Consider the following 40,551-nt stretch of genomic DNA (forward strand, 5'->3'; position numbering starts at 1 on the left):
GGTTCGTACGCGGCCGCGGCGGCGCGAGCGAGGGATCCTGGCGCAGTATCGCCCGGTGGAGGGCGCCCAGCTCGGGGCCGGGGTCGAGACCCAGCTCGTCGGCGAGCCGGTGCCGCAGCTCGTCGTACCCGGCCAGCGCCTCCGCCTGCCGTCCCGACCGGTAGAGCGCGCGCAGGTGGGCGGCGCGCAGGCGTTCGCGCAGCGGGTGCGCGGCGACCAGCTCGCCCAGTTCGTCGGCCAGCAGGGTGTGCTCGCCCAGCTCCAGCCGTACCTCTGCCCGTTCCTCCAGCGCGGTCAGGCGCTGCTCCTCCAGCCGGACCGCGGCGCTCCGGGCGAACTCCTCGTCGGCGAAGTCGGCGTAGGCCGGACCGCGCCACAGCGCGAGCGCGTCCGACAGCAGCCCGGCCCTCGCCCGCGGGTCGGTGGCGGCGCGGGCCCGGTCGAGCAGCGCGGCGAACCGGAGGGCGTCCACGTCGGTGGCGCGCAGGACATAGCCCCGCGTCCGGAAGGCCACCAGCTCGCGCCCTCCCGGCTCGGCCTGCTCCAGGGCGCGGCGCAGCTGGGACACCTTGGTCTGCAGCGTGTTGGCGGGGTTGCCCGGCGGGTCGTCCCCCCACAGGTCCTCGGCCAGACGGTCGGCCGACACCGGACGTCCCTCGTGGGCCAGCAGGTCGGCCAGCAGTGCCCGGACCTTCACCTCGGGCACCCGTACGGGACGCCCGTCGTCGGTCCACACAGAAAGAGGGCCAAGTACACCGAATCGCACCAGGTCACCGTACCCGCAGCGAACCCCCAGCCGATCATGCGCGCCCCTGCCCAGAGTGGAGCCCGACGCAAGAGAGCACCACGAGCGAGGAGCCCACCATGACCGTGAACCGTGAGATCCACCTGGCCGCCCGCCCCTCCGGCGAGCCTGGCGCGGAGCACTTCGAGCTGGTCACCACCGCGTTGCCCGAGCCGGCCGAGGGCCAGGTACTGGTCCGCAACACCTGGATGTCGGTCGACCCCTACATGCGCGAGCGGATGCACGACGCCGAGTCCTACCTGCCCCCGTTCCAGCTCGGCGCGCCCCTGGACGGCTCGGCGATCGGCGAGGTCGTGGCCTCGCGCTCAGCCGGCGTCCCGGTGGGCGCGACCGTCGTGCACTTCCTCGGCTGGCGCGAGTACGCCGTGGTGGACGCCGCAGCCGTGACCGTCGCCGACCTCACCCTGGCCCCCGCCGAGGCGTGGCTCGGCGCGCTGGGCACCACCGGGCTGACCGCCTACGCGGCCCTCACCCAGGTGGCCCCCGTACGGGAGGGCGACGTGGTCCTCGTCTCGGCAGCGGCCGGGGCGGTCGGCAGCATCGCCGGGCAACTGGCCCGCAAGCTCGGGGCCTCCCGGGTGATCGGTTCCGCCGGCGGGACACTGAAGGCGAAGAAGCTCGTGCAGGACTTCGGCTACGACGCCGCGATCGACTATCGTGTCGGTTCGGTCGCCGGGCAACTGGCCGAGGTCGCCCCCGACGGCATCGACGTCTACGTCGACCACGTCGGCGGCGACCACCTGGTGGCGGCCATCGACGCCCTGCGCCACGGCGGCAGGATCGCGATGGTCGGCGCGATCAGCTCCTACAACGCCACCGAGCCGGTCCCCGGCCCGGGCAACCTGTTCGCCCTGGCCGCCAAGGACGCCACCCTGCGCGGCATGCTGATCAACTCCTACTTCCACCTGTTCCCCGAATGGATCGCGAAGGCGGCCGGCTGGCTGGCGGACGGCTCCCTGCACACCGAGCTGACCGTGGCCGAGGGCATCGAGCGGGCACCCGCCGCGTTCCTGGACATGATGCGCGGCGGGAACATCGGCAAGATGCTGGTCAGGCTCTGACCCGCCGCGGACCCGGTCCGGAAACTTGCCGCCACGCCGCACGGCCGGGCGGGAACGGTGCGCACGCTTTCGACCCGCGGCACGCGGTCACCGTCGAGTCCCGGGCGGGCGTGCGCGCGCGATCATCCGCCGAGCCCTGCCTCGCGCTCCGTTCCCGCCCTCGCCGATGTGATGGGTTACGCATTGATTCGACAATGATTATCATCTGCGGTACTTGTCGCGATCTGGATGACTTCTGCAGCGAAGGATGACCGCATGTCCGCTCCTACGGTTCCATCGGCGCGCCGCGCGCTGCGGGGAGCCGGCACGTGATCCACCTCAAAGACGTGCGCTGGACGTACGCCGGCACCGGCGCGCCCACCCTCGACGGCCTCACCCTGCACCTCCAGAACCTTCCAGACGGAGAATCCGCATGACATCCGCCGGCATCGGCACCATCTTCGACAGCGCCGCCACCCAGTACGCCGAGGTCTCACCCGTGCTGTGGGACCGCATCGGCGAGGCGACGGTGACGGCAGCGGCCGTCCGAGCAGGCGAACGCGTCCTGGACGTGTGCTGCGGCGCGGGCGCCTCGGCCATCCCGGCTGCGAAGGCGGCCGGACCGCAGGGGCACGTGGACGCCATCGACCTCGCCGGCGAGCTCCTCGCCCACGGCCGGCGCTGCGCCGCCCTCGACGGGCTGCGGAACGTGCGCTTCGTCCAGGCGGACGCCACCACCTGGGAGCCTGTCGAGGGCCACAGCTACGACGTGGTGCAATGCGTCCACGGCGTCTTCTTCCTGCCGGACATGGACGCCTCCGTCTCCCGCCTGACCGGCCTGCTCCGGCCCGGCGGACGGCTGGTCGTCACGGCGTGGGCGCAGGGTGCGATGGAGGGCTTCGGCCGGCTGTTCGCCGAGGCGGTCGCGCGAGTGCGCGAGACGCCGACGGCTCCGCCCTCCAGCAAGCAGGCGGCGTCCCGGCTCGACACCGAGGAGGCGTTGGGCGCCTGGCTGGCCGCCCGAGGGCTGACGCAGGTCACCGTGACCCGCTCCCCCTTGCGCATCCCCCTCGACGCCGCGCTCGCCTGGCAGGTGGCGCTCGGCAGCGGCTTTCGCGGCATGCTCGCCGGTCTGGAGGGGTCCGCCGTCGAACGGGTGCGCACGGCCTTCGTCCATCTCCTCGACGAGCGGGAGATGGACGAGTTGGACGCCACGTCCCTGGTCGGAGCGGGAACGCGCCCGTGATCGGCGGCGGCGCCGGATCGCGGTTCTCGCCGCCCCGTCCGATGCGACCACCTGGAGCCGCACCACCCGGGCGGTCCGGGCCACGAGCGGCCGCCAACGCCGGCGCAACTGCCCGCCCGCAAGCCATGAGCCCGCTCCGCGGAGCACCGCGTCCTGCCGCCCTTCACGACTGCCGGGCGAACAGAGGGGACAGCCGCTCGCGGAGCTCGTCGTAGGAGCCTTCGGCGGCGACCCGGCCCTCCTCCAGCAGCACGATGTGGTCGGCTTGCCGGATGGTGGACAGGCGGTGGGCGATGACCAGCGTGGCCCGTCCCGTGGCGGCCTGGCGGAGCGCCTCGGTGAGGCGGGCCTCGTTGTCGGGGTCGAGGTTGGCCACCGCCTCGTCCAGCACGAGCACCGGCGCCCGCGTGGCCAGCGCCCGGGCGACGGCCACCCTGGCCCGCTGGCCTCCGGAGAGCGTGACGCCTCGCTCCCCCACGGGGAGGTCCGGGTCGATGGTGAGCTGGGCGGTGTGCAGCGCGCCGGCCACGTCGGCGTCGGGGGCGCCGAGCCGTACGTTCTCCCCGATCGTGCCGGCGAACAGGTGCACGTCCTGTGGCACCACCGTGACGTGCCGGTGCAGGCCGGCGATGTGCGGCAGCGGTACGCCGCCCACCAGGATGCGGCCGCCGTCCGGGTCCCAGTGGCGCAGCAGGAGCGACACGCAGGTGGACTTGCCCGCGCCCGAGGCGCCGACCAGGGCGACGGTCGTGCCGTACGGGATGCGGAAGGACACCCCGCGCAGAACGTCGGGCCCGTCCGGGGTGTACCGGAAGCGCACGTCCTCGAAGACCACGTCCGGCCGGGCGGCCACCTCGCGGGGTGCCCGCGGCGGGAGCACGTTGGCGGGTGCGGTGACCAGCGTGTGCACCCGGTCGGCCGCCGCGCGCAGCGCGCGTCCCGGCCGCCGCGACGGCGAGCAGCAGGTCGGTGAGGGCCGCCTCCAGCCCGCCGCGGGCCGCGTTCGCCGCCTGCGCGCGGGCCAGTCGGCGGGTCTTGCGTGCCAGCAGGCCCCTGCGGCGTTCCAGTGCGCGGAAGGCCGTGAGCTCGCGCATGCCCTGGACGGTGTCGACCACGTCGGAGGTGAGCTCGGCGGTGGCGGCCCGCAACTCCTCGCCGTGCCGCCGCGAGGCCTTGCGCAGCCACAGCGGCACGGCGAGCACGCATGCGGCCACCGGCAGCGACACGGTCAGCAGCAGGGGGTCGATCATCGCCGCGGCCACGCTCCCGGCCGCGAGCACCGTGCCCGCCGTGATGAGCTGTGCCAGGGTGTGCGCGAACAGCCACTCCAGGGTCTCGATGTCGGACAGCACGGCCGCGGACAGGTCCCCGCTGCGGCGGCCCAGCAGGCGGCCCGGGGCGATCCTGGCGACCGCGTCGTACACCTGGCCCCTGAGCCTGGCCAGCGGACAGCCTCGCCCAGCTCGCCGGGCACCCCTCGACGGCACGCACCGGCTCGGCGTCCCGACCGGCGTGATCACCGCTCTGGCCGGCGCCGCCGTCCTCATCAGACTGGGAAGGTCTCAATGAGCGTCATGGTCCAGGACCTGCACTTCTCGTACGGCACGCGCCCGGTCCTGGCCGGGGTCGGCCTCACCATCGAGCCCGGCGAGTTCGTGGCCCTGGTCGGCGTCAACGGATGCGGCAAGAGCACCCTGCTGCGCCTGATCGCGGGCCTGCTCAAGCCATCGTCCGGCCGGATCCTGCTCGGCGGCGCGGAGCTGGCCTCCCTGTCGCGCAGGCAGGTGGCACAGCGGCTGGCGGTCCTGCACCAGAGCCTGCCGCCCGTCCCCGCGCTGACCGTCCGCCAGCTCGTCCGCCAAGGCCGGTACCCGCACCGGGGGCCGCTGGGACTGCTCCGGGAGACGGACTCCATGGACGAGGCGCTGGAGCTGGCCGGGGTCGCCCATCTCGCCGACCGCGTCCTCGACACGCTGTCCGGCGGCGAGCGCCAGCGCGTACGCCTGGCGCTCGCCGTGGCCCAGAACACCGGCATCCTGCTCCTGGACGAGCCGACCGCGCACCTGGACATCCGCCACCAGCTGGAGGTTCTCGACCTGGTCCGCACCCTGCGGGAGGCGCGCGGCCTCACCGTCGTGACCGTCCTGCACGAGCTGGACCACGCGGCCCGCTTCGCCGAACGCGTCGTCGCGCTCCACAAGGGACAGGTCTGGGCCGACGGCGGACCGAGGGAAGTGATCACACCGGACCTGCTGGCCGAAGTGTTCGGCGTGGCCGGGCGCGTGGTCACCGACGAACTGCACGGGACTCCCCGCTGCCTGCTCGACGCGGCCCTGTGACCCCCGCCGCTCAAGGCGGGTCGACGGCATGCAGCGCGAGCGGCCGCTGTCGATCGTGAACTGTGCCGGATTCCCGGCGGAATTCTGGCAACTCGGCAGGGTTCCTTGTCAAGAGATCGCTGCGTACACTCCGGTCGGAACGGAGATGAGTTTCGTTCCCGCTCGTCACCCGCCGGGGAGGGTCAGTGCTCTCTCCGGCGCGCCTGCGAGCTGGGTGACCTGACGCCTCCCGGGCGGCGCGGCGAGTCCACGCAGCCCCTCGACGAGGAGGATCTCCGTGTCATCCAGCGCCCTGTTATCCCGCGCGCGGCGACTCGTCCCGGTCGCCGCCGCCTTGAGCGTCGTCCTGGCCATGAGCCCGGCGACCGCCACGGCGAGCCCGACCCCGTCCCCACCGGCGAAGCGGTGGACGGCCACTCCCCTGGCCCCGGCCGAGGTCGTGGACGGCGCCAAGTCCCCGACGGGCAAGCTCGCCAAGAGCGACCCGGCCCTGCTGAGCAACACCTCTCCCGCACCGGTCAACGTCGTGGTCAAGCTGGACTACGACTCGCTGGCCGCCTACCAGGGCGGCCTGCCCGGCCTGCCGGGCACGAGCCCCTCCGTCACGGGCCGAGCCCTCGACACCAGGAGCGCTGACGCCCGCCGGTACGCCGAGCACATCCAGGAGGTCGAGAACGCCTTCCTGGCCGAGCTGGCCGCGAAGGTCCCCGGCGCCGTGACCGGCCAGCGGATCAGGACGGTGTACGGCGGCATCGCGCTGCGCATCCCCGGCGACAAGGCGGCCGAGGTGCTGAAGCTGCCCGGCGCCGTCGCCGTCCAGGAGGACAGGCCGCAGCAGCTGCTCACCGACTCCAGCCCCGCGTTCATCGGCGCCCCCGTGATCTACGGCAAGCTCGGCGACACCGGCAAGACGGCCGGCAAGGGCGTGATCGTGGGCGTGCTGGACAGCGGCGCCTGGCCCGAGCACCCGTCGTTCGCCGCCCGCTCCGGCCTGCCGGACCCGCCGCCCACCAAGGACGGCACGCCGCGGGTGTGCGACTTCGGCGACAACCCGACGACTCCCGCCGCCGACCCGTTCGCCTGCACCAACAAGCTGGTCGGCGGGCGGCCGTTCCTGGAGACGTACAACGCGGTGTTCGGCGGCGAGGTCTATCCCGACAGCGCCCGCGACTCCAACGGCCACGGCACCCACACCGCCAGCACGTCGGCCGGCGGACCGGTGGCCGACGCGACGCCGCTGGGCATCAGCCGGGGCCCGATCCACGGCATCGCGCCCGGCGCCGCCGTGTCGGTGTACAAGGTGTGCGGCGCGGAGGGCTGCTTCCCCTCCGACTCTGCGCAGGCGGTGGCGCGGGCCATCCTGGACGGCGTCCGCGTGATCAACTTCTCGATCTCCGGCGGCAGCGACCCGTACAGCGATCCGGTGGAGCTGGCCTTCCTCGACGCGTACGCGGCCGGCGTGCTGGTCTCGGCGTCGGCGGGCAACTCCGGGCCCGGCGCGGACACCACCGACCACCTCGGCCCGTGGACGACCACGGTGGCCGCCTCCACGCAGACCAGGACGTTCCAGTCCACGATCACGCTGACCGGCGGGGGCGCCACGGCGACGATCAAGGGTGCCTCCATCACCCCGGGGATCGGCTCGCCGCTGCCCGTGGTGCTCGGCTCGGCGCCGCCGTACTCGCGGCCGCTGTGTGACGCCCCGGCGCCCGCCGGGCTGTTCACCGGGAAGATCGTCGCCTGCGAGCGCGGCCCGAACCGGGTGCTGAAGGGCTACAACGTCATGCAGGGCGGCGCCGCCGGCATGATCCTCTACAACAGTTTCCCGTTCGACGTCTTCACCGACGCCCACTGGATCCCCACGGTGCACCTCGACAAGCCGGAGGCCGACACCCTGCTGGGCTTCCTGTCGGCGAACCCGGGCGCCGCCGCGTCCTTCACCCAGGGGGCCAAGAGCACCTGGCAGGGCGACGCGATCACGCACTTCTCCTCCCGCGGCCCCGGCGGGGACTTCCTCAAGCCGGACGTCACCGCGCCGGGCCTGCACATCATGGCGGGCATGACCCCGACGCCCGAGTCGCCGCTGGAAGGGCCGCCGGGCAACCTCTACCAGGTCATCTCGGGCACCTCGATGTCGGCACCGCACGTGGCGGGATCGGCCGCGCTGCTGTTCGCCCTGCACCCGGACTGGACGCCGGGACAGGTCAAGTCCGCGCTGGAGACCACGGCCAGGACCGCGGTCACCAAGCAGGACCGTACGACGCCGGCGGACCCGTTCGACATGGGCGGCGGGCGCATCGACCTGACCAAGGCCGGCGACCCCGGCCTGACCCTGGACGAGAGCGCCGCCGGCTTCGTCGCCTCCGCGGCCGACCCGCTCAACCGGATCGACCTCAACCTGCCCTCGGTGAACGCCCCCACCATGCCGGGCGTCATCACCGCCACGCGCACGGTCACGAACGTCACGAACAGGACGCTCACCTTCACCACCGCCGGCAAGACCGTCAGCGGCGCGAACATCGCGGTCCTGCCGCCGCGCTTCTCCGTCGCACCGGGCAGGAGCGCCAAACTGAGCATCGTCATCACCGCGCCCGACCTGCCCGACGGGCAGTACTTCGGCCAGGTGGACATCAAGCAGGCCGGCGGCTCCCGCGCGCTGCACCTGCCGGTCGCGTTCTTCCGCCAGGAGGGCGCGGTGCCGGTCGACCAGACCTGCGCGCCGGCCACCGTTCCCAGGAACACCGGCGAGTCCACCTGCACGGTCACCGTGCGGAACAACACCGCCCAGGACGCGGAGGTGACCGCCGTCAGCACGCTCGACGCCCGCCTGCGCCTCAACGCCGTCACAGGTGCCACCAAGATCGGCACCCAGGTCGCGACCGCCAGGACGACGCTGGCCGCCAGCCAGCCCGCCAGGCCCTCGATCGCACCGGGTGCGGGACCGGCCGGGTACCTCCCGCTCGACTCCTTCGGCGTCACCCCAGTCTCGATCGGTGACGAGCAGTCGGTGAACCTCACCCCGTCCGCGGCGTTCACCTTCGCCGGCGAGAGCTACACCAGGCTCGGCGTGACCTCCAACGGCTACAGCGTGGCCGGCGGAGCCGCGTCGGCGGACATCTCGTTCACCCCGCAGACACTGCCCGACCCGGCACGTCCCAACGGCGTGCTGGCCCCCTACTGGACCGACCTCGACGGCACCGGAGCCCCCGGGGTCCTGGCCACGGTCCTGTCCGACGGCACGAACCGCTGGCTGGTGGTGGAGTGGCGGGTCAACCTCTTCGGCACCACGGATCTGAAGGTGTTCCAGCAGTGGATCGGGCTCAACGGCGCGGAGGACGTCAGCTACGCCTACGACCCGGCCAACCTGCCCGGCGCGCCGCCCGCCGAGTACGGCCTGACCGTGGGCGCCGAGAACGACGAGGGCACGGCGGGCGACCAGATCACCGGGCCGCCCACCGAGGACCTGGTCGTCACCAGCACCCCGGCCGTCCCCGGCGGCACCCTGACGTACTCGATGAAGGTCAGGGGAGTCAGCCCGGGCGTCGGCAAGGTCACCACGGCCACCTCGACCCCCCAAGTCCGAGGCATCACCGTCGAAGTGGACCGGATCACCGTCCAATGACATGACAGCAGCCGCGGGCGGCGCGACCGCCCGCGGCCGCGGGACGAGCCGGCAACGCGTCTGAGCGCAGGCCTTGCCTGCTCGCGCGAACCCCCGAAGCAGCGCCCGGAACCCCGATTGGGCTGCCCGGATTGGCGATACATGCGATGATATCGACAATGATTTTCATTTCGTAGAAAAGGGGGTTCAATGCGCACTCCTGTCGCCTTGATCGCGGGCCTGCACCACATCGCCCGGACCGCCGCGGTCGATCGGCTGCTGCGCCGGCACCCGGGAGCCGTCGCGATCCACCACCACGTTCGTCCCACCGGTGAGGGCCGGATCGAGCGTGTGGTCCGCGACGTCTCAGGCGTCCTGAGCCGGACCGAGGTACGCCCCGCGCACGGCTGCGTGACCCGCACCGTGCGCGAGGACCTCCTTTCCGAGCTGCCGCGCCACTCCGCCACGGCGTCACTGCTGGTAGCCGACCTGTGGGACGCGGCCGAGCCCCGCCCGGTGGCCGAGGCCCTGGCCGGACAGGAGCGGCTTCGCCTGGCGTGCGTGCACACCGCGCTGGACGCCGAGCACATGCCCGTGGACATCTGCCGCGGCGACCGCCTGAACGAGACCGGCCGGGCCGCCCCCGGCGACCGGCGCTTCCTGGCCGGGGTGCTGGCCCGGCAGATCGAGTACGCCACCAGCCTCTCCCTGCACGGCGGCGACGCCGAGGACGCGGAGCTGTCGGCCACCGTGCTCGCCCACCTGGCCCCGCACACGCCGATCGTCCGCTGCCCCGGCCTGGCCGCCGGCGCCCTGTGCGTGCACGAGCTGGCCGGACGCGTCGATCCGGCCACCGCGCAGCTCCCCGCCGAAGGGCAGAGCGGGGAGATCACCACGGTGGTGTGGCACCGCCTGCGCCCGCTGCACCCGGTCCGGTTGTTCGACGTCATGGAGGAGCTGGCGACCTCCACGGTTCGCTCCCGCGGCCGGTTCTGGCTGGCCAACCGGCCCCACCGCATGCTGGCCTGGGACGCGGTGGCCGGCGCGGTCTCCGTCGAGGACGCCGGGCCATGGCTGGCCGCGCTGCCCGAGGCGATGTGGGAGCTCACCACCCCGGCCCGGCGCGCGGTCGCCGCCCTGGGCTGGAACCCGATCGTCGGCGATCGCGTGCAGCACCTCGTCTTCACCGGGCCCGGCCTCGACCGCGACCGCATCGTCTCCCTGCTCGACTCGTGCCTGATCGACCAGGACGACGCCCTGCCCGGCGCCGCCGAGTGGGCCGGCCACGACGACCCGTTCGCCCCGTACTGGAGGTGAAGGCCTGATCGCGGGCGGCCTTCGACCAAGGGCGATCCTGGGAGCACGCGCCCCCGCGCCGCGGTTCCGTCGCCGCCCTGGCCACCGGGGCCCCCGCCGTGCCGCCGCGCCCGGCGTGTCCCTGGCACGGCGGAGCGGCCCGGTGGCCGGGTGACCTCAATCGACCGTGATCAACCCCCGCTGGTAGGCGCGGACGAGACGGCGGGGCACGAGCAGCTCGCGCCCGTTCACGGTGATCGGGACGAGGTCGGGCGCGGCGGCCTTCCACTGGCTGCGCCGGTGGCGGGTGTTGCTGCGCGAGGTCTTGCGCTTGGGTACCGCCATGGCTACCAGCTCGCTTTCGTGATGCCGGGCAGCTCGCCGCGGTGCGCCATCTCGCGGAAGCGCACGCGGGAGAGCCCGAACTTGGTCAGGTGGCCACGGGGGCGGCCGTCCACGGAGTCGCGGTTGCGGACGCGGGTGGCGCTGGCGTCGCGCGGCTGTCGGGCCAGCTCGCGTACGGCGTCCGCCCGCTCCTGCGGGGTGCCGGTGCGGACGAGCTCCTTCAGCTCGGCGCGCCGCTCCGCGTGGCGTGCGACCACGGCCTTGCGCCGCTCATTGGCCGCGATCTTGCTCTTCTTGGCCATCAGACCTTCTCTCCCCGGGCGCGGATCCGTGCGACGGCCGCCTCGACGCCGATCTTGTCGATGGTCTTGATCGCGCGGGCGCTGACCGAGAGCCGGACGAAACGGTCCTCGCTCGGCAGCCAGTAGCGGCGCTGCTGGATGTTGGGGTTCCAGCGGCGCCGGGTGCGCCGGTGGGAGTGGGAGACGTTGTTGCCGAAGACCGGCTTGACGCCGGTGAGCTGGCAGTGCGCGGACATCAGGTCCTTCCGTAGCGCTGGTTGAACCGCTCGACGCGGCCCGCGGTGTCCAGGACGCGGTTGCGTCCGGTGTAGAAGGGGTGGCTCGCCGAGGACACGTCGACGTCCACCACCGGGTACGTCCTGCCGTCGGTCCACTCGATCGTCTTGTCGCTCGCGATCGTCGAGCGGGTGAGGAACGCGAAGTCCGCACCGGGATCCCGGAAGACGACCGGGCGGTAGTCGGGGTGGATGCCCTTCTTCATCGCTCCTCCCTGAACAGCACGTGCCGGCGGATGGTGGGGTCGTACTTGCGCAGGGTGAGCCGGTCGGGGGTGTTGCGCCGGTTCTTCCTGGTCACGTAGGTGTAGCCGGTGCCGGCCGTGGACTTGAGCTTGATCACGGGTCGCACCTCATTTCTCGCCAAAACGATTCCTTCCTCCTTGCGAAGCTGTGCCATGATAACGAGAACGGTTTTCATTATTGCAACAGGAGGCTGAGTGCCCACCCCCGTCGTCCTCGTCGCGGGCCTGCACGGCACCGCCCGCACCGCCACCGTCGAGCGGCTGCTGGCCGGACATCCAGGCTCGCTCGCCGTCCATCACGACCTGAGCGCGGTCGCCGACGGACTCGTCAGGCGCATCGTCCGCGACGCGACACGCGTTCTGGACACAACCGACGTGCGGCTCGCCCACGGCTGCATCACCTGCACCGTGCGCGAGGACCTCATCCCCCAGCTCGTCATGCTGGCGCCCGCATCAGCGCTGCTGATCGTGGACCTGTGGGACTCGGTGGAGCCGCGCTCGGTGGCCGAGGCCATCGACTGCGACGAGGCGAAGGAGAGCCTGCGGCTCACCGCCGTGCTCACCGCGGTGGACGCCGAGGCCATGCCCGACGACATCACCCGCGGCGAACGCCTGCGCGAGGTCGGCAAGCCCGCCGCCGCCGGCGACCAGCGCTACCTGGCCGAGGTCCTCGCCCGGCAGCTCGAATACTCCACCGGCCTGGTCCTGCACGGCGGTGACGAAGACGATCGGGAGCTGTCCCGCACGGTCCTGGCCCATCTCACCCCCGTCACCCCGGTCCACACCGTCGGCTCCCTTCCCCCGGTCACCGGCGCCGCCATCTGCACCGGAGAGCTGGCCGAACGCGTGGACCCGGCCACCGCCCAGCTCCCCTGCGACGCCGAGACCGACGAGATCGTCACCACCGTCTGGCGCAGCCGCCGCCCCCTGCACCCCGCCCGCCTCTTCGACGCCGTCGACGAGCTCGTCACCGAGTCCGTACGCTCGCGCGGCCGCTTCTGGCTGGCCACCCGCCCCGGCCAGCTGCTGGCCTGGGACGCGGTCGCGGGCATCGTCTCGGCCGAGGACGCCGGCCCCTGGCTGGCCGCGCTCCCCGAAGCCGCCTGGGACCTGGTGTCCCCCGCGCGCCGCCTGACCGCCGCCCTCGACTGGGACGACGCGCACGGCGACCGCGTCCAGCACCTCGTCTTCACCGGCCCCGACCTCGACCCCGCCCGCTTCCACGCGCTGCTCGACTCCTGCCTGCTCACCCAGGAGGAGGAAGCAGCGGGCCCGGACGCCTGGGCCGGCTACGACGACCCGTTCGCCCCCATCCTCAACATCAAGGAGACCGCGTGAAGATCCGCCGCGCCCCGCGCAAGAAGCCCAACCCGCTGCTGAACGTCGACCACGTCGACTACAAGGACACCAACCTGCTGCGCAAGTTCGTCTCCGACCGCGGCAAGATCCGCAGCCGCCGCGTCACCGGCGTCACCGTCCAGCAGCAGCGCCAGATCGCCAAGGCCATCAAGAACGCCCGCGAGATGGCCCTGCTCCCCTACGCCTCCCGCCCCGGCGCATGACGGTGTTCACCGAGCTCCGCGGCACCGACGTCACCGGCGCCACGCCGGGGTCATCGTCCCCCACATGAGCCACGTTTCGGAGAAGGGCCCTTCCTGGTGCGCAAAGCACTGATTCCGCTGCTCATCGCCGTCCTGGTGGTGTACTCGGCACAACAATTACTCACCCCGGTCCTGGCGCCGCTCTCGCGCGAACTGACGCTGACCGAGACCCAGCTGGGCCTGGTCATCACCGTCGCGGCCACGGCCCTGACCATCGCCAGCCCGCTGTGGGGACATGCGCTCCAGAAGCTCGGCCTGCGCCTGGTCCTGCTGCTGGGGCTCGGGCTCACCACGGCGGGTCTGACCGGATTCGCGATCGTCGCCGCCGTCGGCCTCGACGGCACGATGCCCACGCCCATGGTCTTCGCCCTGATGCTGGCCACCCGCAGCATCGTCTTCGGCGCCGGCGTCGCCGCCCTGCCGGTCGCCGCCCTGGCCGTCGCGGGCACGGCCACCACCACCGAGGCAGAACGCACCCGCGCCACCGGCCTGGTCGGCGCGGCCCAGGGCGTCTCCATGGTCCTGGGTCCCGCCGGAGGGGGCGCCCTGGCCGTGGTGTCGCTGACGCTCCCCCTCTACCTCGCCCCGGTCCTGTGCCTGCTCCTCTCCCTCTGGGTCCTGGCGGCCGTACGCCCGCCGGCGGCCAAGGCGCCTTCCGGACCCGGCGGCCCGCGGTTGCGCCCGTGGGACGCGCGGCTGTGGCCGCTCCTCGCGATCGGCTTCTTCCTCTACCTGTCGCTCGGACTGGTCCAAGTGATCATCGGTTTCCTGGTCGCCGACCGCCTTCACCTCGGGCCGCAGGAGACCGCGGGCGCGGTCGGCATCGCGCTGTTCACCGCCGGGCTGATCCTCGTCGCGGTGCAGGGCGGCGCGGTGCCGGCGCTCGGCTGGCCGGTCCTGCGCCTGCTCCGGGCCGGCATCCCCATCGCCGTCGCCGCCTTCGCGCTGCTCGCCGTCGCCGACAGCCTCTGGCTGATCTCCGTGTCCTTCGGCCTGCTCGCTCTCGGGCTGGGCCTCGCGAGCCCCGGCTTCACCGCCGCACCGACCCTCGTCGCCGAGCCCGCCCAGCAGGGCTCGATCTCCGGGCTCGTGAACGCCACCATCGGCGCCACGTTCATCGTCGGCCCCCTCCTGGGCACCGCCCTGTACGAGATCAGCCCGGCCATCCCCATCCTCACGGCACTTGGCGCCGTCGCGACCGCGCTCGTCCTGGCATGGGCGTCGCCCGCCGCCCGGCGCGCACGTGTGGCACCGGCCCGGTAGCGGTGTCACGCCCCGCGGCACCTGGTCGTCGGCGCTCGGGATGGCGTCATCATCGGCGGACCGGTCGACGTGGCGCGACCTCGCGGGGAGGCGGCGCCGAGGCCGCCTTCCGCCAGGCCGCGTCGCGCAGCAGCCGCAGGCCGTTGAGCCCGACGATGACGGTGGAGCCCTCGTGCCCGGCCACCCCCAGCGGCAGGGGCAGATCACCGAGGAGGTCCCAGGCCACCAGGACACCGATGAACGTGGCCGCAATGGCGAGATTGGCCACCACCAGCCGCCTGGCACGGCGGGACAGGGCGATGACGGCGGGCACCGCGGACAGCTCGTCCCGGACGACGATGGCGTCAGCCGTCTCCAGGGCGAGGTCGGATCCGACGCGGCCCATCGCGACCCCGGCATGCGCGGCGGCCAGCGCGGGAGCGTCGTTGACGCCGTCGCCCACCAGCAACACCCGCTGCCCGCCGTGCTGGAGTGCCCGCACGGCCTCGACCTTGCCCTCCGGCAGCAGCCCGGCCCGTACGTCGGTGATGCCCACCTGCGCGGCGAGCCGTTCCGCCGCGCGCGGGTTGTCACCGGTCAGCAGCACGGGCCTGGCCCCGGTCAGGGCGACGATCCGCTCGATGCTCTCCGCCGCGGCCGGGCGCGGCCGATCGGCCAGGCCGAGCACTCCGGCGGCCTGACCGTCCAGCCTCACCAGCACGGCGGTCTGCCCGCCGCTCTCCAGTTCGCTGATCAGGTCCGCCACCTGGTCGCCTGCACCCGGCAGGTGGGCGGGGCTGCCGACCTCGACCCGGCGGCCGGCCACACGGGCGCTGACGCCGCGGCCGGGAGCCGAGGAGAACTCACCGGCTTCCGCGACCGTCAGGCCCTCCTCGCGGGCGGCGCGCACCACCGCGCGGGCGATCGGATGCTCCGATGGATGCTCCGCCGCGGCCGCCAGGGCGAGCAGTTCCCTCGCGTCGACCGGGGCGCCGGGCAGCGGGCGGGTCTCGGCCAGGCGCGGCATGCCCTCGGTGAGGGTGCCGGTCTTGTCGAAGGCGACCACGCCGGCGGCTCCGATCTGTTCCATGGCCACGGCGGACTTGACCAGCACGCCGTGCCGTCCTGCGGTGGCGATGGCGGCCAGCAGCGGGGGCATGGTGGCCAGCACCACCGCGCACGGCGAGGCGACGATCATGAAGGTCATCGCGCGCAGCAGCGTCGCCTCCAGGTCGGCGCCGAAGACCAGCGGAACCGTGAACAACGCCAGCGTGGCGGCCACCATCGCGATCGAGTACCGCTGCTCCACCTTCTCGATGAACAGCTGCGTGCGGGCCTTGGTGGCGCCGGCCTGCGCCACCATGGCGACGATCCGGGCGACCACCGTCTCGCCGGCCGGGCGTCCGACCCGCACCCGCAGCGCGCCGGTGCCGTTCAGCGTGCCGGCGAACACCTCGTCCCCGGTGGCCTTGGGCACCGGGAGCGGCTCGCCGGTGATCGTGGCCTGATCCACCTCGCCGGCTCCGTCCAGCACCGTGCCGTCCGCGCCGATCCGTTCCCCCGGCCGGACGATGATCACGTCGCCGACCGCCAGTTCGGTCGTGCGCACCACCTGTTCGGTGCCGTCCTCCCTCAGCCTGGCCGCCGTGTCCGGGGCCAGGTCCAGCAGCGCGCGGACCGAATCCTCGGTGCGCTGCGTGGCGTAGGCCTCCAGCGCGCCGGAGGTCGCGAAGATCACAATCAGCAGGGCGCCGTCGAAGACCTGGCCGATCGACGCCGCGCCGATCGCCGCGGCGATCATCAGCAGATCGACGTCCAGCCGGCGCTCGCCGAGCGCTCGCAACCCGGACAGCGCGGGCTCCCAGCCCCCGGCCGCATAACAGGCCAGGTACAGCCCCCACCACACCCAGCTGGGCGCACCGGCCAGCTGGGCGACCCCGCCCACCGCGAACAGACCGGTGGCCGCCAGGGCCCACCGCACCTCCGTCAACCGCAGGAAGCGGGTACGGCGACGGCCTGCCGGCACCGTTCGGTCACTTCCCGCGTGCTGCCGCCGCCCGAGAGCGGCGGTATCCGATTCGATTATCACCGTGGCAGCATATATGCGCACATGCGAAGGTAAGCAAGTAGTTCGCCCTTGCACTATCCTTCAGACATGCACGAGTCGATAGCGGACTTCCGGATGCCGACGGAGGAGCAGGTCCATCTGGCGGCCGAATCGCTGCGGCTGCTGGCCGATCCGACTCGCATGAAGATCCTCTGGGCCCTGCTGCAAGGCGAGTCGTCGGTGGCGTGCCTGGCGGAGCTCGTCGGCGCCGCCCCCACCGCCGTCAGCCAGCACCTGGCCAAGCTCCGCCTGGCGGGGCTCGTCCGCGGTCGCCGCGAAGGCACCTTCGTCTACTACTCGGCGGCCGACGTCCACGTCCGCCGCCTCCTGGAAGAGGCGCTCTTCCACGCCGATCACGCCGACCGCGACCTGCCCCACCATCCCCCGGACGACACCTCCGCCCACCGGCCGGCCCACTGGCCGGCAGCGACTCCCACTCCCGGCTGAGCGCCGCCCGCACGCCGCGCAGGACGGCCGCGCGCAACACGCGACATCGAGGCCGGCGGGTGAGACGGTCATCCCACCGTCCGCCCAGGCCCGCACCGGTCCCATGAAGGCGCCGGGCACGCGGGTCGGGCGAGGCCGGTGCCGAGCCGCAGGGGACAGCGCGTGTGGCGCCCCGTTCGCGGCAGGTCCGTGGTGCCGTGCCGCCGCGCCGAAGGTTGGAGCGGCCTTTGCCGGAGGCGTAGGGTCGCCGACGTTCTGTTTGCGATCAGCGGCCTCGGTCGCGCCGCGGCCCTCGTGGTGGGTCTGAGCTGGTCATTTCTCGGAAAGGCAGTCCTCTTGGGGAGGGTGCGGGCCGGGGTGTCGCGTTAGCGTCGGCGGCGTGGAGATCGACGTGGTGCTGCCCTGCCTGGACGAGGCGGCAGCCCTTCCGTGGGTGCTCGAGCGGATGCCGGACGGCTTTCGCCCGATCGTGGTCGACAACGGCTCGACCGACGGTTCCGCGAAGATCGCGGCCGGGCTCGGCGCGATGGTGATAAGCGAGCCCCGTCGCGGGTTCGGCGCGGCGTGCCATGCGGGGCTGGTGGCCGCGGTCTCGGACGTCGTCTGTTTCATGGACGCCGACGCGTCGCTGGACCCCGGTCAGCTGCCTCGGGTGAGCGGACCTGTCGTGGCCGGTGCGGCCGACCTCGTCCTCGGTCGCCGGGTTCTCCGGCCGGGCGCGTCATGGCCGGTGCACGCCCGGCTCGGCAACGCGGTGCTGGCTCGGCGGCTGCGCCGCCGTACCGGTGCCGAACTGCACGATCTGGGGCCGATGCGGGCGTGCGGGCGGGTCGCCCTGCTCCGGCTGGGGCTCGCCGACCGGCGTTTCGGCTATCCGCTGGAGATGGTGCTACGCGCGGGGGCGGCGGGCTGGCGCATCCGCGAGACCGAGGTGGACTACCTCCCCCGCGAGGGCAGGTCGAAGGTGACCGGCACAGTACGCGGCACGCTGCGGGCGATCGGCGACATGCGCCGGGTCATGGCCCGTCGGGACGGGGCGGCGTGAATCCGGCGGACGATCGGGGCGGCGTGAATCCGGCGGACGATCGGGGCGGCGTGAATCCGGCGGACGATCGGGGCGGCGTGAATCCGGCGGACGATCGGGACGCCGGGCTCCGCCCGCAGATCCTCGTGATCGCCAAGGAGCCCGTGCCCGGAAGGGTGAAGACCCGGCTCGTTCCGCCTCTCACCCCCGGTCAGGCCGCTGCTCTGGCCGGCGCCGCGCTGGAGGACACGTTGCGGACCGTCGCCCGGGTGCCGGGCGTCCACCGGGTGCTCGCCCTTGACGGCGCTCCCGGGCCCTGGCTTCCCGGCGGCTTCACGGTGCTCCCGCAGCGCGGGAACGGTCTGGACGAACGGCTGGCCGCGGCCTTCGAGGACGCCCACCGGCTGCGGCCCACCCCCATCGTGCTCATCGGCATGGACACCCCGCAGGTGTCCGCCGCTCTGCTGACCGAGGCCGTGTCCCTGCTGGCCGGCCACGACGCGGTGCTCGGCCCGGCGGCCGACGGCGGCTTCTGGCTGCTCGGGCTGCGTGTTCCCGACCCGGCGCTGCTGCTCGGCGTGCCGATGTCGGAGCCGGCCACCGGTGAGACCCAGCTGCGAAGACTGAGGGAGGCGGGGATGAGCATCGCCTTGATGCCGTGCCTGACGGATGTGGACACCATCACGGACGCGATCGAGGTGGCGGCGATGGCCCCGCGGTCGCGCTACGCCGCCGCGCTCGCCGGGATCGGAGCGGCGACATGACCAGGGTGCTGGTGACCGGTGCGGCCGGGTTCATCGGGAGTCATGCGGTCGAGGCGCTGGAGGCGAACGGCCACGAGGTGGTCGGGCTCGACCTCCGGTCCGGCGACGACGTTCGCGACCGGGCCGTTCTCGACCGGCTGCTGCCGGAGGTCGATGTGGTCGTGCACCAGGCGGCCAAGGTCGGGCTCGGCGTGAACGTGGCGGACCTGCCGGACTACGCCTCGGTCAACGTGTACGGCACGGCCGTGCTGCTGGCGGCGATGGCGGAGCACGGCGTCGGGCGGCTGGTGCTGGCGTCCTCCATGGTGGTCTACGGTGAGGGCGCCTACGAGTGCGCGCGGCACGGCCGGGTACGGCCCGGTCCCCGCTCCGCCGCGGACATGTCGCGAGGCTCCTTCGAGCCCCGCTGTCCCCGATGCGGTGAGGGCGTGGCCTTCGCCGCCATCGACGAGGACGAGCCGGTGGATCCGCGCAACGCGTACGCCACCACCAAGCTGGCGCAGGAGCATCTCGCCGCCAACTGGGCGCGCGAGACGGGCGCGACGGCGACCGCCCTTCGCTACCACAACGTGTACGGCCCCAGGATGCCGAGGGACACCCCGTACTCGGGCGTCGCGGCGATCTTCCGGTCCGCGCTGGAGTCCGGTCGCCCGCCGCGGGTGTTCGAGGACGGCGGGCAGCTGCGCGACTTCGTCCACGTCCGCGATGTCGCCGACGCCAACGTCGCCGCCCTCACCCGCGACGAGCCCGGAACGCTGGCCGCCTACAACATCGCCAGCGGCGAGCCGCATACCGTCGGCGAGATGGCCTCGGCCCTGGCGGCGCAGCGGGGCGGCCCGGAACCGGTCACCACCGGGGAGTTCCGGCTGGGCGACGTTCGCCACATCGTGGCGGCACCGCACCGGGCAGCGGTCCAGCTCGGCTTCCGGGCGCGGATCGGATTCGCGGAAGGGATGAAGGAGTTCGCCACCGCGTCCCTGGCCTGACCGCTCGAATGCCGACTTCGGCGGATCCGTTCCGGCGCCTCCCGCGGACGGGGACATGACGCCGGGCGGCGTGGCCCGCTGCCGCCTCGCCGGCACGGTCGTGCTCCTGCTCCTTCTGGTCTGCGTGCTGGCGCTGACCGTCGGCGCGGGCTCGTACTACACCGACCGGGCCGGCCTGCTCCGGTGGTACGGGCTCGCCTGGGCGCTCTTCGCCGCGGCGGCGTGGACCCTGCGCAAGGTGCCGCGACGCCAGGCGACGTTCCTCGTGCTCGCCGGGGGCGTCGCGGTGACCGCCACGGGCCTCCTCGCGCCCCCGGCCACCAGCACCGACGCCTACCGCTACGCCTGGGACGGCCGCGTGCAGGCGGCGGGCGTCTCTCCCTATGACCACGCCCCGGCCGACCCCGCGCTCGCGCGGCTGCGCGACCGCTGGCTCTTCCCGGAGGGCGCCGGCTGCGACGAACCGGGCCGCTACCCGATCCCGTCCGGCGAGGGGACCCGATCGTGTACGCGGATCAACCGCCCCGCCGTCCACACGATCTACCCGCCGCTGGCCGAGGCGTACTTCTGGGTCGTGCACCGGCTCTCGCCCGAGGGGTCACGGCACAAGCCGCTCCAGATCGGCGGCGCGCTGCCGGCGCTGGCGACGGCGCTCGTCCTGCTGATCGCGCTCCGGCCCAGGGCTCCCGCGAGGGCCGCCTGGTGGGCGTGGTGCCCCGCCGTTCCGATCGAGTCGGTGAACAACGCCCATGTCGAAGCGCTGGGCGTGCTGCTCGCCGTCCTCGCCCTGATCATCGCGCACCGGCACAGAGCCGGCGGCGGCCTGCTGCTCGGCGCGGCGACCGCCGTCAAGCTCCTGCCCGCCACGGTCGCACCCGGGATGCTCTCCGGGCTTCTGGCCAGAGGCGGGCCTCCCCTGCGACGGCGCGTGATCGACGCCCTGGCGGTCCTCGGGCCCGCCCTCCTCGTCGTGACGCTCGCGTATCTGCCGTACGTGCTGGCGTCCCACGAGTCCGTCCTCGGCTATCTCTTCGGTTACCTGAATGAGGAGGGTTACGCCGGCACCGGCGACAACCGCCGCTACGCGGTGCTCCGTCTGGTCCTGCCCGACTCGTGGGCCCTGCCCGCCGCCCTTGCCGTTCTCACGGCCGCGGCGCTGCTCGTCCTTCGCCGGGGCGACGGCCGCCGCCCGTGGCGGGGAGCCCTGGTGGTCACCGGTACCGCGTTCCTCGTCTTCACGCCCGGCTACTCCTGGTACGCCCTATTGGTCGTCGCGCTGGCCGCCCTCGACGGCCGCTGGGAATGGCTCGGCATCCCGCTCGCCGGTGCCGTCTCCTACCTGAGCCCTCAGGCCGGCCTCGGAACGGCCGCCTACGCCGTCGCGGCACTGGCGGTCGTCGCCGGCTGCGTCACACGCAGGGTGCTCGACGATCCGCCCTGCTCGACGCACCGCGCCGCACCGCGTACAGCAGCCCCGAGACGCCGAAGAGCACCACGGTGATCAGCAGCCAGCGCGCGAGATAGGGGGAGGTGCTCAGTCCGACCGCCCCGCGATAGTCGCGCTCGGCACCGCGGAGGACGAGCGGGAACCACACCAACAGCAGCAGCCCGGACAGCGCGGCCGGCACCCGCAGGTGGTTGATCGCAGCGGGCCGTGGCGTCCGGCGCGATGCCCGCCTGGTCAGGGCCTGGGTGGCGGCGTCGGCGGCGGAATACACGGGATACAGCACCAGATCGTGCAAGATGATCGCACCCACGAGCCATGCGGCGAACCCCAGCCAGATGCCGGCGGCGACCACCCGGGTGGTGACATAGCCCGCGACCACGAAGCAGGCCACCAGCAGGAGAAGGTGCCACAGGGGGGCACCGTAGCCGCTCACCCGCCGGCTCACGCGGTCTCCACGCGGAAGTCCAGTTCGCGCACCCACTTGGTGTTGTGCACCCCCGGGGCGTTCGGCACGATGATCCGCGCCGGGTATCCGTGGTCGAGCGACAGGTCGGCGCCGTTCACCCGCAGCGCGAGCAGCGAGCGCGGGTCGGCCACCTGCCGGGCGCTCAGCGACGCCTGGCCGAAGTAGCCCACACGCTGCAGGGACCTGGCCGTGACCCCCGCCGAGCCGGGCGGCACTCCGGCCAGGCGGGCCAGGTCCGCGAGCCGTACGCCGGTCCAGGTCTGCTCGGTCGACCAGCCCTCCACGCAGGCGATCGGAAGCGCGTAGGTGTGCAGCGGCATCGCCAGCAGGTCCTCGCGGGACAGGTGGAGCCGGCCGGTGCCGGCGACCGTCAGCCGCCACCGCGCGCCGGTCTCCGCCGCGGTGACGCCCAGGCTCGCCGCCGTCTTGTTGATCTGGAAGTCGTTGGGCCCGGTGCCGTAGTCACGGCCGTGCGGGGCCAGCAACGCCGTACGGCGCAGCGGCCCGTCCAGCGTCTGCCCCACCGACAGGCCGAACATCATCACCGATCCCCCGCCGACGAACGCCAGCAGCCCGCGCCGGGACATGGTGGGCGGCGCCGGGTCCGTGGCCACCAGGCCGTCGGGGTCGGGCGGTTCCGGCCGCGTGCCGGCCAGGCCCGTGCGCAGCTCGCGGCGCAGGTCCCGCGACCGCACCGCCCGGATCGCCTTCGGCAGCCGCACGACGACGTGGACGGCGAGCGCGGCCAGGAAGATCCACGCACCGTACAGATGCGCCGGGTAGAAGGAGAACGGGAAGACGTAGAAGATCTGGATGTTGAGGATCCCGGTGGCGAACTGGAACACCGCGCCGCCCACCAGGAGCACCAGGCTGGCCCGCTCGACGGCCTCGGCGATCGAGCGCGCGGGCGGCCAGGCGAACAGCTTCGGGATCACCGACCACAGCTTGGCCAGCAGCACCGGCACCAGCGTCAGCCCGACGACGACATGGGCGCCCTGGGTGAGCCGGTACAGCCAGGCCGGATCCGTGGGCCAGTCGAAGAGATAGAAGCCGAGCAAACCCTTGGTGGGGGTGGTGTCGTTCCCCGGCAGTCGCGGCTGGTAGGCGGCGTACGACAACAGCCCGGTGACCGCGACGATGACCAGCCCGGCCAGCAGGACCAGGCCGAGCACCGACGTGAGCCACGGGCCACGCAGCGGGCTGCGCCAGAACCCGGGCCGGAACGGCCCGGGAGGCCCCGCCCGCAACCACGCCACCGGCCGCGACTCCCGACCGGTCGCGTCCTGCTCCCGGGCACGTCTGGGCGGCGTATCCGGCATTGATCCCCCCGAAGCCGATGTCGGATGCTGCTCTCCTTACCGGTTACCTCACCTTCTATGCCTCGTCACGGTACGCATTTGGCCGGTCCGATCCCCTCGACCGGCGACTCCTTTCGGGACTCGTGGCCGCCGTACGCCGCCATCCTGCGGACCGAACGGGCCGCCGTCAGCATGTCGTAAGGATTGAGCACCCTGCGTCGTCTTACTGTCGATCACGTGGTCCAAATTATGATCATCGCCAAGGAGCCGGTGGCCGGGAGGGTCAAGACCCGGCTGACCCCGCCGTACAGCCCCGACCAGGCCGCGGCCCTCGCCGAGGCCGCTCTCCGCGACAGCCTGCTCACCGTCTCCGCGGCACCGGCGACCCAGCGGATACTCGCCCTGGACGGGCTGCCGGGCAGCTGGCTGCCGCCGGGTTTCGTGGTGATCCCGCAGCGCGGCACGGGCCTGGACGAGCGTTTGGCGGCGGCGTTCTCCGACGCGTACCGGCTCCGGCCGGAAGCCGTCGTGCTGATCGGCATGGACACTCCGCAGGTGACTCCCGCGCTGCTCGGGGAGGCGGTGACGGCCTTGGAGCGGCACGACGCCGTGTTCGGCCCGGCCGCGGACGGCGGCTTCTGGCTGCTCGGCCTGCGCGAGCCGGACCCTTCGCTGCTGCGCGGGGTGCCGATGTCGCATCCGGAGACCGGCAAGCTCCAGCTCGACCGGCTGGATCGGGCCGGGCTGACCGTCCACCTGCTGCCCGAGCTGACCGATGTCGACACCGCGGCGGACGCCGTCGCGGTGGCCGAGCGGGCGCCCGCGTCCCGCTTCGCCGCCACGCTACGGGAGCTGAGCCGATGATCGGGCAGATCTACGCCGACGCGCTCGCCGGCGCGACCGCCGAGATCGAGTACGTCGACGGCACCCGCGTCCCGATGGAGACCGCGCGCTGGTTCGAGCCGGTGGACGGCGACGACGCGCTCCTGAGCAGGTGCGCCAGCCCGACGCTGGACATCGGCTCGGGTCCCGGCCGGCTCACCGTCGCGCTGACCCGCCGCGGCGTTCGGGCGCTCGGCATCGACATCACCCCGCGCGCCGTCGCCCTCACCCGCAGGGCGGGCGGCTTCGCGCTGCTCCGCGACGTCTTCGACGAGGTCCCCGGCGGTGGCCAGTGGGCGACGGCGCTGCTCGCCGACGGCAACATCGGCATCGGCGGCAACCCCGCGACGCTCCTGCGCCGGGTCAGGCAGCTGGTCCGGCCGGGCGGGAACGTCCTGGTCGAGGTCGCGCCACCCGAGACGAAGAGCCGGGTCGACCGCGTACGGCTGCACCGCGGCCCGCTCGCCGGGGACTGGTTCGGCTGGGCGACCGTGTCGGTGAGCGACATCCAGCGGGTGGCACACGCCGGCGGCTTTCCGGTCGTGGACTGCTGGACGGCTCAGGGCCGCTGGGTGGCCTGCCTGAGCTAGCCGGCTGCTCTACCTGCTCAGACCGGCGACCGCGCCCATGGCGTGGGCCTTCCGGGCGTCGCCTTGGCGATCGGGTAGAGCACGAAGCACAGGAAGGCCAGCGCCAGCACCGCCGGAGGCACGCCGCCGAGCAGCAGCCGCACGCCGGTGACCACGCTCTCCGGCTGCTCGGCGGCGCCCGCCCGGTAGCCGGAGGCCGAGAGCACGACGCTGAGCATGACCGCCTGCAACGAGGTCGACCAGCGCACGACGAAGCCGTTCATCCCCATGTACATGCCTTCGCGCCGCAGCCCGGTGCGCCGCTCGTCCTCGTCGATCACCTCGGCGAGCAGGATCTCCAGCAGCACCATCATGCCCGCGATGCCCGCGCCCACGGCGGCGCCGGTCGCCACGGCCAGCGGCAACGAGCCGACGACCAGGAAGGGCATCAGGGCCAGGCCGTAGACCACGATCGCGATGAGGACGGCCTTGCGCGGGCCGACCCTCGTGGTCACACGGCTCCAGACGTAGACCAGCGGGATGGCGGTGATGAAGACCGCGCCGAGGATGAGGGTGTTGGCGGTGTCGGGCTCGCCGAGGGCGTACTTCGTGAAGAACGGCACCCCCGCCTGCAGCAGGGCGAAGGTCACCTGGAGCAGGAAGCCGCCGGCCACGTAGGCGAGGAAGGCCCGGTTGGCCAGGGTGTAGCGCACGGCCGTGAGGAAGCCGAAGTGCTCGCGGCCGGCCTGGGCCCGCTCGCGCGAGCCGGTCAGCGACAGGGCGAAGAACGCCAGCGCCACGACGGCGAAGCCGATCCCCATGGCCGCCCAGCCGACCGCCTGGTAGAGCAGCGGCGCGGCGGCGACACCGACGATCATGCCGACGATGCCGAAGAGCTGCCGCCACGAGGCCGCCCTGGCCCGCTCGACGATGGTGACGAACATCTCCGGGAAGAGCGCGACGTAGTTGAGCACCACCACCACGTGGAGCACGTCGTAGACCAGCACCACGACCAGGAAGTACCAGAACTGCGCCGTCGAGCCCTCGACCAGCGGGATCCAGATGAGGGCGAAGGTGGCGGCGAGCGGCGCCATGCCGATCGTGATGTACGGCAGGCGCCGGCCCCACCTGCTGCGCGTCCGGTCGGACAGGTGGCCGACGAGCGGGTTCAGCAGGGCGTTGAGCGCGCCGTGGATGACCATGGCCAGCCCGATCAGCGCCGGGTCCACGCCCAGGTGGTCGATGTAGTAGAAGGTGGCGTAGGTCGCGAACGCCTGACCGAGCAGGTTGACGGCCAGGTTGCCGGAGCCGTACCTGATCAACGGGACCTCTGCAGGTCACGCAGCTCGCGCCAGCCGATCAGGCTGACGTCCTCGTCCGCCAGCGCCTGCCGTACCTCCGGGTCGGTGAAGACGCGCAGCTCCATGGCGCGCTTCTCGTAGTGGGGCATGATGTGCCGCAGCTCGTCCGTGTCCTCGAAGGGATGGATGTAGATCTCGGTGACGCCCGGCCGCAGCGAGCGGATCAGCTCGATCATCTCGGCCTTGAAGCTCTCGTAGGTCTCGCCCTCCCGCTGGTGGAAGGGGAGCGTCCACAGGCGGTCGAGGATCACCACGCCCGCCGCGTCCGCCCGCGCCGCGGCCGCCTCCGCGAAGGGGTCCAGCTCGGGCGGCAGGCCCATGCCGTCCAGCGTCCGGGGCAGGCGGAACGGCAGGCCGTACTCCGCGCAGACCTCCAGCGCCTCGGTGAGGAAGTCACGGCCTGTGGCCAGGCCGTACAGGCTGCCCATGTGGTTGTCGGCGTGCGACGGGTCCAGGCCGAGGGCGACGGCGCGGTCGATCTGGGCGACCAGCTCGGCGCGGATCTCCGCCGGGTCGGCCTGCTCCTCGACCGTCTTGGACTCGCGCGGGAAATAGCCCGCCGCGTCGCGCAGGCTCGCTCCGCCGGTCAGCGGGCTCCAGCGGTAACCCTCCCACTCGCTGGTCAGCGTGAGATGCACGCCCACGTCCCAGCCGTGGCGGGCGGCGGTGGCGATCGCGTCGGGGGCCCACGGGCACGGCGTCATCACCGTGGCCGAGCTGATCGCGCCCGCCTGGAGCAGGGAGGTGATGCCGGTGTTGGCCGCGCGGCACATGCCGTAGTCGTCGGCGTTGATGATCAGCTGTCGGGTCACGGGGGGCTGCCCTTTCAGTCGGTCGCTTCGGGTGACGCGCTTCAGTCGGTCGTTTCAGGTGGTCGTTTCGGGAAAATGTGCTTCAGGTGGTCGCTTCGGTGAACACGCGCTCGCGGACGTGCTCGTGGGCCACCAGCGCGGCCCCCTGGACGACGGCGCCGCCGGGCACGCCCGACCCGGTGACGTTGACGGCCAGCTCGGGAGCGTCCGCGACCAGGTGGCGGCGGACCGGCTCCAGCAGCACCTCGGTGCCCTCTCCCCCGACGACGAACAGCTCGGGCTCGATGACCAGGGCGATGGCGCCGATCACGTGCGCCAGCCGCCGCGCGATCGCGTCGGCCGCGTCGATCGCCACCGCCGCACCCGCTGAGGCCATCGCGAGAAGCTCCGCCGGGCTTCCCTCGAACCCCTGCTCCCGGGCGATCCCCCGCGCGTTCAGGACCTCGCTGCCCAGCGCCGTCGCCGGGTGCGGCAGGAAGCCCACCTCGCCCGCGCCTCCGGCGAACCCCCGGTGCAGGCGGCCGCCGATCACCACCCCGGCGCCGAGCCCCGCCCCGACCCTGAGCAGTACGAAGTCCTCGATCCCGCGTCCCGCGCCCCTGCGCTGCTCGGCCACCGCCGCCAGGTTGACGTCGTTCTCCAGCAGGATCGGGTACGGCAGGCGTGCCTGGAGCTCCGCACCCAGCGTCGCGGCCCCGGGCAACCCGCGCGAGGCCCGGACGCTCTTGCCGTCGCGCGCCACGATCGCCGGCACCCCGACGACCGCCTCCCCGACCGTCCGGCCGCCGGCCACCTCCGCGGCCAGCTCGGCGACGATCCCGGCGAGCCCCCCGGCCGCGGGACCGCCTGCCGGGACCGCCCGCTCTTCCCCCTCGCCCCTCAGCTCCCGCTCCGCCCGGGAGACCTCCGCGCCCGCCAGGTCGACCAGCACGGCGCTGACCCGCTCGGCCGCGACGTCGATCCCGATGGCGTGCCCGCTGCCGGGAGCGGTCTCGTAGAGGGTCGCCGCCGGACCGCGCCGCTCGGTGTCGAGCCCCGCCTCCCGCACGACCCCGCGTGCCAGCAACTCCTGCAGCGCCTGGGCGACGGTGGTCTTGGACAGCCCCGTGGCCCGGACGAGCTCCGGCCGGCCGGTCGGCCCTTGGGCGTCGACGGCCTCCAGCACAGCCCGCGTGTTGATGGACCACAACAACGCCTGCGGTCCCGCCATCGTCACCACCCAAGATCAGTAGGTCGGGAACTTTCCTACTGGCCGCATTTCTATCCTCATCCGGGCAAGGCTGGCAAGGTGTCGGCTGCGCCTCGATCGTCCCGAACCGGCCCGCGATGTGGTGGAAGAGGCGCCGGATTCGCGAAGCCGACCGTCTGACGGTGGGGCGCCGGCCCGGTACGGCCGGCGCCCCGTCACGCATGCCGAGCGGAATCCACAGGATTCACTACCGACGGAGCCGGGCCTTGACGGCCGCGGTCACCACCGCGTCCTTCTCGGCGGAGGTCATCAGCCCGGCCCGGATCCAGTCGTCCGCGGTGCGGGCCACCGTGGACACGAAGCGGCCCTGGTTGGCGAAGGGCGCCCTGGCCCAGACCGCGTCCAGGAATGTCACCGAATCCTCCCGCGCGTAGTTCGGCACCCCGGAGTCCTGCTTCCCGAACACGATCTTCGGTTCGACGCGGTGGAAGTAGGCGTGGTAACGGTCGGTGTCGCCGATGTAGAACGGCACCAGTGGCAGGTCGTGCGTGGTGAATGTCATCGACGCGGTGGGCGTCATGGTCTGCGCGAGGTCACCGGACAGCGTGAAGTCCTTGTAGAAGGAGAACTCGCGGAAGGTGGTCTCGTTGCTCTTGGCGACCATCGGCACGGGGCCGTACGCGATGCTCTGGGTGGTCGGGATGTCCAGCGCCTTCTCCACCCGCAGCGAGAACGGCATCGAGATCCTGATCCGGTCGCCACGCCGCCAGTGCCGGTCGAGCGTCACGTATTCGCCCGGCTTGGCATCCACCTTCTGCTCGGCCCCGTTGACCAGCACCTTGAACCCCTTCTCCACCCAGTACGGAACGCGGAGTTTCACGGCCAGCCGGCCCGTGCCCTCCACGGTGAGCGTGGTGACGCCCGCGGGGTCGGTCGGATAGTTCGTGCTCTGTTTGAGGGTGAAGCCCTTTTCCGCCCAGCGCAGTTCCGAGGCCAGGTAGAGATTGACGTAGAGCGTCGAGTCGTCCGCCGACCGGAAATAGATCGAGTCCTGGAACTTGGTGTGGCTCTCCAGCCCGGTGCCGCCGCAGCAGGTGCCGAGATTGCCGTAGCTGCGGGAGGCGCCCGGCCGCATGGGGATGAAATAGGTCACCAGCGGGTCCGTGGCGCTGTCGACGTTGCGGCGCGAGGCGAGGATCTGGCCGTAGAGGCCGCGCTCGTAATACTGCATGTACTTCGGGTTCGCCGTGTGGAAGAACAGGTTCCGGCTCAGTTTCAGCATGTTGTAGACGCAGCAGGTTTCGGCGTTGTTCGTGCCGAGGGTGCCGACGATGACGCCGCGCGCGCCGAACAGCTCGCCGTTGTCGGTCGGCCCGGCCGTGCCGCCGTCGGTGAAGGTGCGATGGGGTACGACCATGTCCCAGAAGTTCACGGCGGCGTCGAAGTAGCGGCGTTCCTGGTTGCGCTCGAAAACGGACAGGTAGCCGATGAACTGGGGGATGTGCTGGTTGGCGTGTTTCCTGTTCAGCGTGTCCTCGTTGGCGACGGTGGCCGCGAGGAGCGCGGTGTTGTCGAAGCACCTGGCCGTCGCCAGATATTCCTCCTTGCCGCTGATGGCGTAGAGGTCGGCCATCACGCTGTTCATGCCGTTGTACTCGCCCGCGATGTAGATGCTCCACATGCGGTCGAGCTGCTCCCGGGGAAGATGGCCCAGCCGGCTGTGGACCCAGTCCCCCATCTTCATCACGATCTCGAGCGCCTGCTCGTTGCCCGCGTACTGGTAGGCGTCGAGCAGCCCACGCATGATCATGTGGCAGGTGTAGTAGGGCGCCCAGATCGTCGGGTAGGTGGCGTACTGCTCCAGCAGGATGAACTGCGTCTCGGGGTAGGCGGCCAGGAAACCGGGATGGCTGGGGCCGGGGTGCCCGCTGGGCTCGGACACCAGCCGGGCGTCCCTCCCGTTGCCGGAGGAGTCGCCCGCGCTCTCGCCGCTCTCCTCGTCGAAGCGGTACCACGCGACGTTGCCGCCGCCCAGCCCGCCGTCCGCACCGGTCGTCAGCGCCGCGATCTCCGCCCCGGTCAGCGCGCGGTCGTAGATCTGGAACTCGTCCACCGAGGCTTTCAGGTACGCGTCGCCGTACTGCGATTTCCCGATCCAGTTGTTGCCGGTCGGGCCGAGGCTGGACGGTTTGAGGGTCATGGCGGTGTTCGTGCCGACCGGGGCGCCGTTCACGTAGAGGGTGCCGGTCCCCGCCGACAGGGTGACCGCCACGTGCGTCCACTGGCCGGCGGGTAACTGGCTGGTGCCGTTGATGCGCTGCTCGCCGCTGCCGCCGCTGGTGGTGATGGCGAATCTCGGCGCGGAGCCGGCGCTCACGGCCAGGAACATGTTACGGCTCGTGCCGGTGCCGAAATCGAAGATCCGGGACCAGCTGGTGACCGCGGCCGGGTTCAGCCAGACGGCGATGGTGAAGTCGTCGAGGCCGCTGACGATTCCGGCGGGCAGCGACACGTACTGGGGGCCGTCGAGCTTCGCCGCCCTGCCGAACTTCCCCGCCACCCTGGCGACCGGGGCCGGCGGAGGCGCGGGTTGCCCCACCTTGGCGGCCAGCGCGTCCTGGCACTCGCCGAGCGCCTTGACCATGTAGTCGACCTTGTCCTTGAAGAACGGGTCGCCGGAGCCCGCGTACGCCAGGGCCAGCGCGCTGACGAAGTGCCCGCTGTAGTGGCCGCGCAGGTTGCCCGTGGCGTCCTCCCACCCGCCGGGCGGCTGGGCGCCCAGCGTGTCCAGCTCGGCGTTGGCCCGGAAGTTGGCCAGCATCCGGTCGGCGGGATAGGACCTCAGGAAGTTCAGCATCCGGTCGCGGTTGACGCTGAACAGGCTCTCCCCCAGGGTGACCTGGCTGTTCGGGAACGGCTTCACGATCCAGGCGCCCGGCTGCGGCGGGTCGTGTTGCGGTGGCGGGGCCGTCGTCGTACGAGCCGCCTGGGCGGCGCCGGGCGGGAGCAAGGTGAGTGCGGACGGGGTCGCGACCGCCAGCGCCGCCAACCGCAGCGCCTCGCGCCTGGGCATCATGTTCGGCATCTCACTGTCCTGTCTTGCTCGGGACCGCCGGATGATAGCGCTAACATTTCCGCGCCGAGCAACCTGGCGATACGTGATGGGTCACATTTCGCGAGTGTTAACGATCTCCTTGCGTCCGTCAAGGTTCGAATCCGCCGTAGTGATGGACCCGCCGTAGTGATGGACCCGCAGCAGTGATGGACCCGCAGCAGTGCGGCGCCGGCCGCGATCAGGGCAAGCACGACGGCGACGGTGGTCCGGACGGGACGCGTCATTCCTGCTCGGGTCGATGACCGGGCCTGGAGCCCACCGGTGTCAGCGGGGGTGGTAGCAGCAGCGCCCGCCGGTCGCGATCGTGGCGCGGAGTTCCTCGCCGATCGCGTTGTCGGCCTCGGTGATGCGGGTCAGCGCACGCCGGATGGCCTTGCCCACCGCGATTCTGGCGCGTTCCGCATCGTTGGTGAACGGGCGGACGCGCCCGCCGAGGCCGGTGGCGGCGGCCAGTTCGGCGGCCAGCCAGTCACGTTCGGCGCACAACGCCACGGTGCGCTCGGTGTCGTTCAGCGACTCCAGCTCGGCGATCTCGGCCTGCAGTTCGAGCAGCCGCTCCTTGTAGGTGCGTTCGGCGAGCTGGTCCAGCACCGGCTGGACCGAGACGGCCATGCCGGTGTCATCGCCCCGGGCCGGGGTTTCCGCCCGTGTGGCGCGGGAGGCGTGCCGGGATGCCTGGCCGGCCGCCAGGTCGGTCGCGCGGATCTCCCGCCCGGGGTTGGCGATCAGGATCGCCAGGTACCGGATGCCGACGCTGTCGTCGGCCCGTACGGTCCGGCCGTTCAGCTCGATGTGCCACTGGCGGCCCTGACGCCGGCAGGTCGCGCGCGGAGTCCTGGCGCGGGAAGCGATTCCGGCGGGGAGGGCCATGCCCAGCTCGGTGGCCTCCTGCTCGGCCAGGGCCAGCTGCTGTCGCGCCGGCGGACAGCCGGTTCCGTGGCGCATGCTCAGGGTTTGTCCCAGCCGCCACCGCGACAGCGCCGCCGCCGGCCAATGGCCCAGGCCGAGGTTGGCCTGCACGGCCTGGCCGAGATGCTCGACGGCGGCGCCCAGGTCGCCGGTGGTGAGCGCGGCCATGCCCAGGGCGTGGTGGGTCGAGCCGAAACAGGCGATGCCCAAACCGGCCATGGCCGGCAGCCGGGCGTACGGGGTGAGCAGGCGGTAGGCCTGGGCCGCGGTGTCGGCGTCCTCGAGCAGGTGGGCCGCCTCGGCGACGCCGTGCATCGCCGCCAGCCAGCTCTGGGAGCGTGACGAGCCGGCCAGGGCCGGGCCGCGCGACCGGGCCAACATCCCGGCGGCCAGGCGGCGATCTCCCGCGCAGGCGGCGGCCACCGCCAGGGCGGGGAAGTAGGCGTGGTCGGCGAAGCCGACCCCCGGGGAGTGGACCAGCTCCGTGAGTGGTTCGACGAGTTCGGCGACGCGGCCCTGGTACCAGCGGATCGCCGTCAGCTGCATGCCGTGCCGGCCGGGCGCGTCGTGGTCACCGGCGTCCGTGCCGCGCCGGGCGCAGGCGGCCGCGAGGGTTTCGGCCTGGGTGAGCCGGCCGGCCCGGATGGTCAGCATGACCTTGATGGCCTCGGCGACGAACCCGGCCGCCAGGTGATCGCGGTGCGCCAGGTGCTCGCCCAGTTCCCGCAGCGAGCGTTCGGCGCGTGGGTCGGCGGCCAGGAACAGATCGACGGTTCGCCACAGCAGCCCCGTGAGCAGGTCACCGCGGCGGCCGGTGCGAGCCGCCTGGCCGATCAGGTCGAGGGCCAGCTCCCCCCGGAGGGCCTCGTGCTCGGGGCTCATCAGGCAGTGGTGGGCCAGGCTCAGCGCCTCGGCCGTGGCCACCGGGTCGCCGCTCTCTCTGGCCTCGGCCAGCGTCCGGAGGATCGAGGTGTGCTCGCCGAGACGATGGTCCTCCTCGCCGTGCAGCCGGGCCCGCAGCCGTACGGCCAGCGACGAGTTCGGGTCGATGCCGGTCAGGGCGTGTCGTTGCCGGGCCCGCACCTGGGTGGCCTCCACGGCGGTGCGGTGTTCGTGCACCCATACGCCGCTCATTCCCAGGGCGGCCCGGGCCATGGCGAGGTCGTCGCCGTGGCGCTCGGCCGCCTGGTAGGCGGCCTCGAACCGCTCCCGGCCGGCTCTCAGGTCACCTTCGACGTGGAGTGCCCGCTCCGCCCTGAGGAGCGAGAGCTCCACGTCATCGGACGGGGTTGGGTGCTCCTTCAGCCGGCTGACAATGCTCACCATCAATCCGTTACGAAGAGTCGTGACGGCGTGCGTCATCCTGCGACTCCCCCGTCCGGCAACAGCGCGACGGCTCGGTCGGCCTCGACGGGATCGACCTCCGGTACACGACCGGCCGGTCCGGGCGCGGCGGCCCGCAGCGTGGCCTCGATCTTCGGCCAGGCCATGCCCGGCGGTACGGCGACCATGGTGATGTCCGCGACGCTGTCCCATCGCCGGAGCTGTTCCCGCACGCCGGCCGCATCTCCGTACGCGGTGAACTCGTCCAGCAGGACCTGTGCCGCGTCGGGCACGATCCCCGGTTCCCGGCCGGCGGCCGGGTTGACGGCCCGGACGAGTTCGACCTGCTCGCCGAGGCCCTGCGCCGAGACGAGGCGCGGGTACACCTCGCCCATGGCCGCCAGGTAGAACGCCGTGCATGCGGCCGCGGCGGCTCGGGCCGCGCCGATGTCCGGGTCCACGATGGTGAACGGCCCGGCGGCCACGGTGATCGGCTCGTCCTGCCGGCCCGCGGCGGCCCGGAGCCGCCTGATCTCGGCGGCCAGTTCACGGCACCGATCGCGGCGCAGGTAGAGCGGGAACCAGCCGTCGGCCAGCTCGGCGGCCACCCGGATGGTCCGCTCACCGGTGGCGGCCAGCCAGATCGGCAGGTTCGCGACCGGCGGCTGGCCGAGCCGCAGGGGTCGGGCCTCCGGTACGACCGCCGGCCGGGCCCGCTCACCGGCCAGCAGAGCACGCACGTTCTCCGTGACCTGCCGCAGCCGCCCCGCCGGCCGGGCGAACCGGGCGGCGTGCCAGCCCTGCACAAGCTGCCGGGTGCTGGCACCCAGGCCGAGCACGAACCGACCGTCGCAGATCTGGTGCAGGGTCGCGGCGGTCATCGCGATCGTCCCGGGGGTGCGGCCCCACACCGACAGGACGCCGGCCATGAGCTTGATCCGCCGGGTCACGGTCGCGATCTCGGCCAACAGTACGGTCGAGTCGAGGCCCCACCCCTCGGCCACCGAGAAGATCTCGTAGCCCAGTTCGTCCGCGAGCGTGGCCATGCGCACAATGACGTCGCGCCGGATCTCCATCGGTGTCAGCGCGACGCCGCGCCGTTCGGCCGTCATCCCGGCACCCCGGTGCGCGCGATCGCGATCCAGGTCTGGCGGGAGAAGCCTTGCAAGGCACCGGACGGCGAGTAGAGGGCCGAGCCGGCGTACAGCTTGCGACCGGACACGCCCTCCAGCCATCCGACCACGACGTGTGCGTCGTGCGCGGCGACCGGCTCCTCCAGCCACGCCGCCATCCGGCCGAGGACGATCGGGCCGTCGACGTGGCCGAACCACATCGCGGCCCAGCCCGCCGGGCAGTCGAGCGCGGCCCAGGCGTGCGCGGGCCTGATCGACTCACCCGCCAGCGCGCCGCCGGTCGGGTGCCAGGCCGCCGCCAGGAGATCGCGGGCGGCGAGCAGACCGGGGAAGATGCGGAAGGCATCGGCGTCCGTGCGTTCGGTGCCGCAGACCACACAGCGCGGGAAGCCGCTCGAGGTGAAGCCCGGGAAGGCCGAGCCGGCCGCCGATGCCTCGGCGACCGTCGGCGGCTTCGGCGCGCGGCTCGCCAGCCGGGTCGTCACGGCCTCGGCGACGAGGGTCCGCCCGTCGTACAGTGCGAGGCCGCCGTCGCGCGCTTCCAGCCCCAGCGCGACACCGAGCCGCACCGGTTTCCTGAGCGTTATCTCGGCGTCCGCCGGCAGGTACGGCGACAGCAGCCCGCAGGTGTAGCCGCCGTGGGCGGAGGCGGGTGGACCCTCGAAGGCGGGGTCGATGACGATTTCCTTGTTCGGCACCCCACGAAACTAGGTGCCGCGGCATCTGGGCGAATCAGACGTTCTACCTAGACAATGGCCGGCTTCGCGCCGGGATCGGCCCCGCCCATCGGGTCCGGGGCGGAAACTACCTACGCAACAGCCCGCGGCTCTGCCGCTGCTCGCTCACCCATACCGCCATCTGAGCGCGCGATCGCACGCCGAGCTTGGTCCGCACGTGCTCCACGTGCGCGTCGACCGTCCGTACCGACACGCCCAGGAGCCGGGCGATCTCGGCGTTGGTCAGCCCTTCGGCGATATGGGCCACGACCTGGAGCTCACGATCGGTGAGCCGGGAGTCGGTGGGCAGCCGGCCCGCGCCGCCGGCCCGGTCGCGCAGGAACGAGAGAATCGTGGCCGCTGCGATGTCCTCGCCCTCGAAGTAGATCGGCTGCATCCGGCCCTCCAGCGCGACAAGCTGCGCCCCCGGGATCAGCGAGGCCAGCTCGCGGCCCAGCTCGAAGGGCACGGCCCGGCTGCCACGCCGGTGGAGCACCAGCGTGGGAACCCGGATCGCCGGCAGGATGTCGGCGACCTCGATGCGGTAGAACATGTCGAGCAGGGCCGCGGCCATCTCGGCCGTTGCGGCGGCCCGCTGCACTCGGGCGAACATGTCGGTCACCTCGGCCGGGGCGCCGGGAAACCAGATGTCGGCCAGGACCCGCGAGCCCATGCCCCAGTGCGCCCCGATCAGCGACAGGATCGAACGCTTGACGGGGTCCGGCGCGAGATCGCCGCCCCGGGCACAGCTGCCGTAGACGAGCAGCGACGCGACGGCTTCGGGGTTGCGGACGGCATGAGCGGCCGCCACCTGCCCGCCCTCACAGGACCCGAAGACGGTGTATCGCTTGAGGCCCAGATGACCGGTCAGCGCGTCGAGTGTCTCGAGTTCGGACTCCAGCGTGAAGGCCTCCCGCGGGCGGTCGGACAGGCCACAGCCCAGTTTGTCGTACCGGATGACGGTGTAGTCCTGTGCCAGCGCTTCGACGAACCGGCGGTGGGAGGGTATCTCCCACGCCAGGCCCAGATGCGACACCCAACCGAGGAGGTACACGATCGGCGGGCCGCTGCCGACAACCGAGTAGGCGATGCGACCACCTGGCGTGGAGGCGAACCTCACTACCTGCTTCACCGGGCCAGCATGCCACCGCGATCGCCGCCTGTCACAGGTCGAACGACCATTTTCCGGCCGCTTGCCGTTCGCGGGTGGAGCCAAGGAGCCACGGCCGGCGCTGTTGAGCAGCCGGCCGAGGGGCCCACGTAAAGGCGCCCACCACTTCGCCCCTCGGGCGCTCCCGCCCGGCACACCCTCAGCGGTCCGCCGAAGCGGCCGGCGTACGGCGGATGCCCCGCGGGTAGAGCGATCACGGTCTCTGAACCGGAGGCGCGGGCGGCTGCACCTTCACCCACGTCTCATGGCCGTTGCCACGCCGCGTACCGCCCAGGCTCGGGCCGTCAGCGTGATGGAGCCGTCAGGGCCGGCGGCCAGCCGGGAACGGAGCAGTTCCCGCAGGGCGCTCCGGCGTTCCTCGGCCAGGGCCATGACGTACCCCGGAGCCGGTCCCTGGCCGCCGAGGAACGGCCGCCAGTAGTCGTCGAAATCGGCGAACGTGGTGAGGACCTCGATGGGCTGTACGGTCACGTCGCCCAGACCGGCGTCCGCCCACAGCGCTCGGAGAGCTTCCGGTCGGCACAGCGGAAAACGGTGCCCCTCGTCCAACTCGGCCGCGGCCGGGTCGATCTCGGTGGCGGCGTCCCAGAAGTACCGCATCATCTCCATCCCGGCGGCGTAGTCCCAGACATAGGCGGCGACGGTTCCGCCCGGAGCGGCGACCCGGGCCAGCTCGGCCGCGGCACGGCCCGGCTCGGGGACGAAGTTGAGCGTCAGCCCGCTGACCACGGCATCGAAGCGGCGATCGGTCAGAGGCAGCGACTGCGCGTCGCCCTTGCGAAAGGTTGTGCGCGGATCGGTGATGCGGGCGCGAGCGCTCGCCAGAAACCCTTCGGAGGTATCGATGCCCAGGACATCCGCGGGATCCGCCACCGCCAGGATCGTTGCGGTCAATGCCCCTGTGCCACATCCCACATCCAGCCAGCTCCTGCCACCGGGCACGCCCAGCCAGTGCAGGAAGGCCTTCCCGACTCGGCGGCTCCATCGGCCCACATACGCCTCGTAGGCGTCGCCGACGGCCCAAACCTCGGTGGCCATGCAGTACCTCGATCTCTTGAGAGGACATGTGCCTTCCGCCGACGCCCGACGCCGTGGCGACGCGGTCCGCCGACAAGGTCCGCGACTTCGTGGCCGGACTGTCCCACCACAGTCAGGTCCTGCCATTCTTCACCTCCTTTGCCCACCCTCCCTCCCGGCGGCATGGTGCTGATGGCCGGCGTGAACGAACGCCGAGACGCGCCGGCAGTCCGCCGGGCCATGAGCCGCCGGCATGCGGCATGGCCAGGCGCCCGCTGGGCCGTCCACCAGGTGGACGACGCTCCGGGCACCGGACCGGGTGACTCAATGGCCGCACAGACCATCGACGGGATCGAGGAGCCGGTACGACGGTTGGCGACCGACGCGGGATTCAGCCGATTCCGCCGCGTGGATCGACGGTCGCCGCGACAGGCGCGACGCGGGCACATGCTGCGACGGGTCCTCGAAGCGATGCGCGGTGGAACGGGATGTCACGCCTATATGGCGACACCCTTCAACGGGCATTCAGAGGAGTCCCATGGGATCTGCAGACTCTACGGACGGTGCCACCCCGAGAAAGTCCCGGCTCCGCAAGCGGCAGCTGTGGACAGGAGTGCTGGGCGTGCCACTCGTCCTGGTGATCACGCTGAAAATGGCCGACACGCGCGGTGCTGCCATGGCGGTGATCGCCGGAGTGGTTTGGAGTGCCTTGGTCATCAGCGAGGTGGCGTTCTCGGAACGTGTCAGGTTCCTCGAGCGTGCCCGGCCCGTGCTCTACGGGCTGGCCGTCTACCCCCTCCCGGTCTTCACCGTCCTCGCCGTCGTGTCGCCGTTCCTGTCCCTGGCGATATGCGCGATCGTCGCCGGGATCGTCACGCTGTCCGTGGTCGTCCTGCGCGCGTACCTGACCCCCAGGCCCCCTCCATAGCCCGGGAAGGCCGAGGAGGTGGGCGGCCATCGACGAGAGCGTCGATCTGGCGGGCCGGCCGGTGGTGTGTCGCCGGATTCACCGATGACCGCTCAACCCCTGTCCCGGCCGCTGCCGCCCTTGAGGTCACGGCCGCCGCGGAACCGGGCCGTCGGGTGGTGGACGCCGCAGTCGGTGCCGGCGATGGTGCCGGTGCCGGCCGGGTCGACCGTGGCGTACGTGCTGTACGTCTTGACGATGCGTTCATCAAGAAGATTGCAAGCGGGAGGCCACTTCGGGCAACCCGCTTGAAATCGTTCCGTCGCACAGTCTGGTCATCGCGTTAGGAAAGGACGCCTCCCGATGACCGTCACCCGGACCCTCGCCCTCGCCCTCGCCACCACCGCCGCCCTCGCCGTTCTGGCCCCCGCCGCCCAGGCGGCGACCGCTGCCGATTCGGCCGCCACCGCATGGGGCCCGTACTACGCCCCCGCCCATGCCGCCAAGGCCGCGGGCACCCTGAAGGCCACCGGCGAAGACCACGCCGACCTGCCCACCGCCGACGTCGTCCACATCTCGGGCACGGTCCGCGACTACACCCGCGCCCCCGCCACCTGCGGCTGGGCGGTCTTCCGCATCACCTACCGCTCCGGAAACAACCTGCCGTTCAAGCACCACTCCATCCGCGACTGCTCCTACCGCACCCCCAAGCACTTCTCCTTCAAGCACCGCGACGTCTACCAGGTCGACATCAAGGTCTGCGCCGCGGCCAAGACCACGAAGCCGACCCTCAACTGCCTCTACGCCGGCACCTGGAAAACCCTGTACCTGTCGAAGTAGGAGCAACCGGTCAGCGGCCCACGACGCTGCACGTCGCAGCCGCCCGTGCTCGCTGGTGGAACGGCCGGCGTACCCGGCCCGGAGCGGGCGGATCCCGGAGCGGGACGACGGCACAGGCCGGGCAGACTTCAGCGCCACGCGCTGAAGTCTGCCGGCTGCCGGCCCTTTCCCTCGTCAACCATGTGATCGTGTACGTCGCGAGCGGTGGGGGCGAAGTGAGCGAGTGGGGCGACCGCTCCACCGTGTGCGCGCAAGGGTCCTCGATGGTGAGACGTACCGGGGCCTTGTCGTCGACGAGATCGGGCCCGTGATCAACGGTCCCCGTCCTGCCGGTGACGGGACACCGCGAGCAGGAAAGGCGGCAATCCCGGCGAAACCGGTCCGGAGAGGCCATTGATCCACTAGATATCTGGTCATGACAATAAACGAGCCGCATCTGTCCGAATCGAACGGCCTGAGCAGGCGGCGGTTCCTGGCGGTGGGCGCCGCCACATTACCCGCGCTCACCCTGGGCACGTCCCGACCGGCGTTCGCCGCGACGGTCCAGACCGCGGGAGTGGCGCCGGCCGCGCTCGTCGGCTTCGACAACGTGATGAAGACCTACATCGTGGAGCGCGGGATCTCCTGCGCGCAGCTCGCCATCACCAAGAACGGCAAACTCGTGCTGGCCAGGGCCTACCGCTACAGCGACGACCCGGCCGTGCCGACGTTCACGCCCATCTCGCTGTTCCGGATCGCCAGCCTCAGCAAGCACATCACCGCCGTGGCGATCATGAGACTGGCGCAGGACGGCAAGCTGAGCCTGGGTGCGTCCGTCGCCACGTTGCTCGGCCTGCCGACCACGGCCGACCCCCGGCTGGCGAACGTGACAGTGTGGCGGCTCCTGCAGCACACGGGCGGGTGGGACCGCGACATCTCGGGCGACTACCTGTACATGGACCACACCATCTCCAGGTCGCTCGGCGTCTCCCTGCCGATCACGCGCGACCACATCATCCAGTACGCCTGCGGCCGCCCGCTCGACTTCGCCCCGGGCAGCCGGTACGCCTACAGCAACTACGGCTACATGCTGCTCGGCATGATCGTCGAGAAGGCGTCGGGCATGGCCTACGAGTCGTACGTCAAGCAGAAGATCCTGGCGCCCGTCGCCATCAGCCGCATGCGGCTCGGCCGTACCCTCAAGGAGCAGGCCGCGCCCGGCGAGATCGTCTACGAATCGGCGCAGACGAGCCGGACCGTCACGGACGCGTCCGGCACGATGGTGCCCGCGCCGTACGGTGGGTTCAGCATGGAGAACCGCGGGCCGGGCGGCGGCTGGCTGGCCTCGGCCGTTGACCTGGTGCGCTTCGCGCGCATCCTCGACGCCCCCGGCACCGTGCTGAACGCGACCTCCATCGGCAGGATGGTGGCCAAGCCCGAGATCGGCGTCACGGAGAGCGGCTCGTGGTACGGCGCCGGCCTGTGGGTCCGCCAGGTGACGGGGCACCTCAACACCTGGCACAGCGGCGGGTTGCCGGGGACCTACACCTACACCGCCCGGCTCCAGGACGGCTTCACCTACGCCGCCCTGTTCAACCGGAACGAGGAGAGCGGGTCGCCGGACTTCGACGTTCTCAGTCCGCGGATGAACGCCCAGATCGGCAAGGTGACCACCTGGCCGACGACGGACCTGTTCCCTCGCTATCCGTGATCCGGCGCCCCACGTGTGAGGGGCGGGCGCGACCCCCCCCA

Annotated in this window: 37 protein-coding genes and 1 pseudogene; 18 read left to right on the top strand and 20 right to left on the bottom strand. The window is 72.3% G+C overall.

Annotated elements, in window-relative coordinates; translation table 11 throughout:
* Nucleotides 1–766, bottom strand: a 766-nt coding sequence (locus ACTWPW_RS48450; protein WP_443172767.1) for an AfsR/SARP family transcriptional regulator, incomplete at its 3' end; no start/stop codon positions are given.
* Nucleotides 767–864: 98 nt separating this feature from the next.
* On the opposite strand from ACTWPW_RS48450, the gene ACTWPW_RS48455 reads away from it, so the two are divergent.
* Entirely contained in the window at nucleotides 865–1,866 is a 1,002-nt protein-coding gene (locus ACTWPW_RS48455) for an NADP-dependent oxidoreductase (protein WP_443172768.1), read from the top strand.
* Nucleotides 1,867–2,278: 412 nt separating this feature from the next.
* Entirely contained in the window at nucleotides 2,279–3,091 is an 813-nt protein-coding gene (locus ACTWPW_RS48460; RefSeq protein ID WP_443172769.1) for a class I SAM-dependent methyltransferase, read from the top strand.
* A 163-nt stretch (nucleotides 3,092–3,254) separates the two neighbouring features.
* On the opposite strand, the gene ACTWPW_RS48465 is transcribed toward ACTWPW_RS48460, so the two are convergent.
* Together ACTWPW_RS48465 and ACTWPW_RS48470 are read right to left on the bottom strand one after the other, a co-directional pair.
* Nucleotides 3,255–4,001 (bottom strand): ATP-binding cassette domain-containing protein, encoded by a 747-nt coding sequence (locus ACTWPW_RS48465; RefSeq protein ID WP_443172770.1) that lies wholly within the window; start codon nucleotides 3,999–4,001, stop codon nucleotides 3,255–3,257.
* A gap of 175 nt (nucleotides 4,002–4,176) precedes the next feature.
* Nucleotides 4,177–4,638, bottom strand: a pseudogene (locus ACTWPW_RS48470) (ABC transporter transmembrane domain-containing protein); the annotation flags it as partial.
* Nucleotides 4,639–4,656: 18 nt separating this feature from the next.
* Here ACTWPW_RS48470 and ACTWPW_RS48475 point away from each other — a divergent pair.
* The 3 genes from ACTWPW_RS48475 to ACTWPW_RS48485 all read left to right on the top strand — a co-directional run bounded on the left by ACTWPW_RS48475 (nucleotide 4,657) and on the right by ACTWPW_RS48485 (nucleotide 10,348).
* Nucleotides 4,657–5,430, top strand: a complete 774-nt coding sequence (locus ACTWPW_RS48475; RefSeq protein WP_443172771.1) for an ABC transporter ATP-binding protein — start codon at nucleotides 4,657–4,659, stop codon at nucleotides 5,428–5,430.
* Nucleotides 5,431–5,707: 277 nt separating this feature from the next.
* Nucleotides 5,708–9,052, top strand: a complete 3,345-nt coding sequence (locus ACTWPW_RS48480) for a S8 family serine peptidase (protein WP_443172772.1) — start codon at nucleotides 5,708–5,710, stop codon at nucleotides 9,050–9,052.
* A gap of 189 nt (nucleotides 9,053–9,241) precedes the next feature.
* The gene (locus ACTWPW_RS48485) at nucleotides 9,242–10,348 is read left to right on the top strand and encodes a GTP-binding protein (protein WP_443172773.1); all 1,107 of its coding nucleotides are present in this window, start codon (nucleotides 9,242–9,244) and stop codon (nucleotides 10,346–10,348) included.
* A 156-nt stretch (nucleotides 10,349–10,504) separates the two neighbouring features.
* Here the strand turns inward: ACTWPW_RS48485 and rpmF are convergent, their stop codons facing one another.
* The 5 genes from rpmF to rpmG are packed head-to-tail and all read right to left on the bottom strand — an operon-like array spanning nucleotide 10,505 to nucleotide 11,616.
* The gene (rpmF, locus tag ACTWPW_RS48490) at nucleotides 10,505–10,672 is read right to left on the bottom strand and encodes a 50S ribosomal protein L32 (protein ID WP_443172774.1); all 168 of its coding nucleotides are present in this window, start codon (nucleotides 10,670–10,672) and stop codon (nucleotides 10,505–10,507) included.
* Nucleotides 10,673–10,674: 2 nt separating this feature from the next.
* The gene (rpsN, locus tag ACTWPW_RS48495) at nucleotides 10,675–10,974 is read right to left on the bottom strand and encodes a 30S ribosomal protein S14 (protein ID WP_375113573.1); all 300 of its coding nucleotides are present in this window, start codon (nucleotides 10,972–10,974) and stop codon (nucleotides 10,675–10,677) included.
* Nucleotides 10,974–11,210, bottom strand: coding sequence for a 50S ribosomal protein L28 (gene rpmB / locus ACTWPW_RS48500; protein WP_364117255.1), 237 nt, complete (start codon nucleotides 11,208–11,210; stop codon nucleotides 10,974–10,976). The genes rpsN and rpmB overlap by 1 nt, the downstream gene beginning before the upstream one ends.
* Nucleotides 11,210–11,455: a type B 50S ribosomal protein L31 gene (locus tag ACTWPW_RS48505; RefSeq protein ID WP_364117253.1), complete on the bottom strand. Its 246-nt coding sequence runs from the start codon at nucleotides 11,453–11,455 to the stop codon at nucleotides 11,210–11,212. The genes rpmB and ACTWPW_RS48505 overlap by 1 nt, the downstream gene beginning before the upstream one ends.
* On the bottom strand, nucleotides 11,452–11,616 hold the full coding sequence (gene rpmG, locus ACTWPW_RS48510) for a 50S ribosomal protein L33 (RefSeq protein WP_049563842.1): 165 nt from the start codon (nucleotides 11,614–11,616) through the stop codon (nucleotides 11,452–11,454). The genes ACTWPW_RS48505 and rpmG overlap by 4 nt, the downstream gene beginning before the upstream one ends.
* 73 nt (nucleotides 11,617–11,689) lie before the next feature.
* Between rpmG and ACTWPW_RS48515 the strand changes: the two genes are divergently transcribed.
* From ACTWPW_RS48515 to ACTWPW_RS48525, 3 genes are all read left to right on the top strand, one after another.
* A complete protein-coding gene (locus ACTWPW_RS48515; RefSeq protein ID WP_443172775.1) occupies nucleotides 11,690–12,832 on the top strand; it encodes a CobW family GTP-binding protein in 1,143 nt (380 codons plus the stop codon).
* Nucleotides 12,829–13,056: a 30S ribosomal protein S18 gene (rpsR, locus tag ACTWPW_RS48520; RefSeq protein ID WP_364117249.1), complete on the top strand. Its 228-nt coding sequence runs from the start codon at nucleotides 12,829–12,831 to the stop codon at nucleotides 13,054–13,056. The genes ACTWPW_RS48515 and rpsR overlap by 4 nt, the downstream gene beginning before the upstream one ends.
* A gap of 96 nt (nucleotides 13,057–13,152) precedes the next feature.
* Nucleotides 13,153–14,358: an MFS transporter gene (locus ACTWPW_RS48525; protein ID WP_443172776.1), complete on the top strand. Its 1,206-nt coding sequence runs from the start codon at nucleotides 13,153–13,155 to the stop codon at nucleotides 14,356–14,358.
* 49 nt (nucleotides 14,359–14,407) lie between these two features.
* Here the strand turns inward: ACTWPW_RS48525 and ACTWPW_RS48530 are convergent, their stop codons facing one another.
* Nucleotides 14,408–16,363 carry a heavy metal translocating P-type ATPase gene (locus ACTWPW_RS48530; protein WP_443172777.1) on the bottom strand — a complete coding sequence of 652 codons (1,956 nt, stop codon included), beginning with the start codon at nucleotides 16,361–16,363 and terminating at the stop codon, nucleotides 14,408–14,410.
* Between the two features lie 129 nt (nucleotides 16,364–16,492).
* Here ACTWPW_RS48530 and ACTWPW_RS48535 point away from each other — a divergent pair, with 129 nt between their 5' ends.
* From ACTWPW_RS48535 to ACTWPW_RS48555, 5 genes are all read left to right on the top strand, one after another.
* Nucleotides 16,493–16,891, top strand: a complete 399-nt coding sequence (locus ACTWPW_RS48535) for an ArsR/SmtB family transcription factor (RefSeq protein ID WP_364117247.1) — start codon at nucleotides 16,493–16,495, stop codon at nucleotides 16,889–16,891.
* Nucleotides 16,892–17,270: 379 nt separating this feature from the next.
* On the top strand, nucleotides 17,271–17,936 hold the full coding sequence (locus ACTWPW_RS48540) for a glycosyltransferase family 2 protein (protein ID WP_375113579.1): 666 nt from the start codon (nucleotides 17,271–17,273) through the stop codon (nucleotides 17,934–17,936).
* 77 nt (nucleotides 17,937–18,013) lie between these two features.
* Complete coding sequence (locus ACTWPW_RS48545; RefSeq protein WP_443172778.1) at nucleotides 18,014–18,679, top strand: TIGR04282 family arsenosugar biosynthesis glycosyltransferase; 666 nt, start codon at nucleotides 18,014–18,016, stop codon at nucleotides 18,677–18,679.
* On the top strand, nucleotides 18,676–19,665 hold the full coding sequence (locus ACTWPW_RS48550; protein WP_375113581.1) for an NAD-dependent epimerase/dehydratase family protein: 990 nt from the start codon (nucleotides 18,676–18,678) through the stop codon (nucleotides 19,663–19,665). The genes ACTWPW_RS48545 and ACTWPW_RS48550 overlap by 4 nt, the downstream gene beginning before the upstream one ends.
* Before the next feature lie 55 nt (nucleotides 19,666–19,720).
* On the top strand, nucleotides 19,721–21,166 hold the full coding sequence (locus tag ACTWPW_RS48555) for a glycosyltransferase 87 family protein (RefSeq protein ID WP_443172779.1): 1,446 nt from the start codon (nucleotides 19,721–19,723) through the stop codon (nucleotides 21,164–21,166).
* On the opposite strand, the gene ACTWPW_RS48560 is transcribed toward ACTWPW_RS48555, so the two are convergent.
* Nucleotides 21,075–21,557, bottom strand: a complete 483-nt coding sequence (locus ACTWPW_RS48560; RefSeq protein ID WP_443172780.1) for a hypothetical protein — start codon at nucleotides 21,555–21,557, stop codon at nucleotides 21,075–21,077. The genes ACTWPW_RS48555 and ACTWPW_RS48560 overlap by 92 nt on opposite strands.
* Nucleotides 21,554–22,834 carry a molybdopterin-dependent oxidoreductase gene (locus ACTWPW_RS48565; RefSeq protein ID WP_443172781.1) on the bottom strand — a complete coding sequence of 427 codons (1,281 nt, stop codon included), beginning with the start codon at nucleotides 22,832–22,834 and terminating at the stop codon, nucleotides 21,554–21,556. The genes ACTWPW_RS48560 and ACTWPW_RS48565 overlap by 4 nt, the downstream gene beginning before the upstream one ends.
* A 279-nt stretch (nucleotides 22,835–23,113) precedes the next feature.
* Here ACTWPW_RS48565 and ACTWPW_RS48570 point away from each other — a divergent pair, with 279 nt between their 5' ends.
* A complete protein-coding gene (locus ACTWPW_RS48570; protein ID WP_443172782.1) occupies nucleotides 23,114–23,740 on the top strand; it encodes a TIGR04282 family arsenosugar biosynthesis glycosyltransferase in 627 nt (208 codons plus the stop codon).
* Nucleotides 23,737–24,348, top strand: coding sequence for a class I SAM-dependent methyltransferase (locus ACTWPW_RS48575; protein WP_364117231.1), 612 nt, complete (start codon nucleotides 23,737–23,739; stop codon nucleotides 24,346–24,348). Before ACTWPW_RS48570 ends, ACTWPW_RS48575 begins: the two co-directional genes overlap by 4 nt.
* Before the next feature lie 17 nt (nucleotides 24,349–24,365).
* Here ACTWPW_RS48575 and ACTWPW_RS48580 read toward each other — a convergent pair whose 3' ends face one another.
* The 9 genes from ACTWPW_RS48580 to ACTWPW_RS48620 all read right to left on the bottom strand — a co-directional run bounded on the left by ACTWPW_RS48580 (nucleotide 24,366) and on the right by ACTWPW_RS48620 (nucleotide 37,094).
* Nucleotides 24,366–25,649: an MFS transporter gene (locus ACTWPW_RS48580; RefSeq protein ID WP_443172783.1), complete on the bottom strand. Its 1,284-nt coding sequence runs from the start codon at nucleotides 25,647–25,649 to the stop codon at nucleotides 24,366–24,368.
* The gene (locus ACTWPW_RS48585; protein ID WP_443172784.1) at nucleotides 25,646–26,500 is read right to left on the bottom strand and encodes a polysaccharide deacetylase family protein; all 855 of its coding nucleotides are present in this window, start codon (nucleotides 26,498–26,500) and stop codon (nucleotides 25,646–25,648) included. Before ACTWPW_RS48585 ends, ACTWPW_RS48580 begins: the two co-directional genes overlap by 4 nt.
* Nucleotides 26,501–26,582: 82 nt before the next feature.
* Nucleotides 26,583–27,710, bottom strand: a complete 1,128-nt coding sequence (locus tag ACTWPW_RS48590; RefSeq protein ID WP_443172785.1) for an ROK family protein — start codon at nucleotides 27,708–27,710, stop codon at nucleotides 26,583–26,585.
* A 226-nt stretch (nucleotides 27,711–27,936) separates the two neighbouring features.
* On the bottom strand, nucleotides 27,937–30,774 hold the full coding sequence (locus tag ACTWPW_RS48595) for a beta-L-arabinofuranosidase domain-containing protein (protein WP_443172786.1): 2,838 nt from the start codon (nucleotides 30,772–30,774) through the stop codon (nucleotides 27,937–27,939).
* A gap of 294 nt (nucleotides 30,775–31,068) precedes the next feature.
* Nucleotides 31,069–33,039 (bottom strand): hypothetical protein, encoded by a 1,971-nt coding sequence (locus ACTWPW_RS48600; protein WP_443172787.1) that lies wholly within the window; start codon nucleotides 33,037–33,039, stop codon nucleotides 31,069–31,071.
* A gap of 32 nt (nucleotides 33,040–33,071) precedes the next feature.
* On the bottom strand, nucleotides 33,072–34,148 hold the full coding sequence (locus tag ACTWPW_RS48605) for an LLM class flavin-dependent oxidoreductase (protein ID WP_443172788.1): 1,077 nt from the start codon (nucleotides 34,146–34,148) through the stop codon (nucleotides 33,072–33,074).
* A complete protein-coding gene (locus ACTWPW_RS48610; protein WP_443172789.1) occupies nucleotides 34,145–34,867 on the bottom strand; it encodes a hypothetical protein in 723 nt (240 codons plus the stop codon). The genes ACTWPW_RS48605 and ACTWPW_RS48610 overlap by 4 nt, the downstream gene beginning before the upstream one ends.
* A 106-nt stretch (nucleotides 34,868–34,973) precedes the next feature.
* Nucleotides 34,974–36,017 (bottom strand): alpha/beta fold hydrolase, encoded by a 1,044-nt coding sequence (locus ACTWPW_RS48615; protein WP_443172790.1) that lies wholly within the window; start codon nucleotides 36,015–36,017, stop codon nucleotides 34,974–34,976.
* 270 nt (nucleotides 36,018–36,287) lie between these two features.
* Entirely contained in the window at nucleotides 36,288–37,094 is an 807-nt protein-coding gene (locus ACTWPW_RS48620) for a class I SAM-dependent methyltransferase (RefSeq protein WP_375113594.1), read from the bottom strand.
* Nucleotides 37,095–37,611: 517 nt separating this feature from the next.
* On the opposite strand from ACTWPW_RS48620, the gene ACTWPW_RS48625 reads away from it, so the two are divergent.
* From ACTWPW_RS48625 to ACTWPW_RS48635, 3 genes are all read left to right on the top strand, one after another.
* Entirely contained in the window at nucleotides 37,612–38,001 is a 390-nt protein-coding gene (locus tag ACTWPW_RS48625) for a hypothetical protein (RefSeq protein WP_375113595.1), read from the top strand.
* 342 nt (nucleotides 38,002–38,343) lie between these two features.
* Nucleotides 38,344–38,820, top strand: coding sequence for a hypothetical protein (locus ACTWPW_RS48630; protein ID WP_375113596.1), 477 nt, complete (start codon nucleotides 38,344–38,346; stop codon nucleotides 38,818–38,820).
* Between the two features lie 415 nt (nucleotides 38,821–39,235).
* Nucleotides 39,236–40,510 carry a serine hydrolase domain-containing protein gene (locus ACTWPW_RS48635; RefSeq protein WP_443172791.1) on the top strand — a complete coding sequence of 425 codons (1,275 nt, stop codon included), beginning with the start codon at nucleotides 39,236–39,238 and terminating at the stop codon, nucleotides 40,508–40,510.
* The last annotated feature ends 41 nt before the right edge of the window (nucleotides 40,511–40,551 follow it).

This window comes from Nonomuraea sp. KM90 (assembly GCF_052246675.1).
Taxonomy (GTDB): Bacteria; Actinomycetota; Actinomycetes; order Streptosporangiales; family Streptosporangiaceae; genus Nonomuraea.

Excerpts from the sequence above, each read along its gene's own strand:
- ACTWPW_RS48575 (WP_364117231.1), top strand. The coding sequence starts at position 23,737 with ATGATCGGGCAGATCTACGCCGACGCGCTCGCCGGCGCGACCGCCGAG.
- rpsN (WP_375113573.1), bottom strand. The coding sequence starts at position 10,974 with ATGGCCAAGAAGAGCAAGATCGCGGCCAATGAGCGGCGCAAGGCCGTG.
- ACTWPW_RS48630 (WP_375113596.1), top strand. The coding sequence starts at position 38,344 with ATGACCGTCACCCGGACCCTCGCCCTCGCCCTCGCCACCACCGCCGCC.
- ACTWPW_RS48620 (WP_375113594.1), bottom strand. The coding sequence starts at position 37,094 with ATGGCCACCGAGGTTTGGGCCGTCGGCGACGCCTACGAGGCGTATGTG.
- ACTWPW_RS48590 (WP_443172785.1), bottom strand. The coding sequence starts at position 27,710 with ATGGCGGGACCGCAGGCGTTGTTGTGGTCCATCAACACGCGGGCTGTG.
- ACTWPW_RS48485 (WP_443172773.1), top strand. The coding sequence starts at position 9,242 with ATGCGCACTCCTGTCGCCTTGATCGCGGGCCTGCACCACATCGCCCGG.
- ACTWPW_RS48555 (WP_443172779.1), top strand. The coding sequence starts at position 19,721 with ATGACGCCGGGCGGCGTGGCCCGCTGCCGCCTCGCCGGCACGGTCGTG.
- ACTWPW_RS48605 (WP_443172788.1), bottom strand. The coding sequence starts at position 34,148 with ATGACGGCCGAACGGCGCGGCGTCGCGCTGACACCGATGGAGATCCGG.
- ACTWPW_RS48535 (WP_364117247.1), top strand. The coding sequence starts at position 16,493 with ATGCACGAGTCGATAGCGGACTTCCGGATGCCGACGGAGGAGCAGGTC.
- ACTWPW_RS48625 (WP_375113595.1), top strand. The coding sequence starts at position 37,612 with ATGGGATCTGCAGACTCTACGGACGGTGCCACCCCGAGAAAGTCCCGG.
- rpmB (WP_364117255.1), bottom strand. The coding sequence starts at position 11,210 with ATGTCCGCGCACTGCCAGCTCACCGGCGTCAAGCCGGTCTTCGGCAAC.
- ACTWPW_RS48595 (WP_443172786.1), bottom strand. The coding sequence starts at position 30,774 with ATGCCGAACATGATGCCCAGGCGCGAGGCGCTGCGGTTGGCGGCGCTG.
- ACTWPW_RS48455 (WP_443172768.1), top strand. The coding sequence starts at position 865 with ATGACCGTGAACCGTGAGATCCACCTGGCCGCCCGCCCCTCCGGCGAG.
- ACTWPW_RS48475 (WP_443172771.1), top strand. The coding sequence starts at position 4,657 with ATGAGCGTCATGGTCCAGGACCTGCACTTCTCGTACGGCACGCGCCCG.
- ACTWPW_RS48600 (WP_443172787.1), bottom strand. The coding sequence starts at position 33,039 with ATGGTGAGCATTGTCAGCCGGCTGAAGGAGCACCCAACCCCGTCCGAT.
- ACTWPW_RS48460 (WP_443172769.1), top strand. The coding sequence starts at position 2,279 with ATGACATCCGCCGGCATCGGCACCATCTTCGACAGCGCCGCCACCCAG.
- ACTWPW_RS48505 (WP_364117253.1), bottom strand. The coding sequence starts at position 11,455 with ATGAAGAAGGGCATCCACCCCGACTACCGCCCGGTCGTCTTCCGGGAT.
- ACTWPW_RS48550 (WP_375113581.1), top strand. The coding sequence starts at position 18,676 with ATGACCAGGGTGCTGGTGACCGGTGCGGCCGGGTTCATCGGGAGTCAT.
- ACTWPW_RS48635 (WP_443172791.1), top strand. The coding sequence starts at position 39,236 with ATGACAATAAACGAGCCGCATCTGTCCGAATCGAACGGCCTGAGCAGG.
- rpmF (WP_443172774.1), bottom strand. The coding sequence starts at position 10,672 with ATGGCGGTACCCAAGCGCAAGACCTCGCGCAGCAACACCCGCCACCGG.